General features: G+C 63.5%; 52 protein-coding genes and 1 tRNA gene (1 of these 53 cut by a window edge). 34 read left to right on the top strand and 19 right to left on the bottom strand.

All coding sequences use genetic code 11. The features are described 5' to 3' along the window. From purH to htpX, 5 genes are all read right to left on the bottom strand, one after another. Nucleotides 1-1,363, bottom strand: partial view of a bifunctional phosphoribosylaminoimidazolecarboxamide formyltransferase/IMP cyclohydrolase gene (purH, locus tag NKI24_RS25630; protein WP_352749384.1) — the 5' portion only. 254 nt of this gene lie to the left of the window's left edge; 1,363 of the gene's 1,617 nt are visible here — the first part of the coding sequence; its start codon is at nucleotides 1,361-1,363; its stop codon lies beyond the left edge, outside the window. Nucleotides 1,364-1,447: 84 nt separating this feature from the next. Continuing rightward, a complete protein-coding gene (locus tag NKI24_RS25625; protein ID WP_352451233.1) occupies nucleotides 1,448-3,196 on the bottom strand; it encodes a heparinase II/III family protein in 1,749 nt (582 codons plus the stop codon). Between the two features lie 146 nt (nucleotides 3,197-3,342). After that, nucleotides 3,343-4,689, bottom strand: a complete 1,347-nt coding sequence (locus NKI24_RS25620; RefSeq protein WP_352749381.1) for an RsmB/NOP family class I SAM-dependent RNA methyltransferase — start codon at nucleotides 4,687-4,689, stop codon at nucleotides 3,343-3,345. Beyond that, nucleotides 4,686-5,012 (bottom strand): hypothetical protein, encoded by a 327-nt coding sequence (locus tag NKI24_RS25615; protein WP_352451231.1) that lies wholly within the window; start codon nucleotides 5,010-5,012, stop codon nucleotides 4,686-4,688. The genes NKI24_RS25620 and NKI24_RS25615 overlap by 4 nt, the downstream gene beginning before the upstream one ends. After that, nucleotides 5,009-6,022 carry a zinc metalloprotease HtpX gene (gene htpX / locus NKI24_RS25610; protein WP_352451230.1) on the bottom strand — a complete coding sequence of 338 codons (1,014 nt, stop codon included), beginning with the start codon at nucleotides 6,020-6,022 and terminating at the stop codon, nucleotides 5,009-5,011. Before htpX ends, NKI24_RS25615 begins: the two co-directional genes overlap by 4 nt. A gap of 116 nt (nucleotides 6,023-6,138) precedes the next feature. Here htpX and NKI24_RS25605 point away from each other — a divergent pair, with 116 nt between their 5' ends. Beyond that, on the top strand, nucleotides 6,139-6,351 hold the full coding sequence (locus tag NKI24_RS25605) for a DUF1674 domain-containing protein (RefSeq protein WP_352451229.1): 213 nt from the start codon (nucleotides 6,139-6,141) through the stop codon (nucleotides 6,349-6,351). 17 nt (nucleotides 6,352-6,368) lie between these two features. On the opposite strand, the gene NKI24_RS25600 is transcribed toward NKI24_RS25605, so the two are convergent. Next, a complete protein-coding gene (locus tag NKI24_RS25600; protein WP_352749377.1) occupies nucleotides 6,369-7,040 on the bottom strand; it encodes an HAD-IA family hydrolase in 672 nt (223 codons plus the stop codon). A gap of 177 nt (nucleotides 7,041-7,217) precedes the next feature. Here NKI24_RS25600 and NKI24_RS25595 point away from each other — a divergent pair, with 177 nt between their 5' ends. From NKI24_RS25595 to NKI24_RS25585, 3 genes are all read left to right on the top strand, one after another. Continuing rightward, entirely contained in the window at nucleotides 7,218-8,087 is an 870-nt protein-coding gene (locus NKI24_RS25595; RefSeq protein ID WP_352742876.1) for a transglutaminase-like domain-containing protein, read from the top strand. Between the two features lie 329 nt (nucleotides 8,088-8,416). Continuing rightward, nucleotides 8,417-9,778 (top strand): pilus assembly protein TadG-related protein, encoded by a 1,362-nt coding sequence (locus NKI24_RS25590; RefSeq protein WP_352749374.1) that lies wholly within the window; start codon nucleotides 8,417-8,419, stop codon nucleotides 9,776-9,778. Nucleotides 9,779-10,165: 387 nt separating this feature from the next. Beyond that, entirely contained in the window at nucleotides 10,166-11,434 is a 1,269-nt protein-coding gene (locus tag NKI24_RS25585) for a class I SAM-dependent methyltransferase (RefSeq protein ID WP_352749372.1), read from the top strand. Here NKI24_RS25585 and NKI24_RS25580 read toward each other — a convergent pair whose 3' ends face one another. After that, nucleotides 11,435-12,178 carry an MOSC domain-containing protein gene (locus NKI24_RS25580; protein WP_352749370.1) on the bottom strand — a complete coding sequence of 248 codons (744 nt, stop codon included), beginning with the start codon at nucleotides 12,176-12,178 and terminating at the stop codon, nucleotides 11,435-11,437. Next, nucleotides 12,178-14,133 carry an acetate--CoA ligase gene (acs, locus tag NKI24_RS25575; RefSeq protein ID WP_352749367.1) on the bottom strand — a complete coding sequence of 652 codons (1,956 nt, stop codon included), beginning with the start codon at nucleotides 14,131-14,133 and terminating at the stop codon, nucleotides 12,178-12,180. The genes NKI24_RS25580 and acs overlap by 1 nt, the downstream gene beginning before the upstream one ends. A 305-nt stretch (nucleotides 14,134-14,438) precedes the next feature. Between acs and NKI24_RS25570 the strand changes: the two genes are divergently transcribed. Continuing rightward, nucleotides 14,439-14,711 (top strand): usg protein, encoded by a 273-nt coding sequence (locus NKI24_RS25570; RefSeq protein ID WP_023678111.1) that lies wholly within the window; start codon nucleotides 14,439-14,441, stop codon nucleotides 14,709-14,711. Nucleotides 14,712-14,756: 45 nt separating this feature from the next. Here the strand turns inward: NKI24_RS25570 and NKI24_RS25565 are convergent, their stop codons facing one another. Beyond that, nucleotides 14,757-15,791, bottom strand: a complete 1,035-nt coding sequence (locus tag NKI24_RS25565; RefSeq protein ID WP_352742885.1) for an aldo/keto reductase — start codon at nucleotides 15,789-15,791, stop codon at nucleotides 14,757-14,759. A 55-nt stretch (nucleotides 15,792-15,846) separates the two neighbouring features. Beyond that, nucleotides 15,847-17,028: an MFS transporter gene (locus NKI24_RS25560; RefSeq protein ID WP_352742886.1), complete on the bottom strand. Its 1,182-nt coding sequence runs from the start codon at nucleotides 17,026-17,028 to the stop codon at nucleotides 15,847-15,849. Nucleotides 17,029-17,165: 137 nt separating this feature from the next. On the opposite strand from NKI24_RS25560, the gene NKI24_RS25555 reads away from it, so the two are divergent. Further along, entirely contained in the window at nucleotides 17,166-18,074 is a 909-nt protein-coding gene (locus NKI24_RS25555) for a LysR family transcriptional regulator (protein WP_352450906.1), read from the top strand. Between the two features lie 60 nt (nucleotides 18,075-18,134). Here NKI24_RS25555 and NKI24_RS25550 read toward each other — a convergent pair whose 3' ends face one another. After that, the gene (locus NKI24_RS25550) at nucleotides 18,135-19,184 is read right to left on the bottom strand and encodes an aldo/keto reductase (RefSeq protein WP_352450905.1); all 1,050 of its coding nucleotides are present in this window, start codon (nucleotides 19,182-19,184) and stop codon (nucleotides 18,135-18,137) included. A 109-nt stretch (nucleotides 19,185-19,293) separates the two neighbouring features. Next, the gene (locus tag NKI24_RS25545) at nucleotides 19,294-19,956 is read right to left on the bottom strand and encodes a YggS family pyridoxal phosphate-dependent enzyme (RefSeq protein ID WP_352450904.1); all 663 of its coding nucleotides are present in this window, start codon (nucleotides 19,954-19,956) and stop codon (nucleotides 19,294-19,296) included. Between the two features lie 146 nt (nucleotides 19,957-20,102). On the opposite strand from NKI24_RS25545, the gene leuS reads away from it, so the two are divergent. Both leuS and NKI24_RS25535 read left to right on the top strand, forming a co-directional pair. Continuing rightward, complete coding sequence (gene leuS / locus NKI24_RS25540) at nucleotides 20,103-22,727, top strand: leucine--tRNA ligase (RefSeq protein ID WP_352742889.1); 2,625 nt, start codon at nucleotides 20,103-20,105, stop codon at nucleotides 22,725-22,727. Next, complete coding sequence (locus NKI24_RS25535; RefSeq protein WP_352749361.1) at nucleotides 22,714-23,295, top strand: LPS assembly lipoprotein LptE; 582 nt, start codon at nucleotides 22,714-22,716, stop codon at nucleotides 23,293-23,295. Before leuS ends, NKI24_RS25535 begins: the two co-directional genes overlap by 14 nt. A 72-nt stretch (nucleotides 23,296-23,367) precedes the next feature. On the opposite strand, the gene fsa is transcribed toward NKI24_RS25535, so the two are convergent. Further along, nucleotides 23,368-24,021, bottom strand: a complete 654-nt coding sequence (gene fsa / locus NKI24_RS25530) for a fructose-6-phosphate aldolase (protein WP_023678103.1) — start codon at nucleotides 24,019-24,021, stop codon at nucleotides 23,368-23,370. Nucleotides 24,022-24,111: 90 nt separating this feature from the next. Here fsa and NKI24_RS25525 point away from each other — a divergent pair, with 90 nt between their 5' ends. The 8 genes from NKI24_RS25525 to lepB all read left to right on the top strand — a co-directional run bounded on the left by NKI24_RS25525 (nucleotide 24,112) and on the right by lepB (nucleotide 33,275). Next, nucleotides 24,112-26,295: a primosomal protein N' gene (locus NKI24_RS25525; protein WP_352749359.1), complete on the top strand. Its 2,184-nt coding sequence runs from the start codon at nucleotides 24,112-24,114 to the stop codon at nucleotides 26,293-26,295. Between the two features lie 108 nt (nucleotides 26,296-26,403). Beyond that, a complete protein-coding gene (locus tag NKI24_RS25520) occupies nucleotides 26,404-26,799 on the top strand; it encodes an AGROH133_08824 family phage infection protein (RefSeq protein WP_023719708.1) in 396 nt (131 codons plus the stop codon). A gap of 246 nt (nucleotides 26,800-27,045) precedes the next feature. Then, on the top strand, nucleotides 27,046-27,606 hold the full coding sequence (locus NKI24_RS25515; RefSeq protein ID WP_352749357.1) for a F0F1 ATP synthase subunit delta: 561 nt from the start codon (nucleotides 27,046-27,048) through the stop codon (nucleotides 27,604-27,606). After that, nucleotides 27,606-29,135, top strand: a complete 1,530-nt coding sequence (gene atpA / locus NKI24_RS25510; protein WP_352749354.1) for a F0F1 ATP synthase subunit alpha — start codon at nucleotides 27,606-27,608, stop codon at nucleotides 29,133-29,135. The genes NKI24_RS25515 and atpA overlap by 1 nt, the downstream gene beginning before the upstream one ends. 28 nt (nucleotides 29,136-29,163) lie before the next feature. Then, nucleotides 29,164-30,048, top strand: coding sequence for a F0F1 ATP synthase subunit gamma (locus NKI24_RS25505; RefSeq protein WP_352681769.1), 885 nt, complete (start codon nucleotides 29,164-29,166; stop codon nucleotides 30,046-30,048). Nucleotides 30,049-30,115: 67 nt separating this feature from the next. Beyond that, nucleotides 30,116-31,681, top strand: a complete 1,566-nt coding sequence (gene atpD, locus NKI24_RS25500) for a F0F1 ATP synthase subunit beta (protein WP_352749350.1) — start codon at nucleotides 30,116-30,118, stop codon at nucleotides 31,679-31,681. A 118-nt stretch (nucleotides 31,682-31,799) separates the two neighbouring features. Next, on the top strand, nucleotides 31,800-32,207 hold the full coding sequence (locus NKI24_RS25495) for a F0F1 ATP synthase subunit epsilon (protein ID WP_023678096.1): 408 nt from the start codon (nucleotides 31,800-31,802) through the stop codon (nucleotides 32,205-32,207). A 90-nt stretch (nucleotides 32,208-32,297) separates the two neighbouring features. Then, complete coding sequence (gene lepB, locus NKI24_RS25490; protein WP_352749347.1) at nucleotides 32,298-33,275, top strand: signal peptidase I; 978 nt, start codon at nucleotides 32,298-32,300, stop codon at nucleotides 33,273-33,275. A gap of 1 nt (nucleotide 33,276) precedes the next feature. Here the strand turns inward: lepB and uxuA are convergent, their stop codons facing one another. Together uxuA and NKI24_RS25480 are read right to left on the bottom strand one after the other, a co-directional pair. Beyond that, nucleotides 33,277-34,455 (bottom strand): mannonate dehydratase, encoded by a 1,179-nt coding sequence (uxuA, locus tag NKI24_RS25485; protein ID WP_352450896.1) that lies wholly within the window; start codon nucleotides 34,453-34,455, stop codon nucleotides 33,277-33,279. Then, a complete protein-coding gene (locus NKI24_RS25480) occupies nucleotides 34,452-35,978 on the bottom strand; it encodes a mannitol dehydrogenase family protein (RefSeq protein ID WP_352450895.1) in 1,527 nt (508 codons plus the stop codon). The genes uxuA and NKI24_RS25480 overlap by 4 nt, the downstream gene beginning before the upstream one ends. Before the next feature lie 172 nt (nucleotides 35,979-36,150). Here NKI24_RS25480 and uxaC point away from each other — a divergent pair, with 172 nt between their 5' ends. The 9 genes from uxaC to recQ all read left to right on the top strand — a co-directional run bounded on the left by uxaC (nucleotide 36,151) and on the right by recQ (nucleotide 45,473). After that, on the top strand, nucleotides 36,151-37,560 hold the full coding sequence (gene uxaC, locus NKI24_RS25475) for a glucuronate isomerase (protein ID WP_352749343.1): 1,410 nt from the start codon (nucleotides 36,151-36,153) through the stop codon (nucleotides 37,558-37,560). Nucleotides 37,561-37,597: 37 nt separating this feature from the next. Beyond that, on the top strand, nucleotides 37,598-38,575 hold the full coding sequence (locus NKI24_RS25470; protein WP_352749340.1) for a TRAP transporter substrate-binding protein: 978 nt from the start codon (nucleotides 37,598-37,600) through the stop codon (nucleotides 38,573-38,575). Between the two features lie 103 nt (nucleotides 38,576-38,678). Further along, on the top strand, nucleotides 38,679-39,206 hold the full coding sequence (locus tag NKI24_RS25465; RefSeq protein WP_023719697.1) for a TRAP transporter small permease: 528 nt from the start codon (nucleotides 38,679-38,681) through the stop codon (nucleotides 39,204-39,206). 4 nt (nucleotides 39,207-39,210) lie between these two features. Next, entirely contained in the window at nucleotides 39,211-40,491 is a 1,281-nt protein-coding gene (locus tag NKI24_RS25460; RefSeq protein WP_023678089.1) for a TRAP transporter large permease, read from the top strand. 10 nt (nucleotides 40,492-40,501) lie between these two features. Then, nucleotides 40,502-41,278: a FadR/GntR family transcriptional regulator gene (locus NKI24_RS25455; protein WP_352613286.1), complete on the top strand. Its 777-nt coding sequence runs from the start codon at nucleotides 40,502-40,504 to the stop codon at nucleotides 41,276-41,278. Between the two features lie 15 nt (nucleotides 41,279-41,293). Next, nucleotides 41,294-42,151, top strand: a complete 858-nt coding sequence (gene kduI, locus NKI24_RS25450; RefSeq protein ID WP_352749337.1) for a 5-dehydro-4-deoxy-D-glucuronate isomerase — start codon at nucleotides 41,294-41,296, stop codon at nucleotides 42,149-42,151. Beyond that, the gene (gene kduD, locus NKI24_RS25445; protein ID WP_352450890.1) at nucleotides 42,148-42,915 is read left to right on the top strand and encodes a 2-dehydro-3-deoxy-D-gluconate 5-dehydrogenase KduD; all 768 of its coding nucleotides are present in this window, start codon (nucleotides 42,148-42,150) and stop codon (nucleotides 42,913-42,915) included. Before kduI ends, kduD begins: the two co-directional genes overlap by 4 nt. Before the next feature lie 23 nt (nucleotides 42,916-42,938). After that, nucleotides 42,939-43,277 (top strand): cupin domain-containing protein, encoded by a 339-nt coding sequence (locus tag NKI24_RS25440; protein WP_352749333.1) that lies wholly within the window; start codon nucleotides 42,939-42,941, stop codon nucleotides 43,275-43,277. A 360-nt stretch (nucleotides 43,278-43,637) separates the two neighbouring features. After that, a complete protein-coding gene (gene recQ / locus NKI24_RS25435) occupies nucleotides 43,638-45,473 on the top strand; it encodes a DNA helicase RecQ (protein ID WP_352749331.1) in 1,836 nt (611 codons plus the stop codon). A gap of 21 nt (nucleotides 45,474-45,494) precedes the next feature. Here recQ and NKI24_RS25430 read toward each other — a convergent pair whose 3' ends face one another. Both NKI24_RS25430 and NKI24_RS25425 read right to left on the bottom strand, forming a co-directional pair. Next, entirely contained in the window at nucleotides 45,495-45,713 is a 219-nt protein-coding gene (locus NKI24_RS25430; protein WP_245274746.1) for a hypothetical protein, read from the bottom strand. 209 nt (nucleotides 45,714-45,922) lie between these two features. Next, nucleotides 45,923-46,840 carry an alpha/beta fold hydrolase gene (locus NKI24_RS25425; RefSeq protein WP_352749328.1) on the bottom strand — a complete coding sequence of 306 codons (918 nt, stop codon included), beginning with the start codon at nucleotides 46,838-46,840 and terminating at the stop codon, nucleotides 45,923-45,925. A gap of 725 nt (nucleotides 46,841-47,565) precedes the next feature. On the opposite strand from NKI24_RS25425, the gene NKI24_RS25420 reads away from it, so the two are divergent. Together NKI24_RS25420 and NKI24_RS25415 are read left to right on the top strand one after the other, a co-directional pair. Continuing rightward, nucleotides 47,566-48,165 carry a TetR/AcrR family transcriptional regulator gene (locus tag NKI24_RS25420; protein WP_352749325.1) on the top strand — a complete coding sequence of 200 codons (600 nt, stop codon included), beginning with the start codon at nucleotides 47,566-47,568 and terminating at the stop codon, nucleotides 48,163-48,165. 77 nt (nucleotides 48,166-48,242) lie between these two features. Beyond that, a complete protein-coding gene (locus NKI24_RS25415; RefSeq protein ID WP_352450884.1) occupies nucleotides 48,243-48,818 on the top strand; it encodes a DUF308 domain-containing protein in 576 nt (191 codons plus the stop codon). A gap of 55 nt (nucleotides 48,819-48,873) precedes the next feature. Here the strand turns inward: NKI24_RS25415 and NKI24_RS25410 are convergent. Continuing rightward, nucleotides 48,874-48,963, bottom strand: a tRNA-Ser gene (locus NKI24_RS25410). 337 nt (nucleotides 48,964-49,300) lie between these two features. Between NKI24_RS25410 and NKI24_RS25405 the strand changes: the two genes are divergently transcribed. The 3 genes from NKI24_RS25405 to NKI24_RS25395 all read left to right on the top strand — a co-directional run bounded on the left by NKI24_RS25405 (nucleotide 49,301) and on the right by NKI24_RS25395 (nucleotide 51,084). Then, nucleotides 49,301-50,008, top strand: coding sequence for a 50S ribosomal protein L21 (locus NKI24_RS25405; protein WP_352450883.1), 708 nt, complete (start codon nucleotides 49,301-49,303; stop codon nucleotides 50,006-50,008). A gap of 98 nt (nucleotides 50,009-50,106) precedes the next feature. Further along, nucleotides 50,107-50,376, top strand: coding sequence for a 50S ribosomal protein L27 (gene rpmA / locus NKI24_RS25400; protein ID WP_023678077.1), 270 nt, complete (start codon nucleotides 50,107-50,109; stop codon nucleotides 50,374-50,376). A gap of 120 nt (nucleotides 50,377-50,496) precedes the next feature. Next, complete coding sequence (locus tag NKI24_RS25395; RefSeq protein ID WP_352613307.1) at nucleotides 50,497-51,084, top strand: GNAT family N-acetyltransferase; 588 nt, start codon at nucleotides 50,497-50,499, stop codon at nucleotides 51,082-51,084. 10 nt (nucleotides 51,085-51,094) lie between these two features. Here NKI24_RS25395 and NKI24_RS25390 read toward each other — a convergent pair whose 3' ends face one another. Further along, nucleotides 51,095-51,964: an endonuclease/exonuclease/phosphatase family protein gene (locus tag NKI24_RS25390; protein WP_352683292.1), complete on the bottom strand. Its 870-nt coding sequence runs from the start codon at nucleotides 51,962-51,964 to the stop codon at nucleotides 51,095-51,097. Between the two features lie 172 nt (nucleotides 51,965-52,136). Here NKI24_RS25390 and obgE point away from each other — a divergent pair, with 172 nt between their 5' ends. From obgE to NKI24_RS25370, 4 genes are all read left to right on the top strand, one after another. Next, the gene (gene obgE / locus NKI24_RS25385) at nucleotides 52,137-53,168 is read left to right on the top strand and encodes a GTPase ObgE (protein WP_352504902.1); all 1,032 of its coding nucleotides are present in this window, start codon (nucleotides 52,137-52,139) and stop codon (nucleotides 53,166-53,168) included. 2 nt (nucleotides 53,169-53,170) lie between these two features. Next, nucleotides 53,171-54,325, top strand: a complete 1,155-nt coding sequence (proB, locus tag NKI24_RS25380; protein ID WP_352504903.1) for a glutamate 5-kinase — start codon at nucleotides 53,171-53,173, stop codon at nucleotides 54,323-54,325. Nucleotides 54,326-54,338: 13 nt separating this feature from the next. Then, complete coding sequence (locus NKI24_RS25375) at nucleotides 54,339-55,625, top strand: glutamate-5-semialdehyde dehydrogenase (protein WP_023678072.1); 1,287 nt, start codon at nucleotides 54,339-54,341, stop codon at nucleotides 55,623-55,625. A 163-nt stretch (nucleotides 55,626-55,788) separates the two neighbouring features. After that, the gene (locus NKI24_RS25370; protein ID WP_352749316.1) at nucleotides 55,789-56,376 is read left to right on the top strand and encodes a nicotinate-nucleotide adenylyltransferase; all 588 of its coding nucleotides are present in this window, start codon (nucleotides 55,789-55,791) and stop codon (nucleotides 56,374-56,376) included. Nucleotides 56,377-56,647: the final 271 nt, after the last annotated feature.

Below are 56,647 nucleotides of genomic sequence, written 5' to 3'. Positions count from 1 at the left end.
AATCGACCCGGCTCATCTGGCCGGCGCCGATGCCGACTGTAGCGCCATCCCTGGCATAGACGATGGCGTTCGACTTGACGTGCTTTGCCACGCGAAAAGCGAATTTCAGATCGGCCAATTCGGCCGGCGTCGGAGCGCGCCTGGTCACCACTTTCAGCTCGAGGTCATCCACCACCGCGTTGTCGCGGCCCTGGACCAGCAAACCGCCAGCAACCGATTTCAAGCCAAGGCCCGCCGCGCGCGGGTCGGGCAGGCCGCCGGTGACCAGCAGGCGTAGGTTCTTCTTGGCGGCAATGATGCGCACTGCTTCTTCGGACGCCTCCGGTGCGATGATCACTTCGGTAAAGGTCTTGACGATCTCTTCGGCGGTTCCGGCATCGAGGACGCGGTTCATGGCGACGATGCCGCCGAAGGCCGAGACCGGGTCGCAGGCCAGCGCCTTGGCATAGGCCGCCTGCAGCGAAGCGTCCTCAGCGACGCCGCACGGGTTGGCGTGCTTGATGATGGCAATTGCTGCGGAGTGCGACGGGTCGAACTCGCCGACCAGCTCGAAGGCAGCGTCGGTGTCGTTGATGTTGTTGTAGGAAAGCTGCTTGCCCTGAAGCTGGCGCGCCGTGGCGACGCCCGGCCGCCTATCGCCGTTGACATAGAAGCCGGCGCCCTGATGCGGGTTTTCGCCATAGCGCATCACCGACTGCAGCTTGCCGCCGAAGGCGCGCCATGTCGGATGCTCGATCTCAAGCGCCTCGGCGAACCATCCCGAGATCGCCGCATCGTAGGTGGCGGTGCGGGCAAAGGCCTTGGCTGCCAGCTTCTTGCGGAAATCCAGCGACAACGACCCGAAATTCATCTCCAGCGCGTTGAGCACCGAGGCATAGTCATCGGGATCGGTGACGATGCCGACATAGGCGTGGTTCTTGGCCGAGGCACGGATCATCGCCGGGCCGCCGATGTCGATGTTCTCGACGATCGCCGCGTAGTCGGCGCCGGAGCGACGCACCTCTTCGAACGGATAGAGATTGGAGACGACGAGATCGATCGGCTCGATGCCGTGGTCGCGCATCGCTGCGGCGTGCTCGGGATCGTCGCGCACGCCAAGCAGTGCGCCATGCACCGACGGGTGCAGCGTCTTGACGCGGCCGTCCATGATCTCGGGAAAGCCGGTGAGCTCGGACACGTCGCGCACCGCCATGCCTGCCTCGGCAAGGGCCCTTGCGGTGCCGCCGGTCGAGACTAGCTCGACGCCGGCCGAAGCCAGCGCCCTGGCGAAATCGATCAGGCCGGTCTTATCAAAGACGGAAAGGAGCGCGCGACGGATGGGTACAAGGTCGGGCGCGGGAATGTTCTTGGCGGCGACGGCCATGGGCTGGCGGCCTTTCCAGTTCTGGTTGGAGAGCGTCCGCGGGCCGTAGCATATGAGGCCCGGAAATCAAGCCGCAAGACTTGATCAGTGTCTGCCGTTGCCATCGGCTTCAGCTTTTTCCGGACGGCCGGCGATGATGGTGCGCGTCAATTGCCAGTGGACCTCGGAAATTTCCGAGGCCTTGAACGCAAGCACGATCTGGCGGCTGCGGCGCGGGCCGCCAAGCCCTGCGAAATAGATCGATTCCTCGACCTCGGGCACCACTTCGGTAGAGGTAAACACCCAGGTGTCGGCATGGTCGGCGGCCAGCACCAGACGGTCATGCTCATCCTGGAGCAGGCTTATATCGGGATGGACATGGAAACGCACCGTGACGAAGTCACGGCCATTGTTGCGGATAGAAGCGCCGCCCGGGCGCAGGAAACGGTCCCTGCCGGCAAGCACATTGCCGTCGGTCGATAATTTCAGCTCGCGCTCATGCAGGAAGCCGAAGCGCGCCACATAGCCGTCATGGCGGGCGATGAAGCCCTGGCTGCCCTTCTGGTCGGTGCGCTTGCAAGGCACATGCTGCGGCCCGCCGATCAAAGGCGTGCCGAGCAGGTCGTTGACGCGCAAGGAGTGATTGAAACGCGCCGACGACGTGTCGTTGATGGTGGCGGTCGAGTGGGCGGCGGTGGCGCGGGCAAGCGGCCGGAACTCGGCGGCGCCATAAGTGTCTATTCCGGCGTTGACGATATAGTGCTGGCGGCCCGACGATAATTCGAAGGCGAGGCATCCGGCGTGAGCGGCATTGGATACGTCGACGGGGGGCGGCAGGCCGGTATCGGCGATCACAGTGACACCGCCCATCGACAGGCGCTCATAACCCGAATGCGGCGCGTGCAGCAACGGTGCGCCGGCGGTGTCGTCGTGATGCAGGATGCTGGCGATACGGTCGTGAATGGTGGCGCCCATGCCGTTGAAGCGGGCAAGGCTGCCGTCCTGATGGCGAAAGAAGCGCAGTGCCGGCAGCATCCGGTCGATGGCTCCGATCAGGGCGGCCGGCGGCGTCTCGGCCTGATTGGCGTATGTCTGGCGCAACGGCAGAAGGTCGGCGAGGATTTCAAGCACGGTCATCGGATTACGCGAGAGATGGCCGCCGTCAGGCAGGATCTGGCGGTCGAGCTCCTCGGCGAGATTGCGGGTGGCACCGCGTAGCGCCGAGGCCGGCGCCGGCAGCGACAAAGCGGCAAAGGCCAGCGCAATGCGGGCGCGCAGCCTGTCCTTGCCGTCCGGCATCTCGCGCACCATGGCGCGCAGATAGCGGATCTGGACGGCGAGCGATTTCAAGAACGCGCGGTAGAACGGAAATTCGGCGCCCTGCAACACGATCGACGAATGCTGCAGCCAGGCAATGACACGCTTGGCCGTCGTGCCAGGCTCCCAGGCGACGCCGGAAATATGGCTGCCATGGATTGCAATCCAGTCGGAAACCAACGCCCGCGCGTTGGCGGCGGCGAGCTCGGTACCGGCGGCACGCATATGGCGCAGCCAGCGAAAGCCATGCAGCGTTTTCTGCCAGCCGGGATTGGGCACGTCGATCTGGAAGGGCGATTTGCCGCCGGTCTCGACCAGATGCCCCGAAAGCGGATAGCGGCCGTAATAGATCTCGAGCGCGATCTGAGGATCGGCGAGCCGCAGGTCCGGTGGGGCGATCAGGACGCGCTCCGGCGTACGGCCTGAGTAGCGCCAGCGATAGAGTGGCCCGGCGCGCAAGCGCCGGCGCGTCTTGCGCCAGAACTCCCTCGCGACAAGCGTCCACAGACGCGTCGTGTTACCGGCAGCGATTGCCAAAACCCCTCCTGATCGTCCTCACCCAAGCACAAGTTTATATGATTCAAGAACTTGTGCGAAGGCGAATTCCGCGGCAGTGGGGCCGTTCAGCCTGTTTTCCATGCCTCCTCGCCCCAAGAAGCCGGATGGCGCTTCAAGATCGGCCCTTAGCCGGCTCTGCGCATGCGGGCGGCGAAGAAGCCGTCCAGCCCGGAGCGGCCCGGCGAGCCTAGCTTCAGATCGGCAGGCGTGGTGCGCAACGTGCCTTGCGGCGTCAGAAACGGGTCGATGCCGGCGATCTCACCCGGCCGAAGCGGGTCGTCGACAATCTCCGCATTGCCGGCGAGAAAGTCGCGATAGAGCTCTTCGCCTTCCAGCGGATCGAGCGAACAGTTGGAAAAGACGATGCGTCCACCAGGCTTGACCAGGGTGACGGCGCGGGCAAGCAGCCGGCGTTGCAGGTCGGCCAGTTTTTCGACGTCGGCCACCGTCTTCGTCCAGGGGACGTCGGGATGCCGCCGCACCGTGCCGGTCGAAGAGCAAGGTGCGTCGAGGAGGACGGCGTCGAAGAGGTCCTTCGGCTCGTATTTGAGCAGATCGGCCTGGACGATCTCGGCGGCCAGACCGAGCCGTTCGAGGTTCTGCGTCAGCCGTGCCAGCCGCGTTTTGGACATGTCGAGCGCGGTGACGTGGGCGCCGGGGAGGATCAGCTGGGCGGTCTTGCCGCCCGGCGCGGCGCAGAGGTCGGCGATTCGCAAACCATTGATGTCGCCGAACAGCTGGGCCGGCAGGCTGGCCGCTGCATCCTGAACCCACCAGGCGCCTTCCCCAAAGCCGGGCAGTTCGGTCACGGAAGCGCTGAGCTTTTCCACCCGCACCGTGCCGGTCGGCAAGACAAAGCCGCCGAGCCGTTCGGCCCACAGCGCCGGGTCCGACTTGACCGAGAAATCGACCGGTGCCTCATGGCGATGGGCGAGCAGTATCTGCCGGGCCTTGTCGAGGCCGTAGACTGTTTTCAAACGGTCGGAAAACCATTTTGGCGCCTCGTCGGTAGCGGCAAATGCTGCGGCGAGCTCGTCCTGCTTGGCCCGCGCCAGCGTGCGCAGCACGCCGTTGACGAGGCCGGAAAAGCGCGCCGTGCGCGGATCGGACTTGGCGTGTGTCACGGCGAGGTCGACGGCGGCGCTGTCGGGAACATCGAGGAACAGGATCTGCGCTGCCGCCACATGCAAAATGTGCGAAAGCGCCGTGGCGTTGGGCGGCAGCGGCTTTTCCAGGCGACGGGCCAAAAGGCCTGATATGGTCATGCGGTAGCGCAGGGCGGTGACCAGAATGGCGCGCACCAAAGCGCGGTCGCGCAGGTCGAGCGCCTTGTATTGTGGATGGCCGTTTTCATGGTCGGTCAGCCCGTCGAGCGGCGTTTTCGCGTCAATGACGGCGGCAAGCAGGCGCGCGGCTGCCTTGCGCGCGGCGAGACCGCGAGCTTCTGAAGCCTCACTGTGAGTTGGCCTCATTGTGTCGGCGATCGGTTGACTAGTTTAAATATGGCGCTGACAAAATCTTCTTTACTTCCTAGGGGTGAGATCACCTGAATGTAGTCTTTCTCAACCGTGCCGACATAGTCCGCGACTTGCTTTGGAGATGCACCATCCCCGACAAGTCGGACGATGTGGCGGAGATAGGTGTCATATTCATCTTCAGGAAGTGGGCGAAAGCCCAGGTCACTTGATGTTGCTATGCTCGCCATCGGTATGCCGATAGGGTTCCAGTGCCTTGCACAAAGATCGCGCATTTCCGCCAGCGAGATCCCGCCTTTTTTGTCTGTCGCGCTCGTCACGACCACGGACCTTTGGGGCCGGTCGGATTGCGTCCCCAGGGATTGGGTCTCGGCTTGGCCGGCTCAGCCGGCCTCTCGGGCCGCGCGGCCCTGTCCCACGGACCAGACGGCTGCCCGGTCGCTTCCGGCGCCGGCCTTGGCGTCGCGGCCGCTTCGGGTGCGCCGGCCATTTCGCTCGCCATCCTCTGCAACGCGGCGATGCGGTTTTCTGTGCTCGGGTGAGTGGAAAACAAACTGTCCATGCGCTCGCCGGAAAGAGGATTGATGATGAAGAGATGGGCGGTTGCCGGATTGCGCTCGGCATCCGGGTTGCGGATGCGTTCGGCGCCCCGCGCGATCTTGTCAAGCGCCGAGGCGAGCCACAGCGGGTGTCCACAGATTTCGGCACCGCGCCGGTCGGCCTCATATTCGCGGGTGCGGCTCACCGCCATCTGCACGATCATGGCGGCCAAAGGCGCGACGATCATTGCCACCAGCACGCCGACGATGCCGAAGGAATTGTTGTTGTCGCGGTTGCCGCCGAAAAAGAAGGCGAAATTGCCGAGCATCGAAATTGCGCCGGCAAAGGTGGCGACGATCGTCATGGTCAGCGTATCGCGGTGCTGCACATGGGCGAGCTCGTGCGCCATCACCGCCGCGACTTCTTCATGCGATAGCCGCTCGAGCAGGCCGGTGCTGGCGGCGACAGCGGCATTTTGCGGATTGCGGCCGGTGGCGAAGGCATTGGGCTGCGGATTGTCGATGAGATAGGTTCTCGGCATCGGCAGGCCGGCACGTTGGGCGAGACCCTGCACGATGGCGTAATATTCAGGCGCGTTGCGTTCGTCGACTTCGATCGCACGGTGCATCGACAGCACCATCTTGTCGGCGTTCCAATAGCTGAACAAATTGGTGCCGGCGGCGATCAGCAAGGCGATCATCATGCCGCCGGATCCGCCGACCAGATAGCCGACGCCCATGAACAGGGCCGTCATTGCGGCCAAAAGCATGGCGGTGCGAAGGGTGTTCATCGTCTGCTCCATTTGGGCCCAACAAAGGGGTCGATCCTTGTGGGCCCATCGCTATATGATGGGAAACAGCGGTTCCCGTTTCAATCGGGGCCTGTTTCAATCTAGCGGAAGATCGCATGATCGACAAAACCAGCCAAACGCATGCTAACGGCTCGCCGCAAAAGCCGCTGACCCCGGCAGCCAGGCGCGCCTTGGTCGAGGCCGAGGCCCGGCGGGAGAAATATCGCGAGCAGGAAGCCACGCTGCCGAGGGAGATCGGCGGGCGCGGCGGCAAGGAGCCTGGCCGCTATGGCGACTGGGAGGTCAAGGGCCTGACCAGCGACTTTTAGCCCAGGCAGGGTGCTAGTCAAACAGGCAGCGCGGCCCGCTCCACTCCGATGGCAATCCAGCCGCTGGAATCGACGGCGATGCCGATCGCGTTATAGCCGGCGATGGTGGCATGCGGCGTCTCCAACGGATGCCGGTGCGTGGCGCTGATCACCACGATTGCAGCGCCCGCGGCTTCGGCCGCCGCTATGCCGGCCGGCGCGTCCTCGAAGACGAGGCAGTCGCCCACATCGACGCCGAGCCGTTCGGCCGCCAGCCGGAAGCAGTCGGGCGCCGGCTTGCCGCGCGATACATCCTCCGCCGCAACAATCACGGCGGGAGCCGGAATACCCGCGGCCTGCAGGCGCAGCAGGGCGAGCTCGCGCGGTGCCGAAGTGGCGATCGCCCAGCTTCCAGGCGGCAGCGACGCCAGGAAGGCCGCGGCGCCGGCAATCGGGCGAATGCCCTCGACATCGGCCGCCTCGGCCTGCAAAAGCGAATCGGCTTCGCGGGCAGGATCGACGCCTGGGAGCGCCAGCCGGCCGATGGTCTCGATCGCCCGCACGCCGTGGATGGTCGGCAGGAATGCGGCGACGTCAAGACCTTGCCGATGCGCCCACGCTGCCCAGACCCTTTCCGCCGCGGCGATCGAATTGAGAATCGTGCCGTCCATATCGAACAGGAAGGCCGCGAATTTTCTGCCTGCAAACATCGGTTTCCCGGGGTCATCTTGGAGGGATTATTTCGAAAGACGCGTGTCAATCGACCGTAACGTTGCCGCGTCCGTATGGGAAGCCGCGAGGCGTCGTTTTTGACGACCACAAGGAACCGCCACGCACTGTCCCGCGTTGATCGGCACTATCTTCCATGACGATCGTAGGGGAGGGCGATGCTGATTCGGCTCGGCTATGAAATTGCCATTGAATGCGTTGCAGCAACGCCGGTCGTTTCATTGCTCGATATCCACAGGGATCGCCAGGCCGACATCAAGCGGCAGACGCGCGTGCTGACCTCGCCGTCGGTCCCGACCAGGGTCTACCACGACCTTTTCGGCAATAGCTGCCGCCGCTTCACGGCACCGGCCGGAAGCTTTCGCATCCTCTATGACGCGGTGGTCGAGGACAGCGGCGAGACGGACGAAGTCAACACGCTGGCCAGGGAAGTCCCGGTTGCCGAATTGCCGGACGAGGTGCTCGGCTATCTGCTCGGCAGCCGTTACTGCGAGACCGACCATCTCGGCGACCTGGCCTGGCAACTTTTCGGCCAGCTTCCGCCGGGCTGGGCGCGGGTGCAGGCCATCGTCGACTATGTCCACAACCGCCTGTCCTTCGGCTACGGCTATGCGCGCTCGACCCGCACGGCGGCGCAGGCGCATGAGGAACGCGTCGGCGTCTGCCGCGACTTTGCCCATCTGGCGATCACGCTCTGCCGCTGCATGAACATCCCGGCCCGCTACGTGAACGGCTATCTCGGCGATATCGGCGTGCCCGCCGATCCGGCGCCGATGGATTTCTCGGCGTGGGTGGAAGTGTTCCTCGACGGCAGGTGGTACACTTTCGATCCTCGCCACAATGTGCCGAGGATCGGCCGCGTCGTCATCGCCCGCGGCCGCGATGCCACCGACGTGCCGCTGCTGCACAGTTTTGGCCCGCATCGGCTCACCCTGTTCAAGGTCTGGACGCACGAGCAGGAAGGTAATCTGTTCAAGCCGCCTTATCGTGGCGTCGACAAGACGGTCAGCGCACGGATGCTGGCCTAGTCTTTCGGGACACATTCACAGTCCGTATTTCCATTTCCCGCCACCGCGATCGTGCTGAACCGGTTCGATACATCTCGTCTGTACCGGATTGGGACGCAGTCCAGTCGTCCTGAATTGCGAGCCTGTTCGTGGTAAGCGCTTTGTCAACAAAGCCGTGCCGGCGCAGCTTTCGTTTACCCGCTGTTTACCCTGCCGCCGCTCGAAACCGTTTGGAAACAATGACCTGATCGCGGGCCGGTCGCTTTCCCGGGCCTGGCGGCGCGATCCGGCCGGATTCCTGCAATGCGCGTTCGGACAGCTGCAGGCTGTAGCGAATGGAGGCGGAAGGAATGCGGCGTTTCGGGGGTCTTGTTCAGGCGATCGGCGGCTTTGCCGGGGATCGCAGCGGAAATTTCGCAGTCCTGTTTGGGATAATCGGCTCAGTGCTGGCACTGAGTGTCGGCTTTGCGGTCAACGTGTCCCAACTCTACAATGTAAAATCGAGCCTGCAAGGCGTGGTCGATGCAGCGGTCACCTCGACGGCCCGCGACCTGACAACCGGCGTCATCAGCGAGGCCGACGCCGGCAAATCGGTGCAGGCCTTTCTCGATGCCAACAGCACGGCGGGTATCCTCCAGGACAACCAGATCGTCCTCGACAATCTGGTTGTCGACAGGACAGCCAAGACTGTCCAGGCGGACGTCCATGTCAACGTCAACTACTATTTCCCGCTTTTCAGCACGGGTGGCATGCAACGCGTCCCCGCATCGACGACGGCGCTCTATTCGGACAAGCAGATCGAAGTCGCGATGATGCTGGACGTGACCGGGTCGATGGCCGGCCAGAAAATCATCGATCTACGGGCGGCCGCGGCGAATGCCGTTGACAGTTTCCTGGGCGGCCAGGACCCTGCCAAGCCACGTGTGCGGGTTGCCATCGTGCCTTATGCCAATTCGGTGAATGCCGGTACACTTGCCGCCACCAGCGTCTATGTGGAAACCACCGCCAGTCAACGCAAACAGGCGCCGGCCAATGACGCCGTGCAGTATGTCTCGGGCTTTATCCGTCCCGATAATTGCGCCACCGAGCGCAAGGGGATTTATCAATATTCGGACGCGGGCCCCGACGCCAGCATGGTCAACCGCGACTACCTGCTGTCGTCCTTCGCGTGGCAAACCGGCACCGCCGCCTGCCCGAGCGCCGCGCTGATGCCGCTGACAGCGGATGCGACGGCGCTCAAGACGGTCATCAAGAATTTCGTCGCCTCCGGCGGCACCGCCGGCCATATCGGCGTGCAGTGGACCTGGTACATGCTCTCGGAGAACTGGGGGGGCATCATGAGGACTTCGCAGCGGCCGGCCAAGATGGATCCAAAGAAGGTTGCCAAGATTGCGATCCTGATGACCGACGGCGAATTCAACCTGTCCTACTTCGATGCGAGCACGGTGAGCGACGTCTACAATGACGCCGGCAAGGAGCCGACCCGCACGGCCGCCAAGACACTTTGCGCTGCCATGCGCGACAAGGGCATCGAGGTCTTCACCATTGGCTTTGACCTAAACGAAACGAATGCCAAGGCGACGCTCCAGGATTGCGCGAGCCCGGACACCGCCAAGATCAAGCACTTTTATCAGGCGGCCAATGGAACGGAACTCAACCAGGCTTTCCAGGATATAGCGCGCAACGTCGAGATGTTAACCGTAACCAAATAGGGGACAACAGCCCAAAAAGGAAAAGGCCGCCGCTTCTCGCGAAGCCGGCGACCTTCCGTGTTTCCGTCCATGGCGCGGCTCCTGGCGGCGACCCTGGTCGCCAGCCGCGCATCTCGCGCCTTAGCGGGAAGACTGCTTCCCGAAAGTGCGATCCGCTGAGGCCACGTTCTGGAAAACGAAATCACTCGACATCGGATCACCTCCTTTCGATTTGTTGAACACTCCCCCATGATGGGGTGTCATCCGGCAAATGGCAAGGCGCGGCACCCGAAAATCCTGAACAAGCCTGCTTGTGCACTCGGGCGGCTTGCGGCCGGCCGATCGGGCAGGCAAGATCGAGCCGCTATTGTTCCGGGCCACTATTTTGCCGGGTAAGGGAGGACGGGGATGGAGGCAGCCGAGAGAGCGGCCCGGATTGTTCGGACGGTCATCGAGACGCTGAAGCCGGGTTTTGCGGTGAGGCTGTGGACAGGCGAGCGGATCGGCCCGGCTGCCGGCCCGGTGCTCACCATCAACGACCAGGACATCGTCTGGCAGATCGTACGTCGGCCCTCTTTTTCGACGCTGATCGAGATGTGGATTGCCAAGGCGGTCGACGTCGAAGACGGATCGCTGTTCGATTTCTACGCCTTGCCCACGCACGGCAAGCTCAGGACGAAGCTCAAGACATTGCCGAAGCTGGCGATCCTGCGCGACCTGCCGGCGGTGCTGTTTTCGCGAAAACAGATGACGACGCGAACCGATCTTTCCGGCCGCAATCCTTTCGTCAGCGGTTCGAGCAAGGAGGCGATCCAGCATCATTACGACATTTCCAACGCATTCTACCGGCTCTTCCTCGACGAGCGCATGGTCTATAGCTGCGGCTACTTCAAGGATTTCGCCAACGATATCGATCAGGCCCAGAGAGACAAGCTCGACCATATCTGCCGCAAGCTTCGGCTGAAGCCCGGCGATAGATTGCTCGACATCGGCTGCGGCTGGGGAGCGATGCTCATCCATGCGGTGAAGAATTATGGCGTCGTCGGCCACGGCGTCTCGCTATCGGAAGCACAGACCGAGCTCGCCCGTGAACGCATCCGCGCCGAGGGGCTGGAGGACCGCATCACCATCGAGATAAAGTCCTATGCCGAGCTGTCCGGCTCCTTCGACAAGATCTCGTCGATCGGCATGTTCGAGCATCTGGGGCTTGCCAACCATGCGGCCTATTTCTCGAGGATCCATCGCCTGCTCAAGCCGGGCGGCATCTATCTGCACCACGCCATCACCCGGCGCGACAAGGGCAGCTTGAAGAAGACGCTGCGCAAGGGGCCGGAATTCAAGGCGCTGATCAAATACATTTTTCCGGGCGGCGAACTCGATACGATCGGCATGACGCTCGGCAATCTCGAGGCGCACGGCTTCCTCGTCTACGACGTCGAAAATTTGCGCGAGCACTATGCGCGCACCTGCAGGCTATGGGCCGAGCGCCTCCACGCACGCTTCGATGAAGCTATCGCCGAGGTCGGCGAAGCCAAGGCGCGGCTCTGGCTGCTTTATCTCACCGGCTGCTCGATTACCTTCGAACGCGCCTCGGCGCAGGTTTTCCAGACCGTCGCCACAAGGCGCGCGCGTGGGCCGAGCGGCCTGCCGCCGACGCGGGCGGATTTGTACCGATAGCTACAGGAGGCGCATCGTGGCGCCGATCTCGACGCGGGCCGGTCGATCGACGGTGCAGTAGACGCCGAGGTTATGGGCGTTGTGGCGGACCAGGCTGCGCAGGATTGCCGGGTCGTGGTCGAACCCGTCCTGGCCAATGATGGTGAAGCCGCAGCGGCGGCACGGCTCGGAGATGGTCAGGAGCAGGTCGCCGATCGCTAGCTTGCGCCCGATCCATTCCGTCTCGGGGAACGATCCCTCGACCTCCGGCATATCGACGACGATGTTGGGGCGGAAGCGGCGCGCGTCGGCGGTGCCCTCTGGATGCAGCACTTTCAAACGCGCCAGTGAGGCGGTGGTCAGCAGATGAATAGGGGCTTTGACGTAGCGTTCCGTCAGCAGAAGGCCGGCGTAATCCGGAGCCGCATTTTCCCGACGGAACGGCCGGATGGAAGCCGCAAAGCCGAGATAGGCGCAAATGGCGCGATCACTTTGCGCGCCAGGTGCCGAAAGCCAGCGTCCGTCGGGGATGGCGACCTCCAGCCTGCCGGCCTGCGACAGCCGGGTGCGGATGCGGGGCACCTTGTGCCATTTCGCTTCGCGGTCGGGCCGTGCGATTTCATCGGTCGAGATATCGACAAGACCAAACAGGCGGTCGCCTTCGACGGTATGCCAGTCGACGGAGATCGCCTGCTGAAACTCGCCGGCGAGCGAGCTCGCGGGATAGCGCCAAAGCTCGGTGACGGCGCCCAATGCGGGTTGCATCAGCCCTTCTTGTTTTGCCGGTTGGCGATAAGGTCGTCGACGACCGCCGGATCGGCCAGCGTCGAGGTATCGCCGAGCGCGGCAAAATCATCCTCGGCGATCTTGCGCAGGATGCGCCGCATGATCTTGCCGGAACGCGTCTTCGGCAGACCGGGCGCGAACTGGATCTTGTCGGGCGAAGCGATGGCGCCGATCTCCTTGCGGACATGGGCGACGAGCTCCTGGCGCAATTCCTCGCTTGGCGTTTCGCCGGCCATCAGCGTGACATAGCAGTAGATGCCCTGGCCCTTGATATCGTGCGGGTAGCCGACGACGGCGGCCTCCGAGACCTTCCCATGCGAAACCAGCGCCGACTCGACCTCGGCGGTGCCCATGCGGTGGCCGGAGACGTTGATGACGTCGTCGACGCGGCCGGTGATCCAGTAGTAGCCGTCAGCATCGCGGCGGCAGCCGTCGCCGGTGAAGTATCTGCCCTTGTAGGTCGAGAAATAGGTCTGCACGAAGCGGTCGTGATCGCCATAGACGGTGCGCGTCTGGCCCGGCCATGAGTCGGCAATACAAAGATTGCCGCTGGCTTCGCCTTCGAGCACCTTGCCGTCGGTATCGACCAGCAGCGGCTTGACGCCAAAGAAGGGCCGCGTCGCCGAACCCGCCTTGAGGTCGGTGGCGCCCGGAACCGGCGTGATCATGATGCCGCCGGTCTCGGTCTGCCACCAGGTATCGACGATCGGCACCTTGCCGTTGCCGACGACGTTGAAATACCACTCCCAGGCTTCCGGATTGATCGGCTCGCCGACGGTGCCGAGCACGCGCAGCGACTTGCGCGACGTTTTGGTGACATGGGCATCGCCGGCGCCCATCAGCGCGCGCAACGCCGTCGGCGCCGTGTAGAAGATGTTGACCTTGTGCTTGTCGATCACGTCCCAGAAACGCGACTGCGACGGGTAGTTCGGCACGCCTTCGAATATCAGCGTGGTGGCGCCGTTGGCGAGCGGCCCGTAGACGATATAGCTGTGGCCGGTGACCCAGCCGACATCGGCGGTGCACCAGTAGATATCGCCGTCATGATAGTCGAAGACATATTGGTGGGTCATCGAGACATAGACGAGATAGCCGGCGGTGGTGTGCAGCACGCCCTTCGGCTTGCCGGTCGAGCCGGATGTGTAGAGGATGAACAGCGGGTCCTCGGCGTTCATCTTCTCGGGCTTGCATTCGGCCTTAACCGTGGCGACCTCGTCATGGTACCAGACGTCGCGCCCGGCGGCCCAGCCGGTCTTGCCGCCGGTGCGGCGCACGACCAAGACCTTTTCGACTTTCGTTCCGGCCTTGGCGGCGATCTCGATCGCCTTGTCGGTGTTCTCCTTCAGCGGGATAGGCTTGCCGCCCCGCAGGCCTTCGTCGGCGGTGATGACGAAGGTCGACTTGCAGTCATCGATGCGTCCGGCCAGCGCATCCGGCGAAAAGCCGCCGAAGACGACCGAATGAATGGCGCCGATGCGCGTGCAGGCGAGCATCGCATAAGCGGCCTCCGGGATCATCGGCATGTAGATGGTTACGCGGTCGCCCTTCTTGATGCCGTGCTTTTTCATCACATTGGCGAGGCGGCAGACATGCGCGTAAAGCTCGTTATAGGTGATCTTCCTGTCGTCGTAGGGATTGTCGCCTTCCCAGATGATGGCGGTCTGTTCGCCGCGCTTCTTCAGATGCCGGTCGATGCAGTTCCAGGAAACGTTGGTCTGGCCATCCTCGAACCATTTGATTGAGACCTGGCCGTCGAAGGACGTGTTCTTGACCTTGCTGTAGGGCTTGAACCAGTCGATGCGCTTGCCGTGCTTGCCCCAGAACTTGTCCGGGTTCTTGACACTGTCGGCGTACCATTTCAGGTAGGTGTCGTTGTCAATCAGCGCGTTCTTCTTCCACGCCGGCTGGACGCGATGGACATGAACATCGGACATTTCTTCGCCTTCCTCCCCAAAACCAAACCGCCGGCTTGACTGCCGGCAGGATCGCGGCGATGCGGCCGCGAATTCGCGCGCATTATTAACAGTTCGGCCGCGACGGCAACATTAGACGTTGGATTCGCGCGGCGGGATGCCGCAGGTGCTTTGCCGGGTCGTGTCAGCACTCTCGTGAGGCGGCTGCTAAGCGCATGTTTTTGCGGGAGGAATCTGGTTCGATCATAGAAATATCAATAGACGATTAAGCAAATGGGGTGCACAATTTCAGCCTGGGAGGAAGGAGAATCAACCAGGGGACCGCAATGCGCGACCATTCCGAAATGGACCTGATGCTCAAGGGCTATGGCTTGACCACGGCCAAGATTCTTTATCATTTTCCAGATCATCCGCATCTGCTGCAGAGCTTCATCTGGCAGGATTACGACATCGCCCCGAAATTTCCCGTGCTGATCCGTTTCATCGAGTTCTGGAAGGCCAAGCTCGAAGGCCCGCTGCATTCGGTCAGCTACACGCACCAGAAGCTGATCGCGCCGAACGAATGGCGCAAGGTCGACGGCGAGTTCGTTCTGCATTAGCCGGGCGGGCGGCAGCCTGGGAGCCGCCGCCCAGCTTTTGGAGCGTCAGACTGCGGGCGGGTTCAGCCGGGCAAAACCCTCCTGCCGGCGATAGGGAAAATACGGATAGGGTGCGGTGACCTCACTTGCCGTGTCGAGCTTCTTCATCTGCTCGGCTGTCAACGACCAGCCGACGGCGCCGAGATTCTGGCGCAACTGCTCCTCGTTGCGCGCGCCGACGATGACGGAGGCGACGGTCGGCCGCTGCAGCAGCCAATTGATGGCGATCTGCGGTATGGTCTTGCCGGCTTCCTCGGCGACAACATCAAGCGCGTCGACGACCCGATAGAGATGCTCATCCTCGACGGGCGGTCCGAAGCTTGCCGTGTCGTGCAGCCGGCTTTTCTCAGGCAGCTTCTGGCCACGGCGGATCTTGCCGGTCAGGCGGCCCCAGCCGAGCGGGCTCCACACCAGCGCACCGACACCCTGGTCGAGGCCGAGCGGCATCAACTCCCATTCATAGTCGCGTCCGACCAGCGAGTAAAAGACCTGATGGGCGACGTATCGGGGATAGCCGTATCTGCCCGCCAGGCCGAGCGATTTCATCACTTGCCAGCCGGAAAAATTGGAGACGCCGACATAACGCAGTTTGCCGGCGCGCACGAGACTGTCCAGTGTCGACAGCACCTCCTCGATCGGTGTTGCTGCGTCGAAGGCGTGCAGTTGCAGCAGGTCGATGTAGTCGGTGCCAAGGCGCCCCAGCGCGTCTTCGACGGCCTTGATCAGGCGTGAACGTGACGATCCGGCATCGTTGGGACCGTCGCCCATCGGCAGCGAGGTCTTGGTCGAGATCAGCACGGCGTCGCGGCGGCCCTTGATGGCAGCGCCGAGCACTTGTTCGGAAGCGCCATTCGAATAGACGTCGGCGGTGTCGAACAGGTAGACGCCGGCCTCAAGGCAGATGTCGACCAGCCGCCGTGCTTCCGTCGCATCGCTGTTGCCCCAGGCGCCGAACAGCGGGCCTGAACCGCCGAAGGTTCCAGCGCCGAACGAGAGCGCCGGGACCTTCAGGCCTGATGCGCCAAGATTTCGATAATCCATGGGTTTGCTCCTTGTGGAAGGATGGCTGTTTCAAAGATTGGTTGAGGTTTGCGTTCTATGACCGCGCGATTTCCGGTGTAGCGAGGACAGGATCTCGGTCGAGACGCAGCGCAAACGCCGCCACGGCAAGCGCTGAAAGTGGCAACAGCGCCGCGACCCAGGTGACGGCACCGAGGCCGGGACCATGGGCGATGACCACGCCGCCGAGCCAGGCGCCGGCCGCATTGCCGAGGTTGAAGGCGGCGATGTTGAAGGATGAAGCTAGGCTCTGGCCGGCGCCTTGCGCTTTCTGCAACACCCATAACTGTAGCGGCGCGACGGTGGCGAAGGCGGCGGCGCCGAGCAGGCCGACATAGATAACGGCCATGACCTGGCTGTGCAGGGCGAAGGTCATGGTGCCGAGCACCAGCGCCAGCACGACGAGACTGCCGAGAACGGACGGTACCAACCAGCGGTCGGCGAACTTGCCGCCGGCGAGGTTGCCAGCGATGAGGCCGCCGCCGAAGACCAGCAGGATCGGCGACACCGCTGCCTCGTCAAAACCGGTGATCTCGGTCAGCAACGGGGCGATGTAGGTGAAGACGGCGAAGACGCCGGCATAGCCAAGCACGGTGGTAGCAAAGCCAAGCAGGACCGGCGTGCGGCCGAGCAAGGCGAGATCGGCGCGCAAATTGCTCTTCTCAGGCTCTGTTCGGCTGCGCGGCACCAGCAGCAGAATGATGGCAAAGGCGGCGATGCCGACCAGGGTCACCGCCCAGAAGGTCGCGCGCCAGCCGAAGGCTTGGCCGAGCCATGTGCCGAAGGGCACGCCGAGGATGTTGGCGATGGTCAGGCCGGTGAACATCAGGGCGATCGCCGAGGCTTTCTTGTTGGGCGCCACCAGTCCGGTCGCCACGACCGAGCCGACGCCGAAGAAGGTGCCGTGGGCGAAGGCGGTCAGTACGCGCGCACCCATCAGCGTCCAGTAGTCTGGGGCAAGCGCACAAGCGAGGTTGCCCAGCGTGAAGATCGCCATCAGCGCCAGAAGCACGGTCTTGCGCGGCCAACGGCCGGTCGCGATCGTCAGCAGCGGCGCGCCGATGACGACGCCCAGCGCATAGCCGGAAATCAGCTGGCCGGAAGCCGAGATCGAGACGCCGAGATCAGTGCTGACGTCGAGCAGCAGGCCCATGATGACGAATTCGGTGACGCCGATGCCAAAGGCACCGGCGGCAAGAGCGTAAAGAGCAAGGGGCATGGCGGTTCCCACTTCGATGACGACCAGTTTTGACGACGGGCGCCGTGTCCTCCCACGCCCCGATCCGGAAGATCGTGCCGCGATGTGCTGTGAACCAGCCTTGCATCGGGCACATCGTCTGTGAAATAGATTCACCAATGGCCAGGCCCGACATCAATCGCTCCGGCGAGATCGAAGTGTTCGTCCGCGTCGTCGAGGCGGGCAGCTTTTCAGCCGCTGCCCGCGCGTTGCGGATGACGCCGTCGGCGGTGAGCAAGCTGATCGCGCGGCTGGAGGCGCGGCTTGGTACGCGGCTGGTCAGCCGTTCGACGCGCAAGCTGCAACTGACGCCGGAGGGGGCGGCGTTCTTCGACAGCGGCGTGCGCGTCCTGGCCGACATGGCGGCGGCCGAGCGCGAGGCAGCGGCGGGTGCCGCGCCGCGTGGCCGGCTGCGGATCAACAGCTACGTGCCTTTCGGGCAGCATCGGCTGATCCCGCTTTTGCCGCGTTTCCTAGAGCGCTACCCCGAAATCTCGGTCGATCTGGTGTTGACCGACGATGTCATCGACCTGATGGAGGAGCGCGCTGACGTCGCCATCCGCGCCGGGCCGCTCGGCGAATCACGGCTGGTGGCGCGCAAGCTCGGGCAGAGCCGGGTGGTCGTCGTTGCGGCGCCATCGTATCTCGAAGCGCGTGGCACGCCCAAGACGCCCGCCGACCTCGATCGTCACAACCGGATGGGCTTCCGTTTCGTTCGTCACCTCGAGGGCTGGCCTTTTATCGACGCGGCCGGCAAACCGATCACCCTGTCGATCATCGGAAATACGCTGGTCAGCGACGGCGAGGCGATGCGGCTGATGGCGCTCTCGGGGGCGGGCATCGCCCGGCTGGCACGCTGGCATGTGGAGGCCGACATTGCCGCCGGCCGGCTGCTGCCGCTGCTGGAAGAGTTCAATCCCGGCGACGAGGAACTCACCCACGCCGTCTATGTCGGCCAAGGCAAGTATCTGCCGGCGCGGGTGCGGGCGTTTTTGGACTTTTTGGTCGAGACTGTCCGGCTGACTTGAGCCCAAAAAAAGATCGGGAGCCTGCCGGCTCCCGAAGCATCGAATCGAAGGTAAATTGAACTACTTTTTCGGCACAAAGGGCGCCGGCCGCCGGCCGGCCGCCTGACGCTCCAGCATCCAGCCGGGGTATTCGGCGGGCAGGGCACTGACTTCGTCGAGGCGAACAAGATCATCGGCATCGAGCTGCAACTCGGTGGCTGCAAGGTTCTGTTCCAGCTGCTCGATGCGGCTGGCGCCGATGATGACGCTCATCACGAATGGCTTGGCCAGGACATAGCCGAGCGCCACCGTGGCGACGCTGACGCCGTGCTTGACGGCGATCTCGCGCATGACAGCGACCGCTGCCCAGGCACGGTCCTCATTGACCGGCGGGAAATTGAAGCTGGCGCGGCGGCCCTCGCCATTGCCGGGGGCGCCCGGTCCGTATTTGCCGGAGAGCAGGCCGCCAGCCATCGGCGACCAGACCATCAGCCCGAGCTTCTCCTCGTTGAGCAGCGGCACGATTTCGCGCTCGAGATCGCGGCCGGCGATCGAGTAATACGACTGCACGGTCTCGAAGCGGGCAAAGCCCTTGCGCTCGGCAATACCCAGCGCCTTGGCGATGCGCCAAGCCTGCCAGTTCGAGACGCCGACATAGCGGACCTTGCCGGCGGCAACCAGGTCGTCGAGCGCCCGCAGCGTTTCGTCGATCGGCGTCACCGTGTCGGTGCCGTGCAGCTGGTAGAGATCGATGTGATCGAGCTGCAGCCGCTCGAGGCTGCCTTCGACCGAATCCATGATGTGGCCGCGCGAGGAACCGCGCTGGTTCGGGCCGCCGCCCATGGCGCCATGAACCTTGGTGGCGATGATCACGTCCTGACGGTTGACGCCAAGGTTCCTGAGCGACTGGCCGAGAAGCCGTTCCGAGGCGCCGAAGGAATAGACATCCGCCGTGTCGAAGAAATTGACGCCGGCGGCGAGCGAGCGGGCAACGATCTCGTCGACGCCCTTCTGGTCGAGGCTGGCGATCAGGCCCCATTGGGCATTCTCGCCGGCCGCGCCGAACGTCATCGTGCCGAGGCAAAGTTCGGAGACGAACATCCCCGTATTTCCAAGTTGATTGTAACGCATGGTGGCTCCAGACGGGTTGAGAATAACTCGACCGATATAGGAACGAAACGTTCCGTTTCTATACGCTGGCTTAGTCAATGTCAGCCTGTGGCCTAAGGTCGGCTGCGCCTCATCTGGCGCCGAAAATCGCCGATCCAACCCTGACACTGGTCGCGCCGAAGGCGATCGCGATTTCGTAGTCGCCGGACATGCCCATGGAGAGCTTGTCGACGCCGGCCTCAAGCCCAAGCTTTTCCAGCAGCGCGAAATGCGGACCGGGGTTCTCGTCGGCCGGCGGAATGCACATCAGCCCTTCGATGGCGAGGGCGTGAACCGAGCGGCAACGGGCCACGAAGGCGACAGCCTCGCGCGGCTCGATGCCGGCCTTTTGCGGCTCGGAGCCGGTGTTGACCTGGACATAGAGCCTTGGTGACCGGCCTTGCCTGGCGATCTCCTTGGCCAGCTCTGCGGCGATCTTTTCACGGTCGACGGTTTCGATGACGTCGAACAATGCCACCGCTTCCTTGGCCTTGTTCGATTGCAGCGGACCGATCAGATGCAGCTCGATGTCGGAAAATGCCTCCTTCAGCACCGGCCATTTGGCTTGTGCTTCCTGGACGCGGTTTTCGCCGAAGACGCGCTGGCCGGCCTCGATAATCGGGCGGATGTCGGCGGCGTCGAAGGTTTTCGAGACTGCGACCAGCGTCACCGCTCCGGCCTCGCGGCCTGCCTCGCGCTCGGCGGCAGCGATCCTTGCCTTGACCGTGAAAAGCTGTTCGACGGCGCTCGCCATGCCTATATCCTGCCTGTGTTTGGCTTTTCGCCGGATCGCCGCAGTTGACGGGTCCGGCAATCCATGGTGAACACCGCGACGACATTTCCTGAGCCGCCCGGGCATTGTCCGGCGGCTCGCGCATGCTTTTAAGTGAAAAACACCCGATGGCAACCGAACGATACAATCCGCGCGCGTCAGAGCCCAAATGGCAGAAGGCCTGGGACGCCAAGAAGCTGTTCGAAGCCGACAATGACGACCCGCGCCCGAAATACTACGTGCTGGAGATGTTCCCGTATCCGTCGGGGCGCATCCATATCGGCCATACCCGCAACTATACGATGGGCGACGTGGTGGCGCGCTACAAGCGGGCCAAGGGTTTCAACGTGCTGCACCCGATGGGCTGGGACGCCTTTGGCATGCCAGCCGAAAACGCGGCGATGCAGAACAAGGTCCATCCCAAGGACTGGACCTATCAGAACATTGCCGCCATGCGCGAGCAGCTCAAGGTCATGGGCCTGTCGCTCGATTGGGCGCGCGAGTTCGCCACCTGCGATGTCGACTACTATCACCGCCAGCAGATGCTGTTCCTCGATTTCGTCGAGAAGGGGCTGGTGACGCGCAAATCCTCCAAGGTCAACTGGGATCCGGAGGACATGACGGTGCTTGCCAACGAGCAGGTCATCGACGGACGCGGCTGGCGCTCAGGCGCGCTGGTGGAACAGCGCGAGCTGACGCAGTGGTTCTTCAAGATCACCGATTACGCGCAGGATCTGCTGGATTCGCTCGATCAGCTCGACGACTGGCCGGAAAAAGTAAAGCTGATGCAGGCGAACTGGATCGGCCGTTCGGAAGGGCTGCTGATCCGCTGGCCGCTGGCCAAGACAGTCGGCGGCGAGCATGAGCTCGAAGTCTATACGACCAGGCCCGACACCATCTTCGGCGCGTCCTTCATGGCGATTGCGGCCGACCATCCGCTGGCCAAAAAGGCCGCCGAGGACAATCCGGCGGTGGCAAAGTTCATCGACGAAGTCCGCCATATGGGCACTTCGGTGGCGGCATTGGAGACGGCCGAGAAGAAGGGTTTCGATACCGGCATTCGCGTCGTCCATCCGTTCGACGAGAGGTGGACGCTACCCGTCTACGTCGCCAATTTCGTGCTGATGGACTATGGCACCGGCGCCATCTTCGGCTGCCCGGCACATGACCAGCGCGACCTCGACTTCGCCAACAGATACGGCCTTCCGGTCATCCCGGTGGTGATGCCGGAAGGCGAGAATCAAGGAAGCTTCCAGGTCATCGACGAGGCTTATGTCGATGATGGCGCGATGATCAATTCGCGCTTCCTCGACGGCATGAAGCCGGATCAGGCATTCGACGAGGTGGCAAAGCTGCTGGAACAAAGGACCATCGGCAACCGGCCGATGGCAGAGCGCAAGGTGAATTTCCGCCTGCGCGACTGGGGCATTTCGCGCCAGCGCTATTGGGGCTGCCCGATCCCGATGATCCATTGCGAGGATTGCGGCGTGGTGCCGGTGCCGAAGGCCGACCTGCCGGTCAAGCTGCCGGACGACATCGAGTTCGACCGGCCGGGCAATCCGCTCGATCGCCATCCGACATGGCGGCACGTCAAATGCCCGCGTTGCGGCAAGGATGCGCGGCGCGAAACCGACACGATGGACACATTTGTCGATTCTTCGTGGTATTTCGCGCGCTTCACGGCGCCGTGGGCAAACAATCCGACCGACCCCGAGGCCGCGACTGAATGGCTGCCGGTCGACCAGTATATTGGCGGTATTGAGCATGCGATCCTGCATTTGCTCTATTCGCGCTTTTTCACCCGCGCCATGCGCGAGACCGGCCATGTCGATCTCGCCGAGCCGTTCAGGGGCCTGTTCACGCAAGGCATGGTGGTGCACGAGACCTATCGGGTTGGCGGCGCCTCGAACGGCCGCTGGCTTGCGCCAAGCGAGGTCAGGCTGGAAGACGCCGACGGCAAGCGCCGCGCCTTCGAAATCGCCACCGGCGAAGAGGCGGTGATCGGTCCGCTCGAAAAAATGTCGAAGTCGAAGAAGAATACGGTGAGTCCGGAAGAGATCACCGACGGCTACGGCGCCGATACGGCGCGCTGGTTCATGCTGTCGGACTCGCCGCCCGAGCGCGATGTCGAATGGACCGACGAGGGTGCGGCCGGCGCGCATCGCTTCATCCAGCGCATCTGGCGCCTGGTGTCGACGGCTGCCGAATCGCTCGCCGGAGTCCGGCCAGAGGCGGCGAAGGACGGCGAGGCCGGGACAGTGTCCAAGGCCGCGCACAAGATCCTGAAGTCGGTCGGCGAGGATATCGAAAAGCTCGCCTTCAACCGCGCCATCGCCCGCGTCTACGAGCTCGCCAATGCCTTGACCGTGCCGCTCAACGAGGCGGCAGAGGGCAAAGCCGGTCCGGCGCTGCAAGCGGCCTGCCGTGAGGCCGTCGAGATCCTGGTGCACCTGATCGCGCCGGTCATGCCGCATCTGGCCGAGGAGTGCTGGCAGACGCTCGGCGGCACCGACCTTGTCGCCGAACGGCCCTGGCCGGACTACGATGCCTCGCTTGTCGTCGACGCCGAGATCGTGCTGCCGGTCCAGGTCAACGGCAAGAAACGCGGCGATTTGACAATTGCCCGTGACGCGGACCAAGGTGCGGTCGAAAAAGCGGTTCTGGCTCTCGACTTCGTGCAGAAAGCGCTCGAAGGTAAGGCGCCGCGCAAGGTGATCATCGTGCCGCAGAGGATCGTCAATGTCGTTGCCTGAGCCGCGAAAGACAGAGCTGACGCTGCGCCGTATCGTGCTTTGCGGGCTGCTCGCCTCGGTGGCGCTGGTTTCCGCCTGCACGGTCCGGCCGCTCTATTCGAGCGCGCCGCTGATCGCCGGCTCGCAGGTCGGCGCCGTTGCCGAGCTGGCATCGATCTCGGTCAAGCCGGTCAAGACCCGCTACGCCCAGCAGGTCCGCAACAATTTGATCTTCGCGCTCGGCCAGGGCGCCGGCGAGCCGGCTTCGCCGGTCTATTCGCTTGATCTCGGCGTCTCCGAACTCGTCGAATCGGCGGCAATCGAGCAGGTCACGACCGACGAAGACGAGCCGACCGCCGGCACTGTAACGCTGACCGCCAACTATGTGCTCAGCGATGCCAAGACGGGCACGGTCATAGCGAGGGGCAAGCGCTCGATTCCGTCGTCATACGACAGGCCGCGCCAGGAATTCGCGTCATACCGGGCCCAGATCGACGCCGAGAACCGTGCGGCGCGCGAGCTGGCAGATGTGCTGCGGCTGTCGATCGCCCAGGATCTGATCAAGCACGGCAAGCCGGCGGCAAGCTAGGTCTTTCCGGAGTGCGCAATCTGCAAAAAAAGGCCGATTGCTCGGCCTTTTTTTGTTCGTAGGATAGTCGCTTCAGCCGATCTTCTGCCCGGTCTTTGCCCAGTCGGCGAGGAACAGTTCCAGGCCCTTGTCGGTCAGCGGGTGTTTGACCAGTGCCTTGAGCGTCGCCGGCGGCGCGGTGATGACATCGGCACCGATCAGCGCCGCCTGCTTGACATGGTTCACGGTGCGCACAGAAGCGGTCAGGATCTCGGTCTGGAAGTCATAATTGTCGTAGATGGTGCGGATATCGGCAATCAGCTCCATGCCGTCCCAGCCGCTGTCGTCGATGCGGCCGACGAAGGGCGAGATGAAGGAGGCGCCGGCCTTGGCGGCGAGCAGCGCCTGGGTGGCCGAGAAGCACAGCGTGACGTTGACCATGCGGCCGTCCGACCGGATGTCCTTGCAGGCTCGCAGGCCGTCGAGCGTCAGCGGCACCTTGATGCAGACATTGTCGGCGATCCTGGCCAGGATCTTGGCCTCCGCCATCATGTCCTTGTATTCGGTGGCGACGACTTCGGCCGAGACCGGGCCCTTGACGATCTCGCAGATCTCTCTTGTGACGTCGGCGATCTTGCCGCCGGATTTCAGGATCAGCGACGGATTGGTGGTTACGCCGTCGAGCAGCCCCAAATCGTTCAGCTCGCGGATTTCCTTGACATCGGCGGTGTCGACAAAAAATTTCATGGCGGTCTCCTGAAGATTTTTCATGTGCACGTCATGCACATTCGGGGTCGGACTTTGATCTAGACCAAAGTCGGGGCAAGGTCACGCCTCATGATCGAAGATTCGCCCTTTGTCGCGGCCGCACCGGTGCTGGTGCCGATGCCCGCCGAGCGCCCCTACACCTATGCCGTGCCGGCTGGCATGCGCGTGGTGCCGGGCTCGATCGTGCGCGTTCCGCTTGGGCCCCGCCAGGTCGCCGGCATCGTCTGGGACGGCGCCGTCGAAAAGGTCGACGCGAAGAAATTGCGGCCGATCGAGCAGGTTTTCGACTGCCCGCCGATCGACCGCGCGATGCGGCGTTTTGTCGATTGGGTGGCGCAGTACACGCTGTCGCCGCCCGGCATGGTGGCGCGCATGCTGCTCAGGGCGCCGGAGGCGTTCGACCCGGAGCCGTGGATCGAAGGGCTGCAGCGCACCTTCGCCAAGCCCGACCGGATGACGGAGGCGAGGACGCGCGTGCTGGAGACGGCCGAAGGCGGACTTGCCTGGACGCGATCCGGCCTGGCGCATGCGGCAGGCGTGTCGTCGACGGTGGTGGACGGGCTGCGGGCGCAGGGCGTATTCGAGACGGTGATGATCCCGCCGCGGCCGGTGGTCGCAGCACCCGATCCCGGCTACGCCGTGCCTTCACTGATGCCGGACCAGAGCGAAGCAGCCGAGATGCTGCGCACCAACGTCGCGACCGGCACATTCGGCGTCACCCTGCTCGATGGTGTAACCGGATCCGGCAAGACGGAGGTCTATTTCGAGGCGGTTGCGGCCGCGCTCGATCGCGGCAAGCAGGTGCTGATCCTGCTGCCGGAAATTTCGCTGACCCACGCTTTTCTCGAACGCTTCCAGGAGCGGTTCGGTGCCAAGCCGGCGGAATGGCACTCGGATCTGCCGCCAAGGATGCGCGAAAAGGTCTGGCGGCAGGTAGCGGAAGGCGGCGTGCGGGTCGTCGCCGGCGCGCGCTCGGCGCTGTTCCTGCCGTTCAGGGAGCTTGGATTGATCGTCGTCGACGAAGAGCACGATCCCGCCTACAAGCAGGAGGATCGCGTCTTTTACAACGCGCGCGACATGGCCGTGGTGCGCGGCCATATCGGCGGCTTTCCGGTCGTGCTCGCCTCGGCGACACCGTCGGTCGAAAGCCGGGTCAATGCCAGCCAGGGCCGCTACAGCAGGGCGGTGCTTTCGGCGCGCTTTGCCGAGGCGGCACTTCCCGATCTCAAGACGATCGACATGCGCCGCGCGCCGCCGGCACGCGGCGGTTTCCTGTCGCCGGTGCTGCTCGGCCATATGCGGCAGACGCTGGAAAGAAAGGAACAGTCGCTGCTGTTCCTCAACAGGCGCGGTTATGCGCCGCTGACGCTCTGCCGGGTCTGCGGCCACCGCTTTGGCTGTCCGGTCTGCTCGGCCTGGCTGGTCGAGCACCGCTTTCGCGGCCAGCTCGTCTGCCACCACTGCGGGCACAATGAACGCCGGCCCGAAGCCTGTCCGGAATGCGGCACGCTCGATCATCTGGTCGCCTGCGGGCCGGGCGTCGAGCGCATCGCCGAGGAGGTCGTCGCGCATTTCCCCGATGCCCGCACCATCGTCTTGTCGTCCGACCTGATGGGCGGCGTGCGGCGGCTGCGGCTCGAGCTTGAAGCCATCGCCAACGGCGAGGCCGACATCGTTATCGGCACGCAACTCGTAGCCAAGGGCCATAATTTCCCCAACATGACGCTGGTCGGTGTGGTCGATGCCGATCTCGGCCTTGCCAATGGCGACCCGCGCGCCGCCGAGCGCACCTTCCAACTGCTCAGCCAGGTGACCGGCCGCGCCGGCCGCACCGGCAAGACAAGCCTCGGCCTGCTGCAGACCTTCCAACCCGACCACCCGGTGATGCGCGCGATCGTCTCAGGCGATGCCGAGGCCTTCTACGAGCGCGAGATCGCCGAGCGTGAGCGGGCGGCGCTGCCGCCCTTCGGCAGGCTCGCCGGCGTCATCGTCAGCGCGGCGACACGGGCCGAAGCCGAAGGGCACGCCCGTGGCCTGCGTCGCGCCGCGCCGCAAGCCACCGACCTGTTCGTGCTCGGCCCGGCCGAGGCGCCGCTGTCATTGATCGGCGGCCGCCATCGCTTTCGCCTGCTGATCCAGGGCGAACGGCGCGCCGACATGCAAGGGTTCATTCGCACCATGCTGGCCGAGGGGCCGAAGATAAGGGGCTCGGTGCGAGTCCAGGTCGACATCGACCCGCAGAGCTTCTTGTGAAGGGGCTCAGAGGACAGGCTTCCGCAAATTGCCGATGCCCATCTGGCGTATGTCTCTTGCTTCGCTAGAATGCCGGAAATTTCGACTATGCATTTAAGAGGGGACAAGATGGAATTTGCGTTTCCGTGGCCGATGAGCCAGGGCGAGTGGCTGGCGTGGTCGAGCGCGGTCGCGACCCTATTGCTCGGCCTATTGCTATTCCTGGCGCCACAGCTGGCATTCCGCATCCTGCGGCTGCAGGTCAGACCGGAGAAGGCAGCGGCGATCGCCGAGGGGCGCGGCCGGATGTCGGGCTTCTATCTCGGCGTCAGCCTGTGCTGCATCCTCCTGGCGCAGCCGCTGCTCTATATGGCGCTCGGCTTCTCCTGGCTGTTCACCGCCTTCGGCCGGCTGCTGTCGATGATGTCGGACGGCGCCAACACGCCGTTCAACTGGGCTTCCATTGTCGTCGAACTGGTGCTGGCGGCGCTGCCGCTTGCCTTCGCCTTCGGCTTTTTGCCCTGAATCAGGGATCAATCCGGGGTTGGTTGCTGAACTCGCCCGGCGGATGCGACAATAGTGCCTGAAAACCATGCCGGACGACGCATTGCGGTCTGAAAATGCCTGTGCTAGACGGCAATCGACTTTCGACCGGGGATAGCGGAAGCCGCGCCTCCGTGCTTGGAAAAATGCAGTAAGGTCAAAGATTTAGCCAGAGTTTTTGCTCGCGCCAACAATCTGCGGCCTGTCAGACAAGAGAAAAGACGGTCCGTGGCCCAATCGTCATCGCCAATCTCAGGTGTCGCAGAACGCTATGCGGGTTCGCTGTTCGAACTCGCGCTGCAGACCAATTCGGTCGCCAGCGTCGAGGCCGACCTCAACAGGTTCGAAACGATGCTCGAAGGCAGCGCTGACCTTTCGCGGCTGATCAGGAGCCCTGTCTTCTCCAGCGAGGACCAGGCCAAGGCGATCGCCGCGATCGCCGACAAAGCGGGGATCACCGGCCTCACCGGCAATTTCCTGCGCGTCGTTGCCCAGAATCGCCGGCTGTTTGCCGTGCCCGGCATGATCAAGGCGTTCCGCCAGATCGCCGCCGAACACCGCGGCGAGACCGCCGCCGAGGTCACCTCGGCGCATGCGCTGACGCCTGCCCAGGAAACCGAGCTGAAAGCAGCGCTGAAAAGCGTCGCCGGCAAGGACGTGGCGATCACGGTCACCGTCGATCCGTCGCTGCTCGGCGGACTGGTGGTCAAGATCGGCCCGCGCCAGATCGATACGTCGCTCAAAACCAAACTCAATTCGCTCAAGCTTGCACTGAAAGAGGTCGGCTGATGGACATCCGCGCCGCGGAAATTTCCGCAATTCTGAAAGACCAGATCAAGAATTTCGGCAAGGAGGCCGAGGTCTCCGAAGTCGGCCAGGTGCTGTCCGTCGGTGACGGTATCGCCCGCGTCTACGGCCTCGACAATGTCCAGGCCGGCGAGATGGTCGAGTTCCCCGGCGGCATCCGCGGCATGGCGCTCAACCTCGAAGCCGACAATGTCGGCGTTGTCATCTTCGGCGCCGACCGCGACATCAAGGAAGGCGACACCGTCAAGCGCACCGGCGCCATCGTCGATGCGCCCGTCGGCATGGGCCTGCTCGGCCGCGTCGTCGACGCGCTCGGCAACCCGATTGACGGCAAAGGCCCGATCCGGGCCACCGAACGCAAGCGCGTCGACGTCAAGGCGCCCGGCATCATCCCGCGCAAATCGGTGAACGAGCCGATGTCGACCGGCCTCAAGGCCATCGACGCGCTGATCCCGGTCGGCCGCGGCCAGCGCGAGCTGGTCATCGGCGACCGCCAGACCGGCAAGACCGCGATCATCCTCGACACCATGCTCAACCAGAAATCGGTGCACGACAACGGCCCTGAGAAGGAAAAGCTGTACTGCGTCTATGTCGCCGTCGGCCAGAAGCGCTCGACGGTGGCGCAGTTCGTCAAGGTCCTGGAAGAGCGCGGCGCGCTCGACTATTCGATCATCATCGCCGCGACCGCCTCCGATCCGGCGCCGATGCAGTTCCTGGCGCCGTTCACCGCCTGCACCATGGGCGAATATTTCCGTGACAACGGCATGCACGCGCTGATCAGCTACGACGACCTGTCGAAGCAGGCCGTCGCCTATCGCCAGATGTCGCTGCTGCTGCGCCGTCCGCCCGGCCGCGAAGCCTATCCGGGCGACGTCTTCTACCTGCACTCGCGCCTGCTCGAGCGCGCCGCCAAGCTCAATGACGAAAATGGCGGCGGGTCGCTGACGGCGCTGCCGATCATCGAAACGCAGGCCAACGACGTTTCGGCCTATATCCCGACCAACGTCATCTCGATCACCGACGGCCAGATCTTCCTGGAAACCAATCTGTTCTTCCAGGGCGTGCGCCCGGCGGTCAATGTCGGCCTGTCGGTGTCGCGCGTCGGCTCCTCGGCGCAGATCAAGGCGATGAAGCAGGTTGCCGGGTCAATCAAGGGCGAGCTCGCGCAGTACCGCGAAATGGCTGCTTTCGCGCAGTTCGGCTCCGACCTCGATGCCGCCACGCAACGCCTGCTCAACCGCGGCTCGCGTCTGACCGAGCTGTTGAAGCAGCCGCAATTCTCGCCTCTCAAAGTCGAGGAGCAGGTCGCGGTGATCTTCGCCGGCGTCAACGGCTATCTCGACAAGCTGGCGGTCAACCAGGTCGGCAAGTTCGAGCATGGTCTGTTGTCGCATATGCGCTCGGCCGGCAAGGACGTGCTCGACGGCATTCGCAAGGAGAAGGCGCTGTCCGACGATCTGCGCGCCAGGCTGAAGGCAGAAATCGACGCCTTCGCCAAGACCTTTGCTTGAGCAGGACGGACGGGATCAGGTTTGAAGCATGCCTTCGTTAAAAGACCTTCGTAACCGTATCGCCTCGGTCAAGGCGACGCAGAAGATCACCAAGGCGATGCAGATGGTCGCCGCGGCGAAGCTGCGTCGCGCGCAGGAAGCGGCGGAAGCGGCGCGTCCCTATTCGGAGCGCATGGGCGCGGTGCTGGCCAATATCACCCAGGCGATCGGCGGCGGCGGCGATGCCCCGGCGCTGATGACCGGCACCGGCAAGGACGACGTGCATCTGCTTGTCGTCTGCACGGCCGAACGCGGTCTGTGCGGCGGTTTCAATTCGCAGATCGCCCGCTTTGCCCGCGACCACATCCGCAAGCTTCTGGCCGACGGCAAGCAGGTCAAGATCATCTGCGTCGGCAAGAAGGGGTTCGACATATTGCGCCGCGACTACGGGGCGCTGATCATCGAGCGTGTCGACCTGCGCGAGGTCAAGACGCTGGGCTTCGTCAATGCCGATGCCATCGCCAAGAAGGTGATCCACCTGTTCAACGAAGGCGGCTTCGACATCTGCACGCTATTCTATTCGCAGTTCAAGTCGGTGATCAGCCAGATCCCGACGGCGCAGCAAATTGTCCCGGCGGGCGCGCCTGCGGCTGCCGCGGAAGTGAAGGACGGCGGCAGCGCCGTCTACGAATACGAGCCGGAGCCGGGCGAGATCCTCTCCGATCTCATCCCGCGCAACATTTCCGTGCAGGTTTTTCGCGCGCTGCTCGAGAATGCTGCCGGCGAGATGGGCGCCAAGATGAGCGCCATGGACAATGCGACGCGCAACGCCGGCGACATGATCAACAAATTGTCGATCACCTACAACCGCCAGCGGCAGGCGCAGATCACCAAGGAATTGATCGAAATCATTTCGGGCGCCGAGGCGCTCTAGGCACGCCCACAAGGAGGTCATCGACCTCAAGCGTGTGCGAAACAAAGAGACGAAAAGGGTAAAGACGATGGCGAAAGCAGCGACCCCCAAGACGGCAGCCCCTAAGGCCGCGGCACCAGCGAAGGCTTCGGCAGCAGCAAAGGCCGCTCCGGCCAAGAAGGCGGCAGCAACCAAGGCCGCCGCTGTGAATACGCCGGCCGCCACCATCAAGAAAACCGGCCTGGCAGGCAAGGTTCGCCAGGTCATCGGCGCCGTTGTCGACGTCCAGTTCGGCGAACATCTGCCGGCGATCCTGAACGCGCTTGAGACGATCAACGTCGGCAATCGCCTGGTGCTAGAGGTGGCTCAGCATCTGGGCGAAAACACCGTGCGCTGCATCGCCATGGACTCGACCGAAGGTCTGGTCCGCGGTCAGGACGTCTATGACACCGGTGCACCGATTACCGTGCCGGTCGGCCCGGGCATGCTCGGCCGCATCATCAACGTCATCGGCGAGCCGGTCGACGAGGCAGGCCCGGTCGACGGCATCGAGATGCGCTCGATCCACCAGCCGGCGCCGACCTATGTCGAGCAGTCGACGGAAGCGCAGATCCTGGTCACCGGCATCAAGGTGCTCGACCTGCTGGCCCCCTATGCCCGCGGCGGCAAGATCGGCCTGTTCGGCGGCGCCGGCGTCGGCAAAACGGTGCTGATCCAGGAACTGATCAACAACGTCGCCAAGGCGCATGGCGGCTTCTCGGTGTTCGCCGGCGTCGGCGAGCGGACCCGCGAAGGCAACGATCTCTATCACGAGTTCATCGAGTCCGGCGTCAACAAGAAGGGCGGCGGCGAAGGCTCCAAGGCGGCGCTCGTCTATGGCCAGATGAACGAGCCGCCGGGCGCCCGCGCCCGCGTCGGCCTGACCGGGCTGACGGTCGCCGAATATTTCCGCGACCAGGGCCAGGACGTGCTGTTCTTCGTGGACAACATCTTCCGCTTCACGCAGGCGGGCTCGGAAGTGTCGGCGCTGCTCGGCCGCATTCCTTCGGCCGTGGGCTACCAGCCGACGCTGGCGACCGACATGGGCGCGCTGCAGGAGCGTATTACCACGACGACCAAGGGCTCGATCACCTCGGTGCAGGCGATCTATGTGCCGGCCGACGATCTGACCGACCCGGCGCCGGCGACCTCGTTCGCCCACCTCGACGCGACGACCGTGCTCAACCGCGCGATTTCGGAGAAGGGCATCTATCCGGCGGTCGATCCGCTCGATTCGACTTCGCGCATGCTCGACCCGATGGTCGTCGGCGAAGAGCATTACCAGGTCGCGCGCCAGGTGCAGTCGATCCTTCAGCGCTATAAGTCGCTGCAGGATATCATCGCCATCCTAGGCATGGACGAGCTGTCGGAAGAGGACAAGCAGACGGTTGCCCGCGCCCGCAAGATCGAGCGCTTCCTGTCGCAGCCCTTCTTCGTCGCCGAAGTGTTCACCGGCGCGCCGGGCAAGCTGGTCGACCTCGCCGACACCATCAAGGGCTTCAAGGGCCTTTGCAACGGCGACTACGACCATCTGCCGGAGGCCGCCTTCTACATGGTCGGCGGCATCGAGGAAGCGGTCGAGAAGGCACAGCGCCTGGCCGCTGAAGCGGCCTGATGGTGAATGGTCAATAGTGAATTGTGAATGGGGAGTAGCGGATAGGAAATCGGGGCTGAGTGAAGGTCATTCTTTCTGACCGTTCACCATTCACCATTCACCAGTCGCTAAATTGATCATGCCTGAAGCTTTCAAATTCGAACTGGTCTCGCCGGAGCGCCTCTTGGTTTCCGAGCAGGTCGAATCCGTCGTCATTCCGGGCGCCGAAGGCGAAATGACTGTCATGGCGCATCACGCACCGGTCATGACCACAATCAAGCCGGGCGTAGTTACGCTGAAGACCGCGCAAGGCAAGGAAGAGCGCTATGTGGTGTTCGGCGGCTTTGCCGACATCGTTCCGGCCGGCTGCACGCTGCTCGCCGAATCGGCTGTGGCCGTCGGCGACATCGACCGCGCCGACCTTGCCCGCCGCATCCAGGAGGCAAGGGAAGACGCCGCCGACGCCAAGGACGACCAGACCCGCAGCAAGGCCGAGCAGTTCCTCAACCAGCTTACGACGCTTGAAGGTGCGCTGTTGCCGGCGTGAGTTCCGCTCAAATGACTAACTGAAAAAGCGGGCTTGCCCCGCTTTTTTGTTTGGTGGACAGTCTGGCTGCCTTGGCGTGGGGGTTGGCCGATGACAGAACAAGCAGTGCAACAAGAAACTATCTCGCGATCCAGATGGTCGACGGCCCTGGTTTCGGCCTTTGGCGGCCCGTTTGGCGGGTTCCTGTGGATCGGCAGTGGCAAACTGGCGGTCGCCAGCCTGGTGGTGATCAGCGTCGTCGTTTTCGCGCTTATTTACATTGGCTTTCCGGTATTGCCTGGCGTCGATCTTGCTTGGTGGGCCAATTTTTCAGGGATCGGTTTGATGGCCCTGTGGGCAGCGATCGTTGTTCCCTTCGCGCACCGGTTCAAGCCGGACAGATGGTACGCGCGTGGGCTTTCGGTGCTGGTGCTCGTCTTTCTGACCTCGTATCCGGCTGCATTCGCAATACGCGCATTCCTGCTCCAGCCTTTTTCGATTCCCTCCAGCAGCATGGTGCCGACGTTGCAGGAAGGCGACTATCTCTTCGTCTCCAAAATGGCATACGGCTACAGCCGCTACAGCGTGCCGTTCAACTTGCTTCCCGTTGATGGACGTATATTCGGCGCGGAACCCAAAAGGGGAGATGTGGTTGTCTTCAAGTTCCCGCCCGATCCGAGCGTGGACTACATCCAGCGGATCGTCGGCCTTCCCGGCGAGAAGATCCAGATCATCGACGGGGTGCTTCACATCAACGATGTCGCGGTGGGACTCGACGATATCGGCACTTTTTCGTCCGAAGAGTTCTCGAAAGCCAAACTTCAACGCGAAACCTTGCCGGGGGGTGTCACTCATTCCGTTCTCAACCTCACCGACAACTCGATCGGCGACAATACGCGCGTGTTTGAGGTGCCCGAAGGCCACTACTTCGTGCTTGGCGACAATCGCGACAATGCCTCCGACAGCCGGTTCAGTGTCGGGTTTGTTCCCTATGAAAATCTGGTCGGCAAGGCTGTACGGTTGTTCTGGAATTCCAAAGGCACCAATTATTCGTCTCGACAGACGCTGAACGGCCGGGCGAGCAAGTAACTCAGTCGGTCAGCGTCTCTACTGCGCGCATCACGCCGCGCAGTTCGGCAAGGCCCTTCAGGCGGCCGATGCAGGAATAGCCGGGGTTCACCTTCTTGCCGAGGTCGTCGACGATGGCATGGCCATGGTCCGGACGCATCGGCACCTGCCAGTCCGCCCTGCCTGCCGCCTTGCGCCGCCGCTCTTCGCCAATCAGCGCCGACACGACCGCCACCATGTCGGTGTCGCCGTCGAGGTGCTCGGCTTCGTGGAAGGAGCCGTCTGGCTCCTTGGTGACGTTGCGCAGATGGGCGAAATGGATGTTTTCGGCGAAGGCCTTGGCCATTGCCGGCAGATCGTTCTGCGCGCCCGCGCCGTACGAGCCGGTGCACAGCGTCAGCCCGTTGGCCGGCGAAGCGACCGCGTCGAGCAGCGCGCGGGCATCATTGGCGTTGGAAACGATGCGCGGCAGGCCGAACAGCGAAAAGGGCGGATCGTCGGGGTGGATCGCCATCCTGACGCTGGCCTCTTCGGCCACCGGCACGATCTCGCGCAGGAAGGCAAACAGGTTTTCGCGCAGGCCTTCGGTGGAGACGTCCTTGTAGAGGTCGAGGGCGCGGCGGAAGCTTGCCCGATCGAAGATGAATTCGCGCGCCGGGACCCAGCCGATCAGGTTGCGCTCCAGCCTTGCCTTGTCGCTGTCGCTCATCCCTTGCAGTCGCACACGCGCGGCCTCGATACGGGCCGGTGGGTGATCGGCCTCCGCCCCTTCTCGCTCAAGGATGAAGACGTCATAGGCGCAGAGCTCGACGACATCGAAGCGCAGCGCCGTGCCGCCATGCGGCATCGGGTAATCGAGGTCCGTCCGCGTCCAGTCGGTGATCGCCATGAAATTATAGCAGACGGTGTTGATACCGGCGGCGGCGACGGCGCGGATCGAGGCCTTGTAATTGTCGATCAGGCTGCGCCAGTCGCCGCTGCGGGTCTTGATGTCCTCGTGCACGACGATGCTCTCGACCACGTCCCAGGTCAGCCCTGCTGCCTCGATCTCGGCCTTGCGCCTGGCGATCTCGTCTGCCGGCCAGGCGCGGCCGTCGTTGAGGTGGTGCAGCGCGCTGACGATGCCGACGGCGCCGGCCTGACGGACATGGGCAAGCGTCACCGGATCGTCCGGCCCGAACCAGCGCCAGGTCTGTCTCATGGCTTCTCACTCCCTATGCCAAGCGCCGCCAAAGCTGCGGCAGTGCCGCCCCGCCGCAGGCGCTCGAGATGGGCTGCCGTCAGATCGATCAGTGTCATGCGGTGGGCATGGTCCTTGGCGAAGCCGGCGAGATCGAATATCGCTGTCACCGTTTCATCAGCCGGCCGGCTGCCGAGCGCCGTAAGCCGAGCGTCGATCGGGTCGGCAAAATGGGCTTCCGGCAAGGTTTTGCCGCGCGCCTCGCAAGCGGCGATCCAGGCCGCCACCACCAGCATGAGATGCGCGGGCGGGTCACCGGCGCCCAGTCGATCGAGGGCCGAGGCGACGATGCGCTGCGGCAGCTTCTGGCTGCCGTCATTGGCGATCTGCGCCGTGCGATGGGCGAGCGCGGTGTTCGAATAGCGTTCGGCGAGCTGGGCCGTGTAGCCGGCCGTATCGAGCCCGGCGTCCTGCGGCAGCGTCGGGATGGCCTCGGCCCATAGTCCGTCGACGAATTGCCGGATCGCCGGATTGGCAAAGGCGCGGTCGACCGTGTCGTAGCCGCTGAGCAGGCCGAGATAGGCGATTGCCGAATGCGAACCGTTGAGCAGCCGCAGCTTCATGTCCTCGAAGGGCCCGACGTCGCCGACCATGGTGACGCCGAACTTTTCCCAGGCCGGTCTGCCAGCCGGGAAATCGTTTTCGACCACCCATTGGCAGAACGGCTCGGTCATCACCGGCCAGGCATCCTCGACGCCGAGCTCGACGGCGATACGCGCCCGCTCGGCGTCGGTAGTCGCCGGCACGATACGGTCGACCATGCTCGACGGAAAGGCGACGCCGTCGGCAATGTGTGCGGCGAGCCTGGCATCGCCTGAAGTGGCGAGCCTGGCATCGCCTGAAGTGGCGAGCCTGGAATCGCGCAGTGCGGCGAATTCGACCAGCAGGCGGTGCAGCGTGGCGCCATTGGCCGGAAGGTTGTCGCAGCAGAGCACGGTGAAAGGCTGGATGCCGGCGGCACGGCGGCGCGACAGCGCCTCGGTCAGGAAACCATGCGCCGTCCGTGGCATTTGCGGGTTAGCCAAATCATGGGCGATGTCCGGATGGGTGCTGTCCAGACCGCCGCCGGCTGCTCTCAGATAAGCCTTTTCGGTGATCGTGAGCGTGACGATGCGGGTGCGCTGATCTGTCAGAGCGGCGAGCACCGCAGCCGGATCTTCCGGCGCCACCAGCAGCGACAGGATCGAACCGATGACGCGTAGCTCTTCGCCGATGCTGCTCCTGATCGCCAGCGCGTAGAGGCCATCCTGCGGCGCCAGTGCGTCGCGCGTGTCTGGACTGCGCAAGGACACGCCGACAATGCCCCAGTCCGCCTCGCCCGCCGCCAGGCAGTCGTCGACATAGGCCGCCTGGTGGGCGCGATGGAAGGCACCGACGCCGAGATGGACGATGCCAGGTGCGACGCCGCCGCGGTCGTAGCGCGGGGCCGCGACCGAAGCCGGCAGTGCCTTCAGCGTGCTGTTGGAAAGGCGTCTATTGGTCATTGCGCCACGTGTCTGATCGAGATTGTTGGGTCACTGCTGGCAGGCGGCGTAGCACCCGATGCCGTCACGCACAATGGGCAATGGCCGAAAAGTCATCATACAACAACCCAGTTTTTGTATGTTGACATTATTTCTTTTCAACCCTACCGATGTCCGGATTGGGAGGATTTGCGTGGCCGCATTGACGGATCCGGATTTGCTGTTTGCCGCCGAGGCGCGCCCGCTTTCGCTGGCCCGCGATCTCTACGCCACGGTCAAGGACCTGCCGATCGTCAGCCCGCACGGCCACACCGATCCGCGCTGGTATGCGCTCAACGAGGCGTTTCCCGATCCGGCGCAGTTGCTGATCGTGCCGGACCACTACATTTTCCGCATGCTGTTCAGCCAGGGCGTTCGGCTTGAGGAGCTTGGTGTGCCGACGCTTGACGGCTCGCCGGTTGAAACCGACGGCAGAACGATCTGGCGGTGCTTCGCCGAGCATTATTACCTGTTCCGCGGCACGCCGACCCGGCTGTGGTTCGACCATGTGCTTGCCCATCTGTTCGGCATCGACGAGCCGCTGACGGCCGCAACCGCCGACCGCCATTACGATATGATCTCGACCTTGCTGCAGTGGGAGAATTTTCGCCCGCGAGCGCTGTTCGAGCGCTTCAATATTGAAGTCATCGCAACGACCGAAGGCGCGCTCGACGATCTCAGATGGCACCAGATGATCCGCGACAGCGGCTGGGACGGCCGCGTCGTCACCGCCTATCGGCCGGATGCGATCGTCGATCCCGACTTCGAAGGGTTCTCGGCCAATCTCGACCGGCTTGGCGAGATCACCGGCTGCGACACCGGCAATTGGGCCGGCTATCTCGATGCGCATCGCCAGCGGCGCGCCTTCTTCAAGAGCTTTGGCGCGACTTCCTCCGATCACGGCCATTCGACGGCCGAAACCGCCAATCTCTCGGATGCCGCCGCGCAGGAGCTGTTCAACCGCATCCGCCGGGGCTCGGACGACGAGCGCGAGCGAAAGCTGTTCCGCGCCCAGATGCTGACCGAGATGGCCAAGATGAGCCGCGACGACGGGCTGGTCCTGCAGATCCATCCCGGCTCCTGGCGCAATCATTCGCCGGCTATCTTTCGGAAGTTCGGCAGGGACAAAGGCTTCGATATTCCGACGCGAACCGACTATGTGACGGCGCTGAAGCCGCTGCTCGACTGCGTCGGGCTGGAGCGCGACCTCACCATCATCCTCTTCACCCTCGACGAGACCAGCTATGCGCGCGAGCTGGCGCCGCTCGCCGGCGTCTACCCGGCATTGAAGCTCGGGCCGGCCTGGTGGTTCCACGACAGCCCCGAAGGCATGCGCAGGTTCCGTGAGATGACCACCGAAACCGCCGGTTTCTACAACACCGTCGGTTTCAACGACGATACCCGCGCCTTTCCATCCATACCGGCCCGCCATGATGTGGCGCGCCGGGTCGATTGCGCTTTTCTGGCGCGTCTCGTCGCCGAGCATCGGCTCGGCGAGGACGAGGCGCACGAGCTGGCGCAGGAACTTGCCTATACGCTCGCGAAAAAGGCGTACCGGCTCTAACGGCGCTTGCCGCCATCGTTCAAACGGGAGGAAACCAATGCTGCATTTTTCGAGACTGGCGGGGACTACGCTAGTTGCCGCCGCACTGCTGGCCGGAACGGCAAGCGCTCAGACGGTTCTGCGCTCGTCCGACACCCACCCGGACGGCTATCCGACGGTCGAGGCGGTCAAATATTTCGGCGAGCTGGTGAAGGAGCGCACGGCCGGCCGCTATGTGGTCGAGATCTATCCTTCCGCGCAACTTGGCGAGGAAAAGGACACGATCGAGCAGGTGCGCACCGGCGTGATCGATCTCAACCGCGTCTCGATGGCGCCGTTCAACGGGCTCATCCCGGAGACCACCGTGCCCTCGCTGCCCTACATCTTCCGTTCGGAAGAGCATATGCACAAGGTCATGGACGGGGCGATCGGCGACCAGATCGCGGCGGCGTTCGACCAGGTCGGGCTGGTGCTGCTCGCCTTTTACGACGGCGGCTCGCGCTCCTTCTATAATTCGAAGAAGCCGATCAACACTGTAGCCGATATGGCCGGCATGAAGTTCCGCGTCATCCAGTCCGACATCTTCGTCGACATGGTGGCGGCACTCGGCGCCAACGCGACGCCGATGCCGTATGGCGAGGTGTATTCGGCGATCGAGACCGGAGTCATCGACGGCGCGGAGAACAATTTTCCGAGCTACGACACCGCCAAGCATGCGGAAGTCGCCAAGTACTATTCGCTCGACGAGCACACGATGGTGCCGGAAGCCTTCGTCATGGCGAAGTCGAGCTGGGACAAGCTGACGCCGGAAGACCAGGCGATCTTCAAGGCGGCCGCCAAGGAAAGCGTCGCCAAGCAGCGCGAGCTGTGGACCGCCAAGGTCAAGGAATCGCGCGCCAAGGTCGAGGCGGCCGGTTCGCAGATCACGACGCCGGACAAGCAGCCCTTCATCGACGCGATGGGGCCGGTCTACGAGAAGCACGTCAAGGATGACAAGCTGAAGGCCATGGTCGAAGCCATCAAGGCCGTGCAGTGATCAAGCGGCGGCGCGGACATTCCGTGCCGCCATCCTCCTGGGGAGAAAACCGGTGACTTCCAGCCCAAGACCAACACCGCTCCTGTCCGGCGTCGCGCAAGTGATGTCGCGCGTCAGCACGGCGGCGCTGTCGATCGCCGGCATCGGGCTGGTGCTGATGACCGCCTTCGTCGCCTGGCAGGTGTTCGGCCGCTATGTTCTGAACCGCTCGCCGAGCTGGACCGAGCCGGGCTCGGTGATGCTGATGAGCTGGTTCATTTTCCTCGGCGCTGCCGTCGGTGTGCGCGAGAACTACCATCTTGGCTTCGACGTACTGCTCTACGTGCTGCCGAAAGGCGGCAAGCGCTGGCTGCGGATGATTTCGGATCTTGTCGCGCTCGCCTTCGGCATCGGCATGATCTGGTATGGCAGCCAGCTGGTCGCATTGACCTGGGGCTCCGTCTTGCCGTCACTCGGCATATCGGGGGGCTGGGACTATGTCCCGCTTGTCGCGGGAGGCGCGCTCATCGTGCTCTTCACGCTGGAGCGCATCGTGCTTCGCCTCTCCGGCGCGCCGATCGACGATGCCCTCGATGAACTGCCGCCGGCCGAAGTCGCGGCCGAACTCGACACCGCCAACGTGAAGGTCTGACGCCATGGAACTGTGGATTCTGTTCGGCGTCTTCACCCTGCTGATGCTTATCGGCACGCCGATCGCTTTCTGCCTGGGCGTCGCAAGCCTGGCCACCGTCCTCTATATGGGCCTGCCGCCGCTGATCGTGTTCCAGCGCCTGAATTCCGGCATGAGCGTCTTTTCGCTGCTGGCCATTCCGTTTTTCATCTACGCCGGCGACTTGATGGTGCGCGGCGGCATCGCCAGCAAGATCGTTGCCTTCGCTGGCTCGCTCGTCGGCCATTTGCGCGGCGGCCTCGGGCAGGTCAACATTGCAACCGCTACACTGTTCGGCGGCATTTCCGGCTCCGCGGTGGCGGAGGCAGCGGCGGTAGGCGGCCTGATGATCCCGCAAATGAAGGCGCGTGGCTATGGAGCGGACTACGCCGTCAACGTCACGTCGATGGCGGCACTGATCGCGCTGCTGCTGCCGCCGTCGCACAACATGATCATCTACTCGATCTCGGCAGGCGGAAAGATCTCCATCGCCGATCTGTTCACGGCCGGTATCATCCCGGGCCTGCTGCTGGCCCTGTCGCTGATGGTCACCGCCTATATCGTCGCGCGCTCCCGCGGCTATCCGACCGAGGCGTTTCCGGGCTTCACCGCAGTCGCGCATCTTTTCGCCGTCGCCGTGCCCGGCCTGCTGTTGATCGCGATCATCTTCGGCGGCGTGCGATCGGGCGTCTTCACCGCCACCGAGAGTTCCTGTATCGCCGTCATCTATGCGCTGCTCGTGACCGTCTTCGTTTACCGGCAGATGACCTGGGAAGGGTTCGTTCATGCCACCCATGGCGCCGTGCGCACCACGGCCATGGTGCTGCTCATCATCGGCATGGCGGCGGCGTTCTCGTGGCTGATGGCCTTCCTGAAAGTGCCGGCAGCGCTCATCGCCTCCATGAACGCGATCTCGGACGATCCGCTGGTCGTGCTTCTCCTGCTCAACCTCCTGATGCTGTTCCTCGGCACGTTCATGGACATGGGGCCAACGATCATCATTTGCACGCCTATCTTCCTGCCCGTGGCGCAGGCCTACGGCGTCGATCCGGTGCATTTCGGCGTCATCATGATCCTCAATTTCGGCATTGGGCTGAACACGCCGCCGGTGGGCGCAGTTCAGTTCGTGGCATGCGCAGTGGGCAAGATATCCGTCTGGGAATCGATGCGCTCGATCTGGCCGTTCTATGGCGCAGGCCTCGTGGTGCTGGCGCTCGTCACTTACATTCCGGCCATTTCGCTATGGCTGCCGAGCGTCTTCAAATAGGGGGTGCGACATGGCATCGGACACTGCCGTCGGGCTCCGCGTCGAACGAAGACCGAAGCTTTCGGAAACCGTCGTCGCGGCGATCCGCAAGCAGCTGCAGGCGGGCGAGATCCAGCCTGGGCAAAAGCTGCCGACCGAGGGCCAGCTGACGGAAACCTTCGGGGTCAGCCGCACCGTGATACGCGAGGCGCTGGCCAAGCTTGCCGCGGACGGCCTGGTCGAGCCGCGCCAAGGCGCCGGCGTTTTCGTCACCGAACATATCTCGACAGCGTTCGGTGCCCTGGCAGCGGAGATGGGCAGCAAGGATTCGATTGCCCTCAACGTGCTCGAAGTCAGGTTGGCGATCGAGATCGAATCCGCCGGGCTCGCCGCCATCCGGCGCAACGCCGCGCAGGAAGCGGCAATCCAGGAAGCCTTCTTCGAGTTCGAACGGCTGCTCCTCAACAGCGAGCCGACTGGACCGGCCGACCTTGCCTTCCACCGTGCAATCGCCAGCGCCACCAACAATCCGTTCTATGTCGAGATGCTCGACGTGCTCGGCCGCCGCGCCATTCCTTGCGACGTGACCTCGCCCTGGTCGACCGAGATCGCCCAATCGGACGCCTATCAGCGCGGCCTGCAGCGTGAGCATCTGGTAATCCTCAATGCTATCTCGTCAGGCGATGCCGAAGCGGCGCGGGAGGCGATGCGCGCGCATCTCGGTGCCAGCCAGCAGCGCTATCGCGAGCGCCTGCACGCGCGCCAGGTTTTTTATGCCGACTCGGTCAAGGCCGCGGCAACCGAATGAGCAATTGAGGCAGCAATGATTCAATCTGACGATCACACGGATTTCACCTCCCGCTTCGCCATCGACCCTGTTTCTGCCGCAGCCATGGGAACGGACGAGCTGCGACACAATTTCCTCATCGAGGACTTGTTCCAGCCCGGCCGCATCGGCCTGACCTACACCCATTACGACCGCATGATAGTCGGCGGCGCCATGCCCGCCGGTACACCGCTGCCGCTGCAGGCGATCAAGCCGACCGGGACCAAGAATTTTCTCGACCGCCGTGAGATGATCATCGTCAACATCGGCAGCGCGGGCGTCGTCAAAGCCGGCGGCCAATCCTACGAGCTGCAGGCGCGCGACATGCTCTATCTCGGCATGGGCACCGATGAGGTGTCGTTCGCTGCGACCAATCTGGCTGAGCCGGTTAAGTTCTACCTGCTCAGCGCGCCGGCGCATCAGAGCCATCCCAACCGGCTGATCCGCATCGGCGATGCCAAGCGGCTCGATCTCGGCAGCCAGGCAACCTCCAACGAGCGCTCGATCTTCCAGTTCATCCATGCCGATGGGGTAAAGACCTGTCAGCTTGTCGTCGGCATGACGCAGCTTGCCTCCGGTTCGGTCTGGAACACCATGCCATGCCATGTGCATGACCGGCGCATGGAAGCCTATCTTTATTTCGATCTGCCGGAGGCGGCGCGGGTGTTTCATTTCATGGGCGAGCCGGACGAAACGCGCCATCTCGTCATGCGCAACGAGGAGGCGGTGCTGTCGCCGGGATGGTCGATCCATTCGGGCGCCGGCACCTCCAACTACGCCTTCATCTGGGCGATGGCCGGCGATAATGTCGACTATACCGATGTCGACCTGGTGGCGATGGAGGAGCTCAAGTGAGCGATCTCTCGGCCTTCAGCCTTGCCGGCAAGCGCATCCTCGTCACCGGCGCCAATACCGGCATCGGCCAAGGCATCGCCGTGTCGATCGCGCGCGCAGGCGGCGCGGTCGTCGGCGTCGGCCGGTCGGCGATGGACGAGACGGCGGAGAAGATTGCGGCTGTCGGCGGCCGCTTCGAGGCGGTCCTCTGCGACCTTGGCGACGATGCCGCCGCCCAGGCGATGCTTGACCGCGTCTGGGCGGATACGGGGCCGCTCGATGGCCTGGTCAACAATGCCGGCATCATCCGGCGTGCCGACGCGGTCGACCTCACCGAAGCCGACTGGGACGACGTCATGGGCGTCAATCTGAAGACGGTGTTCTTCCTCAGCCAGAGTTTTGCCAGGCGCGTGCTTGCCGAGCCGGGACGGCGCGGCAAGATCGTCAACATCGCTTCGGTGCTGAGCTTTCAGGGCGGCATTCGCGTCGCCTCCTACACCGCCTCCAAACACGGCGTGCTCGGCATCACCCGCCTGCTTGCATGTGAATGGGCGGCAAAGGACATCAACGTCAACGGCATTGCGCCGGGCTATATCGAGACCAACAACACCGAGGCGCTGCGCACCGATCCCGACCGCAGCGCTTCGATCCTGGCGCGCATTCCGGCCGGCCGCTGGGGCGCGCCGGAAGACATCGGCGACGCAGCCGTCTTCCTGCTGGCGCCAGCGTCCAACTACATGCATGGCGCGTTGGTGCCGGTGGACGGCGGCTGGCTGGCACGATGAACAGCGACGATGAGAGTCTGACGATGACCGGAACCAAAATCTTCTCGCATGCCGGCGAGGCTGCGTGGACGCCGACGCCCGACGGCAACCGCCGGCGCGTGCTCCTGCACACCGACGAACTGATGATGGTCGAGTTCGGTTTCGACAAGGGCGGCGTCGGCGCGCTGCACTCGCACCCGCATGTCCAGGCGAGCTACGTCGCCGAAGGCCGCTTCGAAGTCACCATCGACGGCAGGACCGAGATCCTGGAAACCGGCAGCAGCTTCATCGTTCCTTCCAACCTTGTCCATGGCGTCAAGGTGCTGCAGGCGGGACGACTGGTCGACAGCTTCACGCCGCACCGCGCCGATTTCCTCGACTGAGCTGCGGGCCCGAAGATCAGGCAGCCGGTTCTCAGAAAAAAACCCGCGCCTCCGGAGAGACGCGGGCGTGTTGCCTGGGCGCTTGTGGCGCCGCGGTACTCAAAACATCACCGCAGAACCTGAACCTGCCGAATGATGGTGAAGATAGGATTAACCGCTCCGGGGCGGTGCGATATTCACAGCCAAAGCGAATAGGGGCTGGAACGACGGTCTGATATCGGCCAATGAGAGAGAAGTTCGCCTCAGGCGGTGCCGCGGACAGGACCAGAGGGGTCGACAAATGTTCGAATCTGCTGTCCAGGCAATCACCTGGCGATTCGCCGGGGAATTTCGGCAGGTCGTATCCCCGAAAGTTCTGTAATGCAGGTAGCAGCGAGCATCCCGGCAGAGGATTCCAAGCGGCGCGTCCTCAGGGATGTATTCGGTTTCGATGATTTTCGTCCCGGCCAGGCGCCTGTTATGGAGGCGCTGCTGGCCAGGCGCCATGTGCTGGCCGTCATGCCGACCGGCGCCGGCAAATCGCTCTGCTACCAGGTCCCGGCGCTGGTGCTGGGCGGGCTCACCATTGTCATTTCGCCGCTGGTGGCCCTGATGCAGGATCAGGTCGCCGCATTGCGCCTTGCCGGCGTGGCGGCCGATACGATCAATTCCTCGCTCGACCGCGATGCCAATGTCGCTGGATGGCGCCGTGTCGCGGCAGGCCAGACGCGCCTGCTCTATCTTGCACCGGAGCGGCTAATGACCGTGCGAATGCTCGAGGCGTTGACCAAGCTCGATGTCCGGCTGATCGCCATCGACGAGGCGCATTGCATCTCGCAATGGGGACCGGCGTTCCGGCGCGAATACGAAGAATTGTCGAGACTACGTGATATTTTCCCGAAAGTGCCGATTATTGCGCTGACGGCGACGGCGGACGAGACGACGCGCACCGACATTGCCGGGCAACTGTTCGACGGGCGCGTCGATACCGTGGTGCTCGGCTTCGACCGGCCGAACATCAAGCTAGGCATCGAGCCCAAGCAGGACAGCAAGCGCCAATTGCTAAACTTCGTGCAGCGCCATGCAGGCCGCAGCGGGATCGTCTATTGCCTGTCGCGCAAAAAGACCGAAGAGATGGCGGCATTCCTCGAGCGGAACGGCGTTCGCGCGCTCGCCTATCATGCCGGCATGAGCAAGGACGCGCGTGAAGCGAACCAAAACGCTTTCATGACCTTGTCCGGCGTGGTGATGGTGGCGACCATCGCCTTCGGCATGGGGATCGACAAGCCGGACGTCGCCTATGTCTTCCATACCGACCTGCCGGGCAGCTTGGAGGCCTATTACCAGGAAATCGGGCGCGCGGGCCGCGACGGGCGGGCGGCCGAGGCACATTTGCTCTTCGGTCTCGGCGATATACGCATGCGCCGGCTTTTCATCGAAGACGAGGATGCGCCGGCTGAGCACAAAAGGCGCGCGCATGGCCGACTCGATACGCTGATCGGTTATTGCGAGACGACGCAGTGCCGCCGTCAGATCCTGCTTGGCTATTTCGGCGAAAGTGCTTCGCCTTGCGGCAATTGCGACAACTGCCTCGACCAGGCGCCGCATGCGGATGGTGAGGCGGAGGCACGGCTCATCCTGGCGGCGATCGCACAGACCGGCGAGCGCTTCGGCGCCGCCCATGTCGTCGATGTCCTGCTCGGCCATGAGACCGAGAAGGTCCTGGACAGGAACCACCACAGGCTTGCCAGCTTCGGCACCGGTGTGGCGCATAAAAGGCGTTTCTTGCTGTCGCTGCTCCGCCAGCTCGTCGCGGGAGGGTTCCTGACATTGGACCCAGCCGGCCATGGCGGCCTCGCCATTGCCGAGAAGGGCCGTGCGCTGGCTCGGGGCGAGGCCTCGTTCCGGTATCGCGTGGACGCGCGCCAGTCATCGCGAGGCAAGATACGTCCTGAGGATGCCGCAGCGGGCACGGAAGGTCTGGATTCGGCGCTGCTGGCCGCGCTCAAGGCTGTGCGGCTGCGTCTTGCCCGGGAACGCCAGGTGCCGGCCTTCGTGATCTTTTCGGATCGTACACTGATCGATATGGCCGAACGCTGCCCGCGTGATCTGGACGCCTTCGCCGCGGTCGACGGCGTCGGCGCCGCCAAGCTCAAGGATTTCGGCGAGATATTCCTCGGCGCGATCGCTGCGCATCAATCCGGGGTGGCGGGCTGAAGACCCACTTCAGTGACGCAATCAGCACCGGCTTCGTCTCGCCGCCGCAATCGCAGCCTCCTGCTGCCGCAAGCGCTCGATCTTCGCACTCTGGCGGGCAGCCACGGTCGAGGCGACACGCTGCCCTCCCAACAGCCAGCCCGGAATGTTGGTGTGGACGACTTTGCCACGAGCGATGGCTGTCGCCGACATTTCGTCGGCGACAGCGCCCATCGCCACGTTGAGCTCGACGCAACTCATCTTGTCGTATTTCGCAGCATCAAAGGATGCCGGCAAAGGCGATGCGCAACTTCCGACAAACATGAGGCTGCATATCAGAGGCGCGGCCGTGGAGATCGCCTTCATTCCCTTATCAAGCACATTGATGCCGGACGGGCGGATTTCCGGAGGTTCTAGATCTCAGGCCGTGAAGCGCTCCCGAGGTTCCGCGTAACTGAAGCATGTGACCTCTACAATACCCTGTGCTGACCGACCTGTTTGTCTTCAAAGAATTCCGAGAGAGCCGCTGCCGTCTTGTCGGGGTGCTCTTCCGGGAAAAAGTGCCCGCCTTGGACAGCGCGTCCTGCCACTCTGTCGGCCCATTTCCTCCAGATGGCCAGCGGCCCGCCTTCTTGCGCATACCAGTTCTCCAGGGCGCCTTCGCCACTCCATAGCGCCAGTAGCGGACAGTCGATGCGACGACCGTTTGCGCGGTCCAACGCGTCATGTTCACGATCGATCGTCGCAGCGGCGCGATACTCTTCGCAGATGGCATGAATATGCGCGGGATCGCGAAGCGCATCAACATAGGCGTTCCTGACCTCTTTGGAGACCATTTTCGCCGACGATCCCCACTGCGTTATTGCATCGTCGACGACGGCATCGGGAGCCGCGCCGATCAGACGCTCCGGCAGGGGCTCCGGCTGGGCAAGAAGGCTCCAGGGCCAGAAGCCGAGCGCCAGTCTGGCATCCGCCCGATCCCATGTTGCGGCGGTGGGGATGATGTCGAGGACGGCGATTTTGAGCACGTTGTCGGGATGGTCCAGCGCCAGGCGATAGGCAACCCGCCCGCCACGATCATGCCCGGCAACCATGAACCGCTCAAACCCCATTTGCTTCATGGCCTGAACCATGTCGCCGGCCATGGCGCGTTTGGCGTATGGGCTATGATCGGCAGAGGAAACCGGACATCCGGTTTGCCCATAGCCTCGAAGGTCGGCGGCGACCACCGTGAAGCGGAGCGCCAAGGCTGCGGCGATATCCCTCCACATCAGATGCGTTTCTGGAAAACCGTGAAGAAGCAGCAGCGGCGGACCGGTGCCTCCGACCCTTGCGAAAATCGTCGTATCGTCCAGTCGTAGGCTGGTGGCTCTGAAACCTGCAAACACCGTCAGCTTCCTCCGCGCCCTTAGGAAAGCTGCCTAAGGGCGCTAACGGCCGCCTGAGGCGAAAACCCCGGCCGCGATGGCCAGGGTTCAAGCCGGCCAGTTGCTAAAATCGAAACCAGACCCAGACGCGCCTGCGGAAGCACCGCCTGCGCCGATAGCCGTTTCGCCAGTAAACGCGACAGACCCTTCTCCAAGCGCGCCGGCGGCGCCGGCGCGGCATGTGCCACCGGCGATGATAGACTGGTTGCAACTCTGCTTGAGTTTCATCGTCGTCGAAGGTCTCGACATCCGGCGCCTCGAGCTCATCGAGAATGCCGCTTCTGGCAGTTGGAACGCCGGCCACTGCGTTGATTGGCCGAACCGTGCTTGCAAGGGCCGCGGCCCCGGCAATGCCAAACATTCCTGTCAAAAATAGTCGCCGATCCATGGAAACCTCCCAGTCTTCAACCAGCGATAGAACAAGCTAACGATGGGGAGATAGCGCAGTCGGTGCAGACGCCTAGTGCCGCACGGCTATTAGCGGTGGTCCGGTCGGCCGGAGGGTGTTGCCTCGTCCTCGAAGTGGGATGGCTACCTCGATCGACAAAACACCCGGAGCTTTCTGAATGGATGGCGGGCCGAAAACAATGAAGATCGAATGAGGTCTACGCCATAGCCACGCAATTTCACGCTACTCGCGTTGCAAGGAGGCTTGACAGCCATCCTACCAGAAGGTAGGTAAAAGCATGAGCAACTTGTCTACCACCTCTGATGACATCCTGGTTTGTGCACGTTCACTGATCGTCGCTGGCGGCTACAACGGTTTCAGTTATGCCGACATTGCTGATGTGGTCGGGATCCGTAAAGCGAGCATCCATCACCATTTCCCAAGCAAGGTCGATCTGGTTCGGACGCTGGTTGCGCGGTATCGCGAAGAAACTGAAGCGGGGATGGCAAATGTCGAACTTCACGAATCCGATCCGCTCGAACAGTTGCGGATCTATGCCGGGTATTGGGAAGCCTGCATCTCGAACGCCAGCGCCCCGTTTTGTATCTGCGCGCTGTTGGCAAGCGAGCTCCCCGTGCTGCCCGAGGAAGTTAGCCTTGAGGTCCGGGCGCATTTCCGCTCGCTGTCAGGGTGGCTTACATCGGTGATGGAGCGCGGCGTGCGGCACGGCCAATTTCGACTGATGAGCACCCCTCGTGCCGAGGCTGAAGCGTTCATGGCGACCGTTCACGGCGCGATGCTTTCAGCACGGGCCTATGGCGATCCGAAGATATTCGGCGTCGTGACAGGCCCACTCCTGGAGCGGCTCGCTCTGCGTTCCCTCCAAATACGACCCTAAGACCTCAACTAACCATAGCCGTAACGACTCTGCGACATTCGTCGAGAGCCCTACCTACTAGTCGAAAGGATGATCCAATGACGATTCACGATGGCGATCTTTCCCGCGCCAGCCAGGAACAATGGCTCAAGCTCTATTACTTCGCTCGGACGGCATTCTCGGCTGTCTGGGTGGCGGCTGCCTTTACGGTGGGACAGCATTCCGGGGTGGTCGCGGCGGTTTTGCTCGTGGCTTATCCTGCATGGGATGCCCTGGCCAATTTTGTCGACGCATCGCGCAGCGGAGGATTGGGACAGAATCGCACCCAGACCATCAACGTCGTGGTCAGTGTGGCGACAACGCTCGCGGTCATTGTTGCGCTGAAGATGAGCATGAATTGGGTGCTCGGCGTGTTCGGCCTATGGGCGATCCTGTCCGGCCTGCTTCAACTCGGCACCGCCGTCCGCCGTTGGAAGAGCTCTGGTGCGCAGTGGGCGATGATCCTGAGCGGAGGGCAATCAGCACTGGCAGGCACGTTTTTCATCGCGCAGACGCGGATGCCGATGCCGCCATCGATCTCCAACGTGGCCGGCTATGCCGCAGTAGGCGCCCTGTATTTCCTGGTTTCGGCGGTGTGGCTGAGCGTGAGCCAATTGCGGCGGAAGGCTGCATAGCGTGCCATCTTAAGCCATTACCGGCGCGATGAGAGATGCTGGACACATTCCGAAGTGGCGGAGAGGGAGGGATTCGAACCCCCGATGGGCTTGCACCCATGCCGCATTTCGAGTGCGGTGCATTCGACCACTCTGCCACCTCTCCGCGGTCATGGTCCGCCGTTGCCGGCGCGGCGCACTAGATAACGGCTGGACAGGCAGGTTACAAGGGCCAATCTGCCCCGGCGCCGCAGCTTCTGTCCATGCTTCTTCGAGGCTCCGGTGGCCGTTGCTCGATATTTGCAAGGTCTGGGCTTAACCCATTCGCAGCTTGCCCGCGGCGCTTGCCTTGACTCAAGCCGAACCTTCGGTTAGGGACAGCGCGCAATCGGCGTGGAGGGGTCTTCCGCGCCGCTTGTTTTTTGAACCCGCAGACTGACAAAAAGACGGCCGAACCGCCTGAAGCGGTTCATCAAGGCCGACCGAACAGCGAAAGGCAAAAAATGTTCGCAGTCATCAAAACGGGCGGCAAGCAGTATCGCGTTGCCGCCAACGATCTCCTGAAGATCGAAAAACTCGAAGCCAATGTCGGCGACATCGTCGAGATCGGTAATGTGCTCGCGCATGGCGAAGGCGAAAACGTCACGTTCGGTGCGCCGTTCGTGGATGGTGCGATGGTCACCGCCGAAGTCGTCGAGCAAGGCAAGAACCGCACCGTCATCGCCTTCAAGAAGCGCCGTCGGCAGAATTCGCGCCGCAAGATCGGCCATCGCCAGCTTTTGACCACCGTCAGGATCGCCGAAATCCTGCTGGGTGGCGCCAAGCCGGCGAAGAAGGCCGCCGCCAAGACCGAAGCCAAGGCCGAGGTCGCCGCCAAGACCGAGGCGAAGGCTGAAGCCGCGCCGAAGGCAGCAGCGAAGGCAGAGGCTGCGCCGAAGAAGGAAGCCAAAGCCGAGACGACCGAGGACAAGGCTGCCGAAGCCGCCGCGCCGTTGTTCAAGGCGCCGAAAGGCGAGCCGGACGACCTGACCGTGATCAAGGGCATCGGCCCGGTCGCCGCCGGCCAGCTCAACGAACAGGGCATCACCACCTTTGCCCAGATCGCCAAGCTGTCCGACAAGGACGTCGCCAAGATCGACGAGCACATGCCGTTCAGCGCCGACCAGATCAAGGACTGGCGCGAGCAGGCCAAGGAATTGGCGAAGAAGTAGAACGAACCGGCGCAATCGTCGCCGGATCGGACTTGAAACGGAACGCGAACGCGTTCATAAGATCGTTTAGGCGCCTCGCGGCGCATCGGAGTAGTTAGATGGCACACAAGAAAGCTGGCGGATCGTCGCGCAATGGTCGCGACTCCCATTCCAAGCGGCTCGGCGTGAAGAAGTTCGGCGGCGAAGCCGTGATTCCGGGCAACATCATCATTCGTCAGCGTGGCACGACGTGGCATCCCGGCACCAATGTCGGCATTGGCACGGACCACACGCTGTTTGCGCTCGAAGCTGGCGCAGTCACCTTCAACAAAAAAGCCAATGGCCGAACCTACGTATCGGTGAACCCGATGACGAAGGCAGCGGAGTAGCCGGTTCCGCACGAGAACACCGGCACCCATCTCGGGAACCGGTGTCTGGCCAAGCCAGGAAATGGATCAGGGGAGATGGGTTTCCATCTCCCCTTTTTCTTGTGCCTGGAGGACTTTGATATGGTTGCCGAAGCGGAAGCGACAGACGACGAAAGTTACGCGATAGATTGCCCGGTCCTGATCACCGAGCGGCTAGTCATGCGGCCCCCGCGTGAGAGCGACATCGAGCAATTGGTGGCGCTCGCCGACAACCGCCATGTCGCGGAAATGCTGGCTCGCATGCCGCATCCCTATGGCGAGGCGGAGGCACGCGCTTTCCTGGCCATGACTGCATCGCGCCGGGCCGGAATCGCCTATGCGTTGACGCTGGCCGGCACCGAGACCTTCGTCGGCTGTGCCGGGCTCAACACCACGGATCGTGGGCTGGAGCTCGGCTACTGGATCGGCGAGCCGTACTGGAAACGCGGCTACGCGACGGAGGCAGCGCACGCACTGGTCGACCTTGCCTTCCAGAGAACCACGATCCAGGTGCTGCACGCCTCGACGCGGGTTATCAATCCGGCCTCGCGCCGGGTCATCCACAAATGCGGCTTCCAGTATGCCGGCCAGGGCATGCTGAACTCGATCGTTGCCGGTCAGGTTCCGGTCGAGCGCTACCGTCTCGATCGCAAGACCTGGACCAGCCTGCGGAACTGGGTGCATTTTTGATGGATGCGGCTCACGTCATCTCGAGCCAGACCGGCAAGTGATCCGAACCGGCCGCTTGCCGGTCGACCCACAGGCGCCTCAGCGATTTGGCAAGCGAGGCGCTGGTGAAGACGTAGTCGATGCGCTTGTAGCGGCTGGTATCGCCCGGCCGCTTGGGGTCGACCCAGGTGACGAGATCGGCGCCGGCGGCGCCGAGGCGCGTGGCAGCATCGATGGCGAGGTCGGCGGTCACCGGCATGCCGAATTCATGGTCAGGCTGGCCGGCGAGTTCGACATGTTCCGGCGATCCAGCCAGCATGTTGAAGTCGCCCATGACGACGAAGGCGTCGGGACAAGGCAGGTCCGGCAAGCCGATCTCGGCGACGCCGGAGAGCCCGCCGCCCTCGAGCGGGTATTTCAACAGACGCTGGCGCAGAAAGCGGATCTGGCTCAGGCGTTCAACCGGGCTGCGGTGGTCGAGATGGGTGGAATAGAAGCGGATCGGACCAAGCGGCGTTTCGATCAGCGCCTCCAGCGCGCCGCGCTGGAAGTTCATCGCCTCGACACTGCGGCTGCGCGGCAAAAGGAGATTGCGCGACAGATGGATCGGCGTCCTCGACAGCACCATGTTGCCGAGCTGGAAGGTGGTCGTGATGGCGCGGCCGTTCTCCAGGCGCGAGCCAGCGTCGGCTTCGAAATTGCTGCCGTAGACGGCAAAATAGTCGGGCAGCGCCTCGCCGAGGTCGGCCACCATGTCGCGGCCGCCATTCTTCGGGTTAGCGCGGGTGACCTCCTGCAGCGCGATCACGTCGGCGCCGCGCACGGCATCGGCGATACGGCCGATATCATAGCGGGCGTCGAGGCCGACGCCGTAGTGGATATTGTAAGTTACCAGCTTCATTCCGACATCTCGCGCTTGGAAAGCCGAGGATCGATTTTTCGGCAAGGGTCAACCAAATGGTACGCGTCCAGAGCTACGCGCGACGTTACAGTAGCAAAAACGGCCCTCGCCCTTCGACCCGCCTTGGTTTAGAGCAATCCCGCAAAGCCAATAGCAGAAACCATACAATCCGATGAAATTTCTCGATCAAGCCAAGGTCTACATCCGCTCCGGCGACGGCGGCGCCGGTTCGGTGTCGTTCCGGCGCGAAAAGTTCATCGAGTTCGGCGGCCCGGACGGCGGCGACGGCGGTCGCGGCGGCGATGTCTGGGTCGAGGCGGTCGATGGGCTGAACACGCTGATCGACTATCGCTACCAGCAGCATTTCAAGGCCAAGACCGGGACGCACGGCATGGGCCGCAACATGACCGGCGCCAAGGGTGCCGACGTAACGCTGAAAGTGCCGGCCGGAACACAGGTCTTTGCCGAGGACAATGAGACGCTGATCTGCGATCTGACGGTCGTCGGCCAGCGCTTTCTGTTGGCCAAGGGCGGCAATGGCGGTTTCGGCAACCAGCACTTCAAGACCTCGACCAACCAGGCGCCGCGCCGCGCCAATCCCGGACTGCCGGGCGAAGAGCTCAACATCTGGCTCAGGCTGAAGCTGATCGCCGATGCCGGCCTTGTCGGGCTGCCCAACGCCGGCAAGTCGACCTTCCTGGCGGCGGTCACCGCGGCCAAGCCGAAGATCGCCGACTATCCCTTCACCACGCTGCATCCGGGCCTTGGCGTGGCCCGCATCGACGGTCGCGAATTCGTCATTGCCGATATTCCGGGCCTGATCGAAGGCGCGCATGAAGGTGTCGGCATCGGCGACCGCTTCCTTGGCCATGTCGAGCGCACGCGCGTCCTTCTGCACCTCGTCTCGGCGCAGGAAGAAAATCCGGGCAAGGCCTACAAGACCGTGCGCGCCGAACTCGGCGCCTATGGAAACGGGTTGACCGACAAGGTCGAGATCGTCGCGCTTTCCCAGGTCGACATACTCGATGCCGCCGCGCGCAAGGCGAAAGCCGCCTCGCTGAAACGCGCCGCCGGCCGCGCGCCGATGCTGCTTTCCGCCGTCACCGGCGAGGGCGTCGAGGCGGTGCTGCGCGCGCTGATGGGGGTGGTGGCGGAGGCACGCGAAGCCGTCGCCGCGCCGGTCGAGACGCGCTGGAACGCATAGCCATGGCCGCGCAATCGCTGAAAAATTATCGGCGCATTGCCGTCAAGATCGGCTCGGCGCTGCTTGTCGACCGCACGACGGGCCTGAAGCGCGACTGGCTGGCCTCGCTTGCCGACGACATCGCCGTGCTGGCCAGTGGCGGCGCCGAAATTCTCGTCGTGTCTTCCGGGGCGATTGCACTCGGCCGCACCATCCTCGGCCTCGGCAAGCGGGCGCTGAAGCTCGAGGAGAGCCAGGCTGCTGCTGCCGTCGGGCAGATCGCCTTAGCCGGCGCCTGGTCGGATGCGCTCGGCAAGAATGGCTTGAAATCGGGCCAGATCCTGCTGACGCTCGGCGACACCGAAGAGCGCCGCCGCTATCTCAACGCGCGGGCGACGATCTCGACACTGCTCAAGATGAAGGCGGTGCCGGTCATCAACGAGAACGATACGGTGGCCACCTCCGAAATCCGCTATGGCGATAACGACCGGCTGGCGGCGCGCGTCGCCACTATGATGGGCGCCGACCTTTTGGTGCTGCTCTCCGACGTTGACGGGCTCTACACGGCACCGCCGGCGCGTGACCCGCAAGCTCGATTCATTCAGGTCGTCGACCGCATCACTCCCGACATCGAAGCGATGGCGGGTGCCGCTGCTTCGGAATTGTCGCGCGGCGGCATGCGCACCAAGCTCGACGCCGGCAAGATCGCGACCGCCGCCGGCACCGCCATGATCATCACATCGGGCACGCGGCTGTCGCCGCTGCTGGCAATCGAGCGCGGCGAGCGTGCCACCTTCTTCCGGCCGAGCGCCAATCCGGTCAAGGGCTACAAGACCTGGATCGCCGGGCAGCTCGAACCTGCAGGACGGCTGACCGTCGATGCCGGCGCCATCGGCGCGCTGCTCTCCGGCAAGTCGCTGCTGCCGGCCGGCGTCAAACTGGTCAGCGGCAATTTTGCGCGTGGCGACACGGTGGCGATCCTGTCGCCCGAGGGCCGCGAGATCGCGCGCGGGCTGGTTGCCTATGATGCCGCCGATGCCGTAAGGATCGCTGGCCTGAAGACGGCCGAGATCGAAACCGTGCTCGGCTACGAGGCGCGTTCGGCGATGATCCACCGCGACGATCTTGTGGTGAGCCATGCCGGTGGCGAGCAAGTAGTCGGTGACCAGGTTACATAGCGGAGGATGAGCCATGCTGACGCTGCATGAAAAATCCCGGGATGATACCGTGGCGCTGATGGCCGATATCGGCCGCCGCGCGCGTGCCGCGGCCCGCCCGCTGGCCATAGCTGCGGCCGAGCGCAAGCACGCGGCGCTGTTCGGCATGGCTCAGGCGATCCTTCGGCATGAGCAGGACATCCTCGACGCCAATGCCATCGACATCAGAAATGGCAGGGAGGCTGGCCTATCGGCAGCGTCGATGGATCGGCTGAAGCTCGATCCCGCCCGCATCCGCGCCATGGCAGACGGTATCAGCGAGATCGCCGGGTTACGCGATCCGGTCGGCGATGTCATTGCCGCATGGGACCGGCCGAACGGGTTGCATATCGAACGGGTGCGCACGCCGCTCGGCGTCGTCGGCGTCATCTATGAGAGCCGGCCTAACGTGACCGCCGATGCCGGCGCGCTCTGCCTCAAGGCGGGCAATCCGGTGATCCTGCGCGGCGGCTCGGATTCGGCGAATTCTTCCGCCGCTATCCATGCCTGCCTGGTCGAGGGGCTGAAGGCAGCCGGGCTGCCGGAGGATGCCATACAATTGGTGCCGACCACCGATCGCGCCGCCGTCGGCGAAATGCTGAAAGGACTTTCCGGCAATCTCGAGGTCATCATTCCGCGCGGCGGCCGCAGCCTGGTCGAGCGTGTGCAGAACGAGGCACGGGTGCCGGTCTTCGCGCATCTCGAGGGCATCTGCCATCTCTATATCGACCGATCGGCTGATCTCGACATGGCGGTCAAGATCGCGGTCAATGCCAAGATGCGGCGCACCGGGGTGTGCGGTGCTGCCGAGACGCTGCTGGTCGACCGTGCCGCCGCCGGCACGCACCTGGTGCCGATCCTCGAGGCCTTGCGGGCGGCAGGCTGCGAGATCCATGCCGATGCCGAGGCGCTGAGGCTTTATGCCGATGCCCAGCCCGCGACCGATGCAGACTGGGTGACCGAGTATCTCGATGCCATCATTGCGGTGAAGCTGGTCGACGGCATTGGCGGCGCCATCGAGCATATCGAGACGTTTTCCTCGCATCACACCGAGGCGATCATCGCCGAGGACGCCACAGCGGTCGACCGGTTCTTCAACGAGGTCGATTCGGCGATCCTTCTGCACAACGCCTCGACCCAGTTTGCCGATGGCGGCGAGTTCGGCATGGGCGCCGAGATCGGCATCGCCACCGGCAAGATGCATGCACGCGGGCCGGTCGGCGTCGAGCAACTGACCTCGTTCAAATACCGCGTACGCGGGTCGGGACAGGTGAGGCCTTGAGCGCCGGTCTTACCCTCCCCCTTGTGGGGAGGGTGGCGAGCATCGCGAGCCGGGTGGGGGTGCGACGCTGAACTCTGCAACACCCCCACCCCGCTCCGCTTCGCGGATCGACCCTCCCCACAAGGGGGAGGGTAAGGAATCCGTATCCTCCCACTATCTGCACATGCCGCATGCCGGGAAAGGCGTGGCGGTCGGGCTGTTCGGCGGTTCGTTCAACCCGCCGCATGCCGGCCATGCGCTGGTCGCCGAGATCGCACTCAGACGCCTTGCGCTCGATCAGCTGTGGTGGATGGTGACGCCCGGCAATCCGCTCAAGAATGCCGGAGACCTGGCGCCGCTGGCCGAGCGGCTGCAGCTATCCGAAAAGATCGCGAAGAACCCGAAGATCAAGGTCACCGCATTCGAGGCGGCCCACCGCGTCCGCTTCACCGCCGACACGCTGGCGCTGGTCAAGGCGCGTAACCCGGGCGTCGATTTTGTCTGGATCATGGGCGCCGACTCGCTTCGCGACTTCCACCGCTGGCAGCGCTGGCGCCGCATCGTCATGACGTTCCCGATCGCGGTGGTCGACCGGCCAGGTGCGACGCTGTCGTTCCTGTCGTCGGTGGTCGCCAAGACCTTCGACTATGCTCGCGTCGACGAGGGCGACGCACCGCGGCTCGCCCGCATGACGGCGCCGGCCTGGACCTTCATCCACGGCCCGCGTTCGTCGCTGTCGTCGAGCGCGATCCGCAAGGTGGCAAAGGTATAGGAGTCTCCTTCTCCCCCCTGTGGGACAAGGTGGCCGAGCGAAGCTCGGTCGGATGAGGGGTGCTGGAATGATCGCTAGCTTGAAGAACTAAGCACTTAAAATCCCTCGGTCTTTTTACGCTGCATTTCTTCCAGCACCCCTCATCCGTCTCGGCGCTACGCGGCAATCCACCTTCTCCCACAAGAAGGCAGGGCTATCGCATATGAGTGATGGCATTGATGAGATAGTCGTCGTTCCAGGCGCATTTCTTGATGCGATGGCTGATGGGAAC

Source organism: Mesorhizobium sp. M0701, from assembly GCF_040320365.1.
GTDB lineage: Bacteria > Pseudomonadota > Alphaproteobacteria > Rhizobiales > Rhizobiaceae > Mesorhizobium.
This window is presented reverse-complemented; position numbering and strand designations above follow the sequence as displayed.

Coding starts and splice junctions, on each gene's coding strand:
- kduI (WP_352749337.1), top strand. CDS start 41,294: ATGATTCAATCTGACGATCACACGGATTTCACCTCCCGCTTCGCCATC.
- NKI24_RS25460 (WP_023678089.1), top strand. CDS start 39,211: ATGGAACTGTGGATTCTGTTCGGCGTCTTCACCCTGCTGATGCTTATC.
- NKI24_RS25440 (WP_352749333.1), top strand. CDS start 42,939: ATGACCGGAACCAAAATCTTCTCGCATGCCGGCGAGGCTGCGTGGACG.
- NKI24_RS25465 (WP_023719697.1), top strand. CDS start 38,679: ATGTCGCGCGTCAGCACGGCGGCGCTGTCGATCGCCGGCATCGGGCTG.
- NKI24_RS25375 (WP_023678072.1), top strand. CDS start 54,339: ATGCTGACGCTGCATGAAAAATCCCGGGATGATACCGTGGCGCTGATG.
- atpD (WP_352749350.1), top strand. CDS start 30,116: ATGGCGAAAGCAGCGACCCCCAAGACGGCAGCCCCTAAGGCCGCGGCA.
- NKI24_RS25590 (WP_352749374.1), top strand. CDS start 8,417: ATGCGGCGTTTCGGGGGTCTTGTTCAGGCGATCGGCGGCTTTGCCGGG.
- lepB (WP_352749347.1), top strand. CDS start 32,298: ATGACAGAACAAGCAGTGCAACAAGAAACTATCTCGCGATCCAGATGG.
- NKI24_RS25470 (WP_352749340.1), top strand. CDS start 37,598: ATGCTGCATTTTTCGAGACTGGCGGGGACTACGCTAGTTGCCGCCGCA.
- htpX (WP_352451230.1), bottom strand. CDS start 6,022: ATGAACACCCTTCGCACCGCCATGCTTTTGGCCGCAATGACGGCCCTG.
- rpmA (WP_023678077.1), top strand. CDS start 50,107: ATGGCACACAAGAAAGCTGGCGGATCGTCGCGCAATGGTCGCGACTCC.
- NKI24_RS25570 (WP_023678111.1), top strand. CDS start 14,439: ATGCGCGACCATTCCGAAATGGACCTGATGCTCAAGGGCTATGGCTTG.
- NKI24_RS25600 (WP_352749377.1), bottom strand. CDS start 7,040: ATGTTTGCAGGCAGAAAATTCGCGGCCTTCCTGTTCGATATGGACGGC.
- NKI24_RS25395 (WP_352613307.1), top strand. CDS start 50,497: ATGGTTGCCGAAGCGGAAGCGACAGACGACGAAAGTTACGCGATAGAT.
- NKI24_RS25595 (WP_352742876.1), top strand. CDS start 7,218: ATGCTGATTCGGCTCGGCTATGAAATTGCCATTGAATGCGTTGCAGCA.
- NKI24_RS25430 (WP_245274746.1), bottom strand. CDS start 45,713: ATGAGTTGCGTCGAGCTCAACGTGGCGATGGGCGCTGTCGCCGACGAA.
- NKI24_RS25585 (WP_352749372.1), top strand. CDS start 10,166: ATGGAGGCAGCCGAGAGAGCGGCCCGGATTGTTCGGACGGTCATCGAG.
- acs (WP_352749367.1), bottom strand. CDS start 14,133: ATGTCCGATGTTCATGTCCATCGCGTCCAGCCGGCGTGGAAGAAGAAC.
- recQ (WP_352749331.1), top strand. CDS start 43,638: ATGCAGGTAGCAGCGAGCATCCCGGCAGAGGATTCCAAGCGGCGCGTC.
- NKI24_RS25535 (WP_352749361.1), top strand. CDS start 22,714: ATGTCGTTGCCTGAGCCGCGAAAGACAGAGCTGACGCTGCGCCGTATC.
- NKI24_RS25545 (WP_352450904.1), bottom strand. CDS start 19,956: ATGGCGAGCGCCGTCGAACAGCTTTTCACGGTCAAGGCAAGGATCGCT.
- obgE (WP_352504902.1), top strand. CDS start 52,137: ATGAAATTTCTCGATCAAGCCAAGGTCTACATCCGCTCCGGCGACGGC.
- proB (WP_352504903.1), top strand. CDS start 53,171: ATGGCCGCGCAATCGCTGAAAAATTATCGGCGCATTGCCGTCAAGATC.
- NKI24_RS25565 (WP_352742885.1), bottom strand. CDS start 15,791: ATGGATTATCGAAATCTTGGCGCATCAGGCCTGAAGGTCCCGGCGCTC.
- fsa (WP_023678103.1), bottom strand. CDS start 24,021: ATGAAATTTTTTGTCGACACCGCCGATGTCAAGGAAATCCGCGAGCTG.
- NKI24_RS25605 (WP_352451229.1), top strand. CDS start 6,139: ATGATCGACAAAACCAGCCAAACGCATGCTAACGGCTCGCCGCAAAAG.
- NKI24_RS25560 (WP_352742886.1), bottom strand. CDS start 17,028: ATGCCCCTTGCTCTTTACGCTCTTGCCGCCGGTGCCTTTGGCATCGGC.
- NKI24_RS25505 (WP_352681769.1), top strand. CDS start 29,164: ATGCCTTCGTTAAAAGACCTTCGTAACCGTATCGCCTCGGTCAAGGCG.
- NKI24_RS25415 (WP_352450884.1), top strand. CDS start 48,243: ATGACGATTCACGATGGCGATCTTTCCCGCGCCAGCCAGGAACAATGG.
- NKI24_RS25390 (WP_352683292.1), bottom strand. CDS start 51,964: ATGAAGCTGGTAACTTACAATATCCACTACGGCGTCGGCCTCGACGCC.
- uxuA (WP_352450896.1), bottom strand. CDS start 34,455: ATGAGACAGACCTGGCGCTGGTTCGGGCCGGACGATCCGGTGACGCTT.
- NKI24_RS25405 (WP_352450883.1), top strand. CDS start 49,301: ATGTTCGCAGTCATCAAAACGGGCGGCAAGCAGTATCGCGTTGCCGCC.
- NKI24_RS25555 (WP_352450906.1), top strand. CDS start 17,166: ATGGCCAGGCCCGACATCAATCGCTCCGGCGAGATCGAAGTGTTCGTC.
- NKI24_RS25550 (WP_352450905.1), bottom strand. CDS start 19,184: ATGCGTTACAATCAACTTGGAAATACGGGGATGTTCGTCTCCGAACTT.
- leuS (WP_352742889.1), top strand. CDS start 20,103: ATGGCAACCGAACGATACAATCCGCGCGCGTCAGAGCCCAAATGGCAG.
- NKI24_RS25495 (WP_023678096.1), top strand. CDS start 31,800: ATGCCTGAAGCTTTCAAATTCGAACTGGTCTCGCCGGAGCGCCTCTTG.
- NKI24_RS25480 (WP_352450895.1), bottom strand. CDS start 35,978: ATGACCAATAGACGCCTTTCCAACAGCACGCTGAAGGCACTGCCGGCT.
- NKI24_RS25420 (WP_352749325.1), top strand. CDS start 47,566: ATGAGCAACTTGTCTACCACCTCTGATGACATCCTGGTTTGTGCACGT.
- NKI24_RS25455 (WP_352613286.1), top strand. CDS start 40,502: ATGGCATCGGACACTGCCGTCGGGCTCCGCGTCGAACGAAGACCGAAG.
- NKI24_RS25620 (WP_352749381.1), bottom strand. CDS start 4,689: ATGAGGCCAACTCACAGTGAGGCTTCAGAAGCTCGCGGTCTCGCCGCG.
- atpA (WP_352749354.1), top strand. CDS start 27,606: ATGGACATCCGCGCCGCGGAAATTTCCGCAATTCTGAAAGACCAGATC.
- NKI24_RS25525 (WP_352749359.1), top strand. CDS start 24,112: ATGATCGAAGATTCGCCCTTTGTCGCGGCCGCACCGGTGCTGGTGCCG.
- NKI24_RS25580 (WP_352749370.1), bottom strand. CDS start 12,178: ATGCAACCCGCATTGGGCGCCGTCACCGAGCTTTGGCGCTATCCCGCG.
- NKI24_RS25370 (WP_352749316.1), top strand. CDS start 55,789: ATGCCGCATGCCGGGAAAGGCGTGGCGGTCGGGCTGTTCGGCGGTTCG.
- NKI24_RS25520 (WP_023719708.1), top strand. CDS start 26,404: ATGGAATTTGCGTTTCCGTGGCCGATGAGCCAGGGCGAGTGGCTGGCG.